The organism is Pseudomonas sp. LBUM1676 (assembly GCF_059695605.1).
In genome coordinates this window covers 2,468,375-2,526,045 of the sequence record NZ_CP166777.1, presented here as the reverse complement: position 1 = coordinate 2,526,045, position 57,671 = coordinate 2,468,375, and the positions used below count along the sequence as shown (strand labels likewise).

At 60.3% G+C, this 57,671-nt stretch carries 46 protein-coding genes, 1 pseudogene and 1 riboswitch (2 of these 48 running past the window's edge); of the genes and pseudogenes, 23 read left to right on the top strand and 24 right to left on the bottom strand.

Annotated features, from left to right (window positions below; translation table 11 throughout):
- On the top strand, positions 1-574 hold the 3' portion of the coding sequence (locus ACA041_RS11890; RefSeq protein ID WP_412072219.1) for a helix-turn-helix domain-containing protein. 17 nt of this gene lie to the left of the window's left edge; 574 of the gene's 591 nt are visible here — the last part of the coding sequence; its start codon lies beyond the left edge, outside the window; it ends in the stop codon at positions 572-574.
- A 124-nt stretch (positions 575-698) separates the two neighbouring features.
- Here ACA041_RS11890 and ACA041_RS11885 read toward each other — a convergent pair whose 3' ends face one another.
- The 4 genes from ACA041_RS11885 to ACA041_RS11870 form a co-directional block, all read right to left on the bottom strand.
- The gene (locus ACA041_RS11885) at positions 699-1,208 is read right to left on the bottom strand and encodes a hypothetical protein (protein ID WP_497441268.1); all 510 of its coding nucleotides are present in this window, start codon (positions 1,206-1,208) and stop codon (positions 699-701) included.
- Positions 1,209-1,513: 305 nt separating this feature from the next.
- Complete coding sequence (locus ACA041_RS11880; protein ID WP_497441267.1) at positions 1,514-2,524, bottom strand: ABC transporter substrate-binding protein; 1,011 nt, start codon at positions 2,522-2,524, stop codon at positions 1,514-1,516.
- A 37-nt stretch (positions 2,525-2,561) separates the two neighbouring features.
- A complete protein-coding gene (locus ACA041_RS11875) occupies positions 2,562-3,362 on the bottom strand; it encodes an ABC transporter ATP-binding protein (protein ID WP_497441266.1) in 801 nt (266 codons plus the stop codon).
- A gap of 1 nt (position 3,363) precedes the next feature.
- On the bottom strand, positions 3,364-4,248 hold the full coding sequence (locus tag ACA041_RS11870; protein WP_497441265.1) for an ABC transporter permease: 885 nt from the start codon (positions 4,246-4,248) through the stop codon (positions 3,364-3,366).
- Between the two features lie 382 nt (positions 4,249-4,630).
- On the opposite strand from ACA041_RS11870, the gene ACA041_RS11865 reads away from it, so the two are divergent.
- The gene (locus ACA041_RS11865) at positions 4,631-5,719 is read left to right on the top strand and encodes an LLM class flavin-dependent oxidoreductase (protein WP_497441264.1); all 1,089 of its coding nucleotides are present in this window, start codon (positions 4,631-4,633) and stop codon (positions 5,717-5,719) included.
- Positions 5,720-5,834: 115 nt separating this feature from the next.
- Here ACA041_RS11865 and ACA041_RS11860 read toward each other — a convergent pair whose 3' ends face one another.
- Together ACA041_RS11860 and ACA041_RS11855 are read right to left on the bottom strand one after the other, a co-directional pair.
- Positions 5,835-6,629: a class II aldolase/adducin family protein gene (locus tag ACA041_RS11860; protein ID WP_497441263.1), complete on the bottom strand. Its 795-nt coding sequence runs from the start codon at positions 6,627-6,629 to the stop codon at positions 5,835-5,837.
- 122 nt (positions 6,630-6,751) lie between these two features.
- A complete protein-coding gene (locus ACA041_RS11855; RefSeq protein WP_497441262.1) occupies positions 6,752-7,657 on the bottom strand; it encodes a LysR family transcriptional regulator in 906 nt (301 codons plus the stop codon).
- Between the two features lie 231 nt (positions 7,658-7,888).
- Here ACA041_RS11855 and ACA041_RS11850 point away from each other — a divergent pair, with 231 nt between their 5' ends.
- The 12 genes and pseudogenes from ACA041_RS11850 to ACA041_RS11795 all read left to right on the top strand — a co-directional run bounded on the left by ACA041_RS11850 (position 7,889) and on the right by ACA041_RS11795 (position 22,947).
- The gene (locus tag ACA041_RS11850; RefSeq protein ID WP_497441261.1) at positions 7,889-8,497 is read left to right on the top strand and encodes a cysteine dioxygenase family protein; all 609 of its coding nucleotides are present in this window, start codon (positions 7,889-7,891) and stop codon (positions 8,495-8,497) included.
- A complete protein-coding gene (locus tag ACA041_RS11845; RefSeq protein ID WP_497441260.1) occupies positions 8,494-10,077 on the top strand; it encodes a rhodanese-related sulfurtransferase in 1,584 nt (527 codons plus the stop codon). Before ACA041_RS11850 ends, ACA041_RS11845 begins: the two co-directional genes overlap by 4 nt.
- A 183-nt stretch (positions 10,078-10,260) precedes the next feature.
- Positions 10,261-10,854 (top strand): annotated as a pseudogene (locus ACA041_RS11840) (TauD/TfdA dioxygenase family protein).
- A 649-nt stretch (positions 10,855-11,503) separates the two neighbouring features.
- Positions 11,504-12,466 carry an ABC transporter substrate-binding protein gene (locus ACA041_RS11835; protein ID WP_497441259.1) on the top strand — a complete coding sequence of 321 codons (963 nt, stop codon included), beginning with the start codon at positions 11,504-11,506 and terminating at the stop codon, positions 12,464-12,466.
- A 27-nt stretch (positions 12,467-12,493) separates the two neighbouring features.
- The gene (locus ACA041_RS11830) at positions 12,494-13,840 is read left to right on the top strand and encodes an LLM class flavin-dependent oxidoreductase (protein ID WP_497441258.1); all 1,347 of its coding nucleotides are present in this window, start codon (positions 12,494-12,496) and stop codon (positions 13,838-13,840) included.
- A complete protein-coding gene (locus ACA041_RS11825) occupies positions 13,837-14,520 on the top strand; it encodes a peroxiredoxin-like family protein (protein ID WP_497441257.1) in 684 nt (227 codons plus the stop codon). The genes ACA041_RS11830 and ACA041_RS11825 overlap by 4 nt, the downstream gene beginning before the upstream one ends.
- 13 nt (positions 14,521-14,533) lie before the next feature.
- On the top strand, positions 14,534-15,544 hold the full coding sequence (locus tag ACA041_RS11820; protein ID WP_497441256.1) for an ABC transporter substrate-binding protein: 1,011 nt from the start codon (positions 14,534-14,536) through the stop codon (positions 15,542-15,544).
- A 17-nt stretch (positions 15,545-15,561) separates the two neighbouring features.
- On the top strand, positions 15,562-16,749 hold the full coding sequence (locus ACA041_RS11815) for an acyl-CoA dehydrogenase family protein (RefSeq protein ID WP_497441255.1): 1,188 nt from the start codon (positions 15,562-15,564) through the stop codon (positions 16,747-16,749).
- Positions 16,746-17,705 carry a D-isomer specific 2-hydroxyacid dehydrogenase family protein gene (locus ACA041_RS11810; protein WP_497441254.1) on the top strand — a complete coding sequence of 320 codons (960 nt, stop codon included), beginning with the start codon at positions 16,746-16,748 and terminating at the stop codon, positions 17,703-17,705. The genes ACA041_RS11815 and ACA041_RS11810 overlap by 4 nt, the downstream gene beginning before the upstream one ends.
- Positions 17,706-18,159: 454 nt before the next feature.
- Positions 18,160-19,734: a flavin monoamine oxidase family protein gene (locus tag ACA041_RS11805; protein ID WP_497441253.1), complete on the top strand. Its 1,575-nt coding sequence runs from the start codon at positions 18,160-18,162 to the stop codon at positions 19,732-19,734.
- Between the two features lie 189 nt (positions 19,735-19,923).
- The gene (locus ACA041_RS11800; protein ID WP_497441252.1) at positions 19,924-20,421 is read left to right on the top strand and encodes a RidA family protein; all 498 of its coding nucleotides are present in this window, start codon (positions 19,924-19,926) and stop codon (positions 20,419-20,421) included.
- Between the two features lie 36 nt (positions 20,422-20,457).
- Positions 20,458-22,947 carry a TonB-dependent receptor plug domain-containing protein gene (locus tag ACA041_RS11795; RefSeq protein WP_497441251.1) on the top strand — a complete coding sequence of 830 codons (2,490 nt, stop codon included), beginning with the start codon at positions 20,458-20,460 and terminating at the stop codon, positions 22,945-22,947.
- A 111-nt stretch (positions 22,948-23,058) separates the two neighbouring features.
- Here ACA041_RS11795 and ACA041_RS11790 read toward each other — a convergent pair whose 3' ends face one another.
- From ACA041_RS11790 to ACA041_RS11760, 7 genes are all read right to left on the bottom strand, one after another.
- Positions 23,059-25,329, bottom strand: a complete 2,271-nt coding sequence (locus ACA041_RS11790) for a molybdopterin guanine dinucleotide-containing S/N-oxide reductase (protein ID WP_497441250.1) — start codon at positions 25,327-25,329, stop codon at positions 23,059-23,061.
- A gap of 199 nt (positions 25,330-25,528) precedes the next feature.
- Positions 25,529-26,323 (bottom strand): ABC transporter ATP-binding protein, encoded by a 795-nt coding sequence (locus tag ACA041_RS11785; RefSeq protein ID WP_497441249.1) that lies wholly within the window; start codon positions 26,321-26,323, stop codon positions 25,529-25,531.
- Positions 26,317-27,312, bottom strand: a complete 996-nt coding sequence (locus ACA041_RS11780; RefSeq protein ID WP_497441248.1) for an ABC transporter permease — start codon at positions 27,310-27,312, stop codon at positions 26,317-26,319. The genes ACA041_RS11785 and ACA041_RS11780 overlap by 7 nt, the downstream gene beginning before the upstream one ends.
- A complete protein-coding gene (locus tag ACA041_RS11775; protein ID WP_497441247.1) occupies positions 27,299-28,372 on the bottom strand; it encodes an ABC transporter substrate-binding protein in 1,074 nt (357 codons plus the stop codon). Before ACA041_RS11775 ends, ACA041_RS11780 begins: the two co-directional genes overlap by 14 nt.
- Before the next feature lie 30 nt (positions 28,373-28,402).
- Entirely contained in the window at positions 28,403-29,728 is a 1,326-nt protein-coding gene (locus ACA041_RS11770; protein ID WP_497441246.1) for an LLM class flavin-dependent oxidoreductase, read from the bottom strand.
- A gap of 12 nt (positions 29,729-29,740) precedes the next feature.
- Positions 29,741-30,682 (bottom strand): aliphatic sulfonate ABC transporter substrate-binding protein, encoded by a 942-nt coding sequence (locus ACA041_RS11765; RefSeq protein WP_497441245.1) that lies wholly within the window; start codon positions 30,680-30,682, stop codon positions 29,741-29,743.
- 241 nt (positions 30,683-30,923) lie between these two features.
- Positions 30,924-31,139: a TOBE domain-containing protein gene (locus ACA041_RS11760; RefSeq protein ID WP_038983759.1), complete on the bottom strand. Its 216-nt coding sequence runs from the start codon at positions 31,137-31,139 to the stop codon at positions 30,924-30,926.
- Between the two features lie 225 nt (positions 31,140-31,364).
- Here ACA041_RS11760 and ACA041_RS11755 point away from each other — a divergent pair, with 225 nt between their 5' ends.
- Together ACA041_RS11755 and ACA041_RS11750 are read left to right on the top strand one after the other, a co-directional pair.
- The gene (locus ACA041_RS11755; RefSeq protein WP_497441244.1) at positions 31,365-32,339 is read left to right on the top strand and encodes an aliphatic sulfonate ABC transporter substrate-binding protein; all 975 of its coding nucleotides are present in this window, start codon (positions 31,365-31,367) and stop codon (positions 32,337-32,339) included.
- A 328-nt stretch (positions 32,340-32,667) separates the two neighbouring features.
- The gene (locus ACA041_RS11750; RefSeq protein ID WP_497441243.1) at positions 32,668-34,848 is read left to right on the top strand and encodes a TonB-dependent siderophore receptor; all 2,181 of its coding nucleotides are present in this window, start codon (positions 32,668-32,670) and stop codon (positions 34,846-34,848) included.
- 33 nt (positions 34,849-34,881) lie between these two features.
- Here ACA041_RS11750 and ACA041_RS11745 read toward each other — a convergent pair whose 3' ends face one another.
- Positions 34,882-35,790 (bottom strand): alpha/beta fold hydrolase, encoded by a 909-nt coding sequence (locus ACA041_RS11745; protein WP_497441242.1) that lies wholly within the window; start codon positions 35,788-35,790, stop codon positions 34,882-34,884.
- A 381-nt stretch (positions 35,791-36,171) separates the two neighbouring features.
- Positions 36,172-36,367, top strand: a riboswitch (cobalamin riboswitch).
- Positions 36,368-36,508: 141 nt separating this feature from the next.
- On the opposite strand from ACA041_RS11745, the gene ACA041_RS11740 reads away from it, so the two are divergent.
- From ACA041_RS11740 to ACA041_RS11730, 3 genes are read left to right on the top strand one after another with little or no spacing between them, the layout of a single operon-like run.
- Complete coding sequence (locus tag ACA041_RS11740; protein WP_497441241.1) at positions 36,509-37,522, top strand: ABC transporter substrate-binding protein; 1,014 nt, start codon at positions 36,509-36,511, stop codon at positions 37,520-37,522.
- 8 nt (positions 37,523-37,530) lie between these two features.
- On the top strand, positions 37,531-38,535 hold the full coding sequence (locus ACA041_RS11735) for a FecCD family ABC transporter permease (protein WP_497442056.1): 1,005 nt from the start codon (positions 37,531-37,533) through the stop codon (positions 38,533-38,535).
- The gene (locus tag ACA041_RS11730; RefSeq protein WP_497441240.1) at positions 38,532-39,323 is read left to right on the top strand and encodes an ABC transporter ATP-binding protein; all 792 of its coding nucleotides are present in this window, start codon (positions 38,532-38,534) and stop codon (positions 39,321-39,323) included. The genes ACA041_RS11735 and ACA041_RS11730 overlap by 4 nt, the downstream gene beginning before the upstream one ends.
- A 53-nt stretch (positions 39,324-39,376) precedes the next feature.
- Here ACA041_RS11730 and ACA041_RS11725 read toward each other — a convergent pair whose 3' ends face one another.
- A complete protein-coding gene (locus ACA041_RS11725) occupies positions 39,377-40,273 on the bottom strand; it encodes a LysR substrate-binding domain-containing protein (protein ID WP_497441239.1) in 897 nt (298 codons plus the stop codon).
- 126 nt (positions 40,274-40,399) lie between these two features.
- On the opposite strand from ACA041_RS11725, the gene ACA041_RS11720 reads away from it, so the two are divergent.
- Entirely contained in the window at positions 40,400-41,326 is a 927-nt protein-coding gene (locus tag ACA041_RS11720; protein ID WP_497441238.1) for an NAD(P)-dependent oxidoreductase, read from the top strand.
- Positions 41,327-41,433: 107 nt separating this feature from the next.
- Positions 41,434-42,348 (top strand): glycine betaine ABC transporter substrate-binding protein, encoded by a 915-nt coding sequence (locus tag ACA041_RS11715; protein WP_497441237.1) that lies wholly within the window; start codon positions 41,434-41,436, stop codon positions 42,346-42,348.
- A gap of 238 nt (positions 42,349-42,586) precedes the next feature.
- On the opposite strand, the gene ACA041_RS11710 is transcribed toward ACA041_RS11715, so the two are convergent.
- The 3 genes from ACA041_RS11710 to ACA041_RS11700 all read right to left on the bottom strand — a co-directional run bounded on the left by ACA041_RS11710 (position 42,587) and on the right by ACA041_RS11700 (position 45,360).
- Entirely contained in the window at positions 42,587-43,249 is a 663-nt protein-coding gene (locus tag ACA041_RS11710) for a hypothetical protein (protein WP_497441236.1), read from the bottom strand.
- 152 nt (positions 43,250-43,401) lie between these two features.
- Positions 43,402-44,370, bottom strand: coding sequence for a glycine betaine ABC transporter substrate-binding protein (locus ACA041_RS11705; protein ID WP_497441235.1), 969 nt, complete (start codon positions 44,368-44,370; stop codon positions 43,402-43,404).
- 150 nt (positions 44,371-44,520) lie between these two features.
- Positions 44,521-45,360, bottom strand: coding sequence for a HalD/BesD family halogenase (locus tag ACA041_RS11700; RefSeq protein ID WP_497441234.1), 840 nt, complete (start codon positions 45,358-45,360; stop codon positions 44,521-44,523).
- Positions 45,361-45,492: 132 nt separating this feature from the next.
- Here ACA041_RS11700 and ACA041_RS11695 point away from each other — a divergent pair, with 132 nt between their 5' ends.
- The gene (locus ACA041_RS11695; RefSeq protein ID WP_497441233.1) at positions 45,493-46,365 is read left to right on the top strand and encodes a LysR family transcriptional regulator; all 873 of its coding nucleotides are present in this window, start codon (positions 45,493-45,495) and stop codon (positions 46,363-46,365) included.
- A gap of 95 nt (positions 46,366-46,460) precedes the next feature.
- Here ACA041_RS11695 and ACA041_RS11690 read toward each other — a convergent pair whose 3' ends face one another.
- Positions 46,461-48,239, bottom strand: a complete 1,779-nt coding sequence (locus ACA041_RS11690; RefSeq protein ID WP_497441232.1) for an acyl-CoA dehydrogenase C-terminal domain-containing protein — start codon at positions 48,237-48,239, stop codon at positions 46,461-46,463.
- A gap of 255 nt (positions 48,240-48,494) precedes the next feature.
- Between ACA041_RS11690 and ACA041_RS11685 the strand changes: the two genes are divergently transcribed.
- Entirely contained in the window at positions 48,495-49,796 is a 1,302-nt protein-coding gene (locus tag ACA041_RS11685) for an MFS transporter (protein WP_497441231.1), read from the top strand.
- A 67-nt stretch (positions 49,797-49,863) separates the two neighbouring features.
- Here the strand turns inward: ACA041_RS11685 and ACA041_RS11680 are convergent, their stop codons facing one another.
- The 5 genes from ACA041_RS11680 to ACA041_RS11660 form a co-directional block, all read right to left on the bottom strand.
- Positions 49,864-50,658 carry an enoyl-CoA hydratase/isomerase family protein gene (locus ACA041_RS11680; RefSeq protein ID WP_497441230.1) on the bottom strand — a complete coding sequence of 265 codons (795 nt, stop codon included), beginning with the start codon at positions 50,656-50,658 and terminating at the stop codon, positions 49,864-49,866.
- 302 nt (positions 50,659-50,960) lie between these two features.
- On the bottom strand, positions 50,961-53,396 hold the full coding sequence (locus ACA041_RS11675) for an efflux RND transporter permease subunit (protein ID WP_497441229.1): 2,436 nt from the start codon (positions 53,394-53,396) through the stop codon (positions 50,961-50,963).
- Positions 53,397-53,423: 27 nt separating this feature from the next.
- The gene (locus tag ACA041_RS11670) at positions 53,424-54,497 is read right to left on the bottom strand and encodes a WD40/YVTN/BNR-like repeat-containing protein (RefSeq protein WP_497441228.1); all 1,074 of its coding nucleotides are present in this window, start codon (positions 54,495-54,497) and stop codon (positions 53,424-53,426) included.
- A gap of 149 nt (positions 54,498-54,646) precedes the next feature.
- On the bottom strand, positions 54,647-56,008 hold the full coding sequence (locus tag ACA041_RS11665; protein ID WP_497441227.1) for a DUF1329 domain-containing protein: 1,362 nt from the start codon (positions 56,006-56,008) through the stop codon (positions 54,647-54,649).
- Positions 56,009-56,040: 32 nt separating this feature from the next.
- Positions 56,041-57,671: the 3' portion of a DUF1302 domain-containing protein gene (locus tag ACA041_RS11660; RefSeq protein ID WP_497441226.1), read on the bottom strand. It continues 196 nt past the right edge of the window; the window shows 1,631 of its 1,827 coding nt (coding positions 197-1,827); the start codon falls outside the window, past its right edge; it ends in the stop codon at positions 56,041-56,043.

The window sequence follows — 57,671 nt, the reverse complement described above, 5'->3', positions numbered from 1 at the left end:
ACTCGAAGAAGACCCGATCTGCGAGCGGGTCGCGCAAAACCTGCAACGCTTGCGGGGCAAGCGGCATCTGTCCCTCGATGCCCTCGCCCGCCAGTGCGGTGTGAGCCGGGCGATGCTGGCGCAGATCGAATCCGGGCGCAGCGTGCCGTCGATCAAGGTGCTTTGCAAAATCGCCAAGGGCTTGAAGGTATCGGTGGCGGCGTTTCTCGAGCACCGGGCTTTCGAAGGTGTGGCGGTGCTGTCGGCCAGCCAGAGCAAACGCCTGGTCAGTGCCAACGGCGCCTTTGTCAGCCGCGCCCTGTTCCCGTTCGATGTGGCGCGCCAGTCGGAGTTTTACGAGTTGCGCCTGAGTCCTCTGGGCGAGGACCAGTCTGAAGGACACGGGCCGGGGGTTCAGGAGAACCTGGTGGTGGCTCAGGGGGTGCTGGAGATCAGCGTCAACGATGAGCGATATCTACTGTCCACGGGGGACTCGATCCTGTTCTACGCCGACCAGCCCCACCGCTACCGCAATCCGGCCGACAGTGAAGCGGTGGCGTATCTGGTGGTGACCTACCCGGAACGCCTGGACTGAAAGCATGCACATCCCACTGTGGGAGCGAGCCTGCTCGCGAAAGCGGTGGGTCAGTCAATATTAATGTCGACTGCCCCATCGCTTTCGCAGGCAAGTCGGATCGCCGCCGCTGCTCCTACAGGGATCAGCAGGTGCAGCACATCAGCGGCATGCCGTTGCAGCTCATCATCATCGGCATGCTGCAGTCGTTCATCATTTTCATCATCAGGGCGCAGCAGTTTTTCATCATGTCCATGTTCATGCCAGCCATCGGCATGATCTTGCACATCATGCAGTCGGCCATCAGGGTGCATTCCATCACGCACTTCATCGATGGCATCGGCATGCCCATCATCGGCATCGGCATCATCATGTTCGCCATCGGCATGGTCATGCTCGCCTGGGACATGCACATCATGCTCATGTTCCCGCAATGCATCATCATCGGCATGCCGCAGTTCATCATCATCTGCATCATTTCAGCGCTGTTCTTGAACATGGCCATGTCCATACCAGCGGCCGGCATCATCTTGCACATCATGCCGTCGTCCATCATGTCGCAGGTCATGGTCGCCATCATCATCGGCATGCCCATCATCGGCATCATCGGCATGTTGGTGTTCATCGGCATTTGCATCTGCATGGCGTTCATCATGGTGTTGTTCCCTGAAGGATGGAGAGTTGGACAAAGCTGATGGAGCGGATTCTAAGCAATGGTCCAGGCGCAACAAGATGACGATCGAACAGCTGGAATGAATGCTAAAGCGACCTAAGCGGAGTGGATGGAACGATTATGTCTGCTGCCGCGAACATTTGGATTCGATGACAGACGCATTGCAAACGGCAGCAGCTATTTCTTGGTTACGGATATGCAATCGGCGTCTATACAAATAACCGAAAGAAATAATCGGTCTAAACAGGTTCGGGTAATTTCAACCGAACGCTCTACTGCACGGGTTTTTACCGGTTCAAGACCAACGACTCGGCCGAAAACACCTGATCATCCGTCAACTTTTGCACATCGACCCGATGGGGAAAGATCTTCTTCTCCACAAACAAGTCATCGACCTGCTGCAACGCCTGAACATCCCGCGACTCGACCGGCAACAACGATTCGTCACCCCAACTGCGCAGCCGCTGCGAGACGTCCAGCGGTATATCGTTGACCTTGGCGAAGACCCGGGCGTACTCGTCCGGATGCTGCTGCGCCCACTCGAACGCCTTGGCGAAACGCTGCAGCACGTCACCGAGGGCTTTGCGTTTCAGCGGATCGGTCAGGACTTCATCGGAGGCGGTGATAAAGGTCAGCCCGGTGTTGATCCCCTCGCCACTGATCAGCACCCGCGCGCCCTGCTGCTCGGCAAACGCCTGATAGATACCGAAGGTGGCCCAGGCTTCGATCTTGCCGGCGTTGAACGCGGACAAGGCGTCGGTCGGCAGGACGAAGCCGACCTTGACGTCCTTCTCATCGACCCCGGCATTGGCCAGTGCTCGGATCAACAGGTACTGGGAAATGCTGCCGCGGGCCGAGGACACCACGACGTTGCGGCCTTTCAGATCGGCGACGGTACGGATGTCCGAATCGGCTGGGACCAGGATCGCAATTCCCCGCGATTGACTGCGCCGTACCGCGACGATGCGCAAGGGTGTGCCCCCGGTCGCGGCGGCGAGCACCGGGGTATCACCGGCCGGCGCCAGATCGACCGCACCGGCGCGCAGGGCTTCGAACAACGGCGCAGCGCCCTGGAAGTTGGCCCACTCGACCTTGTAGTCGATGCCCTCCAGCACATTCGCCGCCTCGACCACCGTGCGCAGTCCCTTGGCTTGATCGCCCAGCACCAGGGTCACGCCGGACAGGTCTGACTGGGCGGCGGATGAGGATTTGGACTCGACGGCGTCGCCGCACCCGCCAAGCAACAGTGCGACGCCAGACAGCAACAGCATCGCGGATTTCCAGACGCGGATCGGCATGACAGTACCTCCCTGTATCAATGAATTGGCAGCGGCATTAGCCATGGGCAAATCGCCGGACAGTGCTGTTGGTGGCCTGACGCTCAGTTACCGCGACGGTTTCCACCTCAACCCCCAGCAGACTCAGCAGCCGCGCACGAATAGCCTGGAAACCCTCCTGCCCGGTGTCCCTCGCCCGAGGCAGATCGATCGACAACTGTTCGGCAATCTTGCCGTTGGCCAGCACGATGACCCGATCGGCCAGCAGGATCGCTTCGTCCACGTCATGAGTCACCAGCAGCACAGCGGGGTTGTGTTTGCGCCACAACTCGATGATCAGCCGATGCATGCGAATCCGCGTCAGTGCATCAAGCGCGGCGAACGGTTCATCCAGTAGCAACAGCTTGGGCTCGCGCACCAGGCCACGGGCCAGCGCCACCCGTTGCGCTTCGCCACCGGACAGTGTGGCCGGGTAGGCTTCGAGCCGATGGGCCAGCCCCACTTCTGTCAGGGCCTGCACCGCGCGAGCCTTGGCATCGGGGGTGTGCAAACCGAGAATCACGTTCTTCCAGGCGCGCTTCCAGGGCATCAACCGGGGCTCCTGAAACACCGCGGCCCGCGCCTTGGGCACCAACAACTGGCCGCTGTCGATACTGTCCAGGCCCGCCAGGCTGCGCAGCAAGGTGGTCTTGCCCGAACCACTGGCCCCGAGCAATGCGACGAACTCCCCCGGGGCGATGTCCAGATCCAGGCCATCGATGACCCGCTGCTGGCCGAACTGGCGCACCACGTTGCGCAGTTGTACCGGTGCCGGCGAATGCAGGTTTTTTGCCGCGTCGGAAAAATCGATGCTCGACATATCAGTTCCTCACAAAAGATGGGCGCCAGGCCAGGGCAAAACGCTCCAGCGTACGGATCAGTCCGTCGATCAACAGGCCGAGGACGCTGTAGATCAGCAGGCAGATGACGATCACATCGGTGCGCATGAAGTCCCGCGCGTCACTGGCCAGGAAACCGATGCCGGCGGTGGTGTTGATCTGCTCGACGAACACCAGGGCCAGCCAGGAAATCCCCAGGGAATAGCGCAAGCCGACAAAGAACGAGGGCAAGGAGCCCGGCAGGATCACATGCCAGATCAACTCGCGACGATTCAGGCCCAGGGTGTTGGCGGCCTCGATCAGTTTGGGGTCGATGTTGCGAATCCCGGCGAACAGATTCAGGTACACCGGGAAGGTGGTACCGGTGACGATCAGCGCGATCTTGGTGAATTCGCCGATGCCGAACCAGAGAATGAATAACGGCACCAGTGCCAGGGAAGGAATGGTGCGCAGCATTTGCATCGGCGAATCGAGGATCACCTCGCCGCGCTTGGACAGGCCGGTGATCAGGGCGGCGACGACACCGACGCTGACGCCGATGCTCAAGCCCAGCAGCGCTCGCTGCAGGGACACCAGCAAATGCTTGCCCAACTCTCCGGAAACGATCATGGCCCAGAGCGTGCCACCGATCTGTGACGGCGCGGCGATGACCCGCTGCGGGATCAGCCCGGCCTGGGAGGCCAGTTCCCACAATAGCAACAGCGCGATCGGGCTGAGCAAGCGCAGCAAGGCTTCGGGGGTGCGCCAGTTGCGCAGCCAGTTGGGGGTCAATCTCGACGCGTCCAGCGGATCACGGGTGAGGCGAGCAGCCTTATCGACGGAAAACGAGCTACTGGCGCTCGTGGAATCGAAGGTCTTTTCAGTCATCAGGCTTCCTTCCTATAAAGAACATGGCTGAGGCGCCATGGGTGAGCTTTGGATTCATGCTATTCGCATAAAAAACCTCAGTGAAATTCTTTTTAGGAATAAGCTAATATGATTAAAAATCAGATAAACGACTCAACAAATAAATTATTTGCATAATTAATGCATCAAGGCCCCGCCCTTTCCGGGCGCGGGCATTGAGGGAGGTTAAAATGCGCATTGTTGATATCTCAGATTTATCATGATTCATTAACTTAATAATAAACTTAGAACAAAACGGCATTTCACAGGTGCGCCCTGCTGCGCCTACTTTCGTCACCACCGAGTCCGACCCCATGCCAGGCGGAGGCTTGAATCACCTCCAGACAACGACAAGGATCTCAGCATGAGCATTGAATTCATCGGTTACATCGGCGGCCATCACTCTTCGGAAATCCATCCCCGCAGCGGCCCTGTCCTGCAACCCGAGTACGTGGAAAAAGTCGCCCGCGCCCACGACGAGGCCGGGTTCGATCGCGCCCTGGTGGCCTTTCATTCCAACAGTCCAGACAGCACCTTGATTGCCTCCCATGCCGCCAGCGTGACGAAAAACCTCAAGTTCCTCATCGCCCACCGCCCGGGGTTTGCCGCGCCGACCCTGGCCGCGCGACAGTTCGCCACCCTCGACGTGTTCAATGGCGGACGCACCGCCGTGCACATCATCACCGGGGGCGATGACGGTGAATTGCGGGCTGATGGCAGCTATATCGGCAAGGACGAGCGGTATGCGCGCACCGATGAATACCTCGACGTGGTGCGCCAGGAATGGACCAGTGACAAGCCTTTCGACTATCAGGGCACGTATTACCAAGTCGAAGGCGCGCACTCGGCGGTGAAGTCGCCGCAACAGCCGCACATCCCGCTGTATTTCGGCGGCTCGTCGACGGCGGCCATCGAGGTCGCGGGCAAGCATGCGGATGTCTATGCGCTGTGGGGTGAAACCTACGAGCAAGTGCGCGAGGTGGTGAGACAGGTGCGTGCCGAGGCGGCCAGGCATGGCCGCGAGATTCGCTTCAGCCTGTCGTTGCGCCCGATCCTGGCGGACACCGAAGAGCTGGCCTGGGAACGTGCCGAGCGCATCCTGCAACAAGCCACCGCCCTGGCCGAACAGAACGGCTTTGTACGCCGCGAGCCACCGAACGAAGGCTCCCGACGCCTGCTGGCGGCAGCGGCCCAGGGTTCACGCCTGGACAAGCGCCTGTGGACCGGGATCGCCGGCTTGCTCGGCGCACAAGGCAACTCGACGTCACTGGTAGGCACACCTGAACAAGTGGCTGAAGCCCTGCTCGACTATTACGACCTGGGCATCACCACCTTCCTGATCCGCGGCTTCGACCCGCTCGACGATGCCATCGACTACGGCAAGCGCCTGATCCCGCTGACCCGCCAATTGGTCGCCGAGCGTGAACGGCAGGCAGCGGAAAAAGTGGCTTGAAAGCACTGAGCCTCTAATGTGGGAGCGGGCTTGCTCGCGAAGGCGTCGGCAGATCCAACGCATATGCTAACTGACAGACCGCTTTCGCGAGCAGGCTCGCTCCTGCATTTCGGACTCAGTCCTTGTACTCGATATCCGTGCGCTCCAACTGCCGGATCAGCGCATTCCAGTGCCGCGCCACGCCCGGCCCATCCCCGCTTTTGAACACCTCGGCCTGCTTCTCGACCTTGGCCACCACTTGCGCCGGCGGAAAGATCAATTCGGCGTTGCCACCTGCCTGCGCCGCGATCTGGATATTGCAGGCGCGCTCCAGACCGTGCAGTTGCTGGAATGCATGCTCGACACTGATGCCCGCGGTCAGCAGCCCGTGATTGCGCAGGATCAACACGCTTTTATCCCCCAGGTCGGCCACCAGGCGTTCGCGCTCGTCGAGGTCCAATGCCACGCCTTCGTAACCGTGATAAGCCACGCGCCCGGAAAAACCGATGGCGTGCTGGGAGATCGGCAACAGGCCGTCACGCTGGGCGGACACCGCGATGCCGTCGCGGGTATGGGTATGCAGCACCGCTTGCAGGTCCGGCCGCGCGCCATGAATGGCGCTGTGGATCACGTAGCCGGCGTAGTTGATGCCCAGCCCCGTCGGGTCGTCGACGAGGGTGCCGTCGATGTCCACCTTGACCAGGTTGGAGGCGGTGATTTCGTCGAACAGCAGCCCGAAAGCATTGATCAGGAAATGCTCGTCCGGCCCCGGCACCCGCGCGGAAAAATGGGTGTAGATGTGGTCGGTCCACTTGAACAGGGCCGCCAGCCGATAGGCCGCGGCCAGTTTGACGCGCACTTCCCATTCTTCCGGGCTTACACGCTGGCGAACATTTTTCGAGACACTGGATAACGGACTGACGCTGCTCATGGCAAAACTTCCTGGATGGCCTTAAGGTCTCCAGCAAGCCTATGGCAAGGCAAAAAATAATAAAAAGCACATTTTAATCTAAGCTAATTATCATTTTTTTTTATTATCTCCCTCCCCCTCCTTCACGCCGCACTCTTGATCTTCTGCAATGAGCCGGCGACCAGTTTGCCGAAGGCGTCGACCGGGCCCTGCAGGTTGCCGAGGAAATGCGGATAGATCAGCCACAAATCCATCACCGGCTTGAAATCCTTGAGCGGCATCACCGCCAACTGATCGAAATGCGCGCTGCGTTCCAGCAACGGACGCGGCACCAATCCCAGTCCCAGGCCGTCAGCGACCAGGCCCAACTGCAATTCGGTACCGAACGTTTCCAGGTTGACCCGCAGGGCCAGGCCCTGGTCCGACAGGGTGCGTTGCAAGCCGGCACGGAAGCCGCAGCCATCGGGGTTGAGAATCCAGCCACTCTGGTAGACGTCTGCCAGTTTGCAGGGACGCTTGGGCATTTGATCCTTGGCGCACACCACCACCAGCTCCATCTTGCCGATCGACTCGCCGACAATGTTGTCCGGGAAAATCTTGCCCGCCGGGAACAGCGCCGCCGCCGCGTCCAGCTCCCCGCGCTCGATCTTGCCGACCAGTTGACTGCCCCAACCCGTGGCCACCTGCGCCCGCAAGTCGGGGTATTCGAGGCGCAAATGCTTGAGTGCATCGAGCAGCACCACATCACCGATGGTTTGCGGAACGCCCAGGCGCAACAACCCGGTGGGCGGCGCATCGGTGGCCACCAGTTCGCGCAATGCATCCATTTCCCGCAGGATCAATCGGCACTGTTCATACACCCGTGTCCCGATCAGCGTGGGCTTGAGTGGCTTGGTGTTGCGGTCGAACAGCTCCACACCCAACGCCTGCTCAAAGTTCTGCACGCGCCGCGTGATGGCCGGCTGGGTCAGTTGCAACGACTCGGCGGCATGGCTGATGGACTGGCAACGAATCACTTCGACAAAGGCGTCGATATCATCAATTTTCATTTGGCCCGCACATAGAGAACAGTCGATAAGATGTCTGAAAAGCATAGTTCTATTGTTGGAATCTGGATAGTCCGCCGTATTCCTCAGCACCGGTCACTGGCGTCTCAGGTCATGCAACCCGATTATTAATTCCTTTCGGCTATAACCTAATCATTAAACAATCGCATATTGATCTAAAACATTATGCTTAAATCAAAGGGTCAACTTTCAGAACGAACAATGGAAATCGCCATGACCCAGGCCCGACACCCGGAGAGACTCAGAGCATTCATAGGCGCCCTGGCGGAATTGATCGACGGCAATCCCCGCGAGGGTGATCTGCTGCATCGCGGCGGCAAGCTGCTCGCGCAACTGGTCAGCCATGATGACTGGCTGCCCGACGATTTTGCCCAACCGGATCCAGAACGCTATCAACAGTTTTTGCTGCATGCCGATTCACGCCAGCGCTTCAGTATCGTCAGTTTTGTCTGGGGGCCGGGACAACGCACGCCCATCCATGATCATCGGGTCTGGGGCCTGATCGGCATGTTGCGCGGTTCGGAGTACTCGCAAGGGTTCGCCCGTAACCCTGACGGCAGCCTGGTGCCCGAGGGCCGGCGGATACAGCTGGTGCCGGGTCAGGTCGAAGCGGTGTCGCCGAAGATCGGCGACATTCATCAAGTCAGCAACGCCTTCGACGATCAGGTCTCGATCAGCATCCATGTCTATGGCGCCAACATCGGTGCCGTGCGCCGCGCGGTGTACCAGCCCGACGGCAGCGAGAAATTGTTTATCTCCGGTTATTCCAACGCCTTTCTCCCCAATATCTGGGATTTGTCCAAAGAGAGCCAAGCCCTATGAGCACTGCACCTACCCGCTCCTACGCCGAGATCCGCCAGGCCCTGCTGAACCGTGAAGAACTGGCGCTGGTGGATGTGCGCGAAGAAGCGCCTTTCGCTGAAGCGCATCCGCTGTTCGCCGCCAACATTCCACTGTCCAAGCTCGAGCTTGAGGTGTACTCGCGGATTCCTCGACGCGATACCCAGGTGACTGTCTACGACAATGGCGAAGGCCTGGCGGACATCGCCGCCCGGCGCTTGCAGGACCTTGGCTATACCCGGGTCAGCCTGCTCGAAGGCGGCCTGGAAGGTTGGCGCGTCAACGGTGGCGAGCTGTTTATCGACGTCAACGTGCCGAGCAAAGCCTTTGGCGAACTGGTCGAAAGCCAGCGCCACACGCCATCCCTGGCGGCGGAAGAGGTTCAGGCGCTGCTCGACAGCGAGGCGGACGTGGTGGTACTCGATGCCCGACGCTTCGATGAATACCAGACCATGAGCATTCCCACCGGCATCAGCGTACCGGGGGCGGAACTGGTGCTGCGTGCCCGGGAACTGGCACCGGACCCCGCCACGCGCATCATCGTCAACTGCGCCGGGCGCACCCGCAGCATCATCGGCACCCAGTCGCTGATCAATGCCGGCATCGCCAACCCGGTGTCAGCCTTGCGCAACGGCACCATCGGCTGGACCCTGGCCGGTCAAAAACTGCAGCACGGCCAGTCGCGCCGCTTCGCCCCGACCAGTGAAGAACATCGCCAAGTCGCGGCCAGCGATGCCCGCCGCGTCGCCGACAAGGCCCTGGTGGGCCGCGCGACCCTGGCGGACCTGCAACGCTGGCAACAGGAACCGGCACGCAGCACCTACCTGTTTGATGTGCGCACCCCGGAAGAATTCGAAGCCGGGCACCTGCCTTCGGCCCGCTCGACACCGGGCGGCCAGCTGGTGCAGGAAACCGACCACTTCGCCAGTGTGCGCGGCGCGCGCCTGGTGCTGGTCGACGACGATGGCGTGCGCGCCAACATGTCGGCGTCCTGGCTCGCGCAACTGGGCTGGGAAGTGCACGTGCTGGATGACCTGCAGCCAGCGCACTTCAGCGAGAAAGGCGCCTGGCAGGCACCGGTCCCCGCGCAGCAGCAAGCCGAGGAAATCAGCCCCGAGACCCTGGCCGATTGGTTGACCCATGGCGACACCGCCGTGCTGGATTTCACCAGCAGCGCCAATTACGTCAAACGCCATATCCCCGGTGCCTGGTGGGTGCTGCGCGGGCAACTGCGCGACGCCCTGGCGAAGGTGCCGACGGCGCAGCGCTACGTGCTGACCTGCGGCAGCAGCCAGCTGGCACGCCTGGCGGTCGCCGAGGTCGAGGCGCTGACCGGCAAGGCGGTGTTTTTGCTGGGTGGCGGCACCGCCAGCTGGATCGCTGCACAACGGCCACTGGAGGAAGGCGAGACTCACCTGGCCTCGCCGCGCATCGACCGTTATCGCCGTCCCTACGAGGGCACAGATAACCCCCGCGAAGCGATGCAAGCCTATCTGGACTGGGAGTTCGGACTGGTCGAGCAACTGGCCCGCGACGGCACCCATGGCTTTTTTGTGATCTAACCGCCGGCTTCCGGCGGCCTTTGTATCTGTGGGAGCGAGCTTGCTCGCGAGAACACCAAGAGAGCCGCCGGGCATCTGGTTTTACGCGTTATCGTTCACGACCTTCGCGAGCAAGCTCGCTCCTACACACATCCGACCCCTCTCCAGGCGGAGGCTGAACCCACAATCGAGAGGATTTTCATCATGTCCGCTGTCTTGCACCACGCTCCTTCACACGTCACCAAAACACTGCAGGTCACTCGCCTGGAACCCACCATCGGCGCGGAAATCGCCGGCATCGATCTGCGCCAGCCGCTGACCCCGGCGCTGCGCGACGAACTGCGCGGTTTGCTGCTCGAACACAAAGTGATTTACTTCCGCGACCAGGCCATCAGCACCGAACAGCAGATCGCCTTCGCTCGCGAATTCGGCGAGCTCTAGGTGCATCCCACCACCCAGCAAAACGACCCAACCCTACCCCAAGCGCATCTGACTCAAGCCCAGGACGAACGCAAACTCTATGGCCCGAGGATCAGCGGCCGTTGGCACACCGATACCAGCTGGCTGTTGCAGCCCACCCTCGGCGCCGTGTTGCGCGCGGTCGACCTGCCCCCGGTCGGCGGCGACACGCTGTGGGCCGACACAGCTGCGGTCTATCAAGCCTTGCCCGACGAGTTGCGCGAAGAAATCGATGACCTGCACGTGGTCCACTACGGTGATTACCCGCGCCGCATGGAACGGGAGCTGATCGCTTATGACGACATTCCCCATCGGACACGACGCGCCAACGCGGCCTGATCCTCGCCTAACCCTAGTTCCAGCCTGTTAAGAGACATATCGAACGGCCAGTGACTGTGGCGAGGGAGCTTGCTCCCGCTCGGGTGCGCAGCAGCCGTCGCTTTTGGGACGGCTTCGCCGTCCAGCGGGAGCAAGCTCCCTCGCCACAGGTTCTGTATCACGCTTAACGGGTTGGCGTTCCTGGCGCCGCTGCTCCCACAAGGCGTTTGCTGTGCACGCAAAATTTGTGCTCGGCGACGATCCAATGTGGGAGCGAGCCTGCTCGCGAAAGCACTTTCACATTCAGCGTTGATATTGGCTGACACGACGCCTTCGCCGGCAAGCCGGTCTCGCTCCCACAGGTTCTGCGCTGGCGCTGCCGCTTTCGATCGTTCCCACTCTCCACTCTCCAGGACGCTCCGCGTCGCATCAAGAGCCGAACGCAGAGCGTCCGTTGAGGCTTTCCCAAGCGGGAGGGTGGGAACGATCAACGCCCGCTCTAAATGCATTTATTTAATATTACGCAATACGATAATCAGCTAACTTAATAATTAGTATATAACCATAAAGAATTTCACAGCAGCTTTTTATAGAGATAACGTCAACCACAGACCGACCCCTTCTCCAGGCGGAGGCAATACGAAGCGCAACAACCTGCCTGGAGTTTCCCATGTCATTAAATCCCCTGTTGTTGAGCCTGTTCTGCACCTTGGGCTTCACCACATTCAGCCACGCTGCCGACCTTCAACCCTTGCTGGTGGCCAATCAGAAGTCTTCGATCAAGGTGCTGCTGGAAGTCTCCGGCGAGCTGAAGGACGTGCCCTACGACATCCAGTTTTCCGAGTTCCCGGCCGCCGCCCCATTGGGCGAAGCGCTGAATGCCGGCGCCGTGGACATCGGCGCCCTTGGGGATGCGCCCTACGTGTTCGCCCTTGGCGCCGGTGCACCGATCAAGGTGGTCAGCATCGTGCATGCCGAGGGCCGCTACACCACCGCGATCCTCGCGCCCAAGGATTCGGCGCTGAACAACGCCAGCGATCTCAAAGGCAAGAAGATCGTCACCACCCGCGGCTCCATTGGCCACTTCCTGGCGATCAAGGCCTTGCGCAGTGTCGGCCTGAGCACCAGCGATGTGCAGTTCATCTATCTGCTGCCAAGCGAGTCGCGCATCCTGCTGGATAACGGCAGTGCCGACGCCTGGTCGACCTGGGACCCGTACACCACCATTTCCACCACCCAGAATCAGGCCAAGGTTCTGGCCAGTGGCGCAACCCTGCTGACCAACCATTTGTACCTGGCCGCCACCAGCCAGGCCATCGCCGGCAAACGCCAGCAACTCGAAGACTTCGTCGCCCGGGTCGATCGCGCCTACCGCTGGACCAACGCCCACCCCGAGGAATACGCCGCCGCCCAGGCGCGAGTGACCGGTTTGCCGCTGGCGGTGCATGTCGCCGTGGCCAAGGGCACGCACATGGAGCCGGTGGAGATTGACGACAAGGTCATCAGCGGCCTGCAAACCACCGCGGACATCTATCAGGAAGAAGGCATTCTCACCAAACATATCGACGTCTCCCAAGGCTTCGACAAGAGCTTCAACGCCAAGCGTGCCCAACTCAACCAGGCATCTCGATAACGATGCAACTGTTCCAGGAGTAGAACCATGAGCAAGCAACGCCAACTGAAACTCGGAGCGATGGTCCATGGCGTCGGCCATGGCTGGGGCGAATGGCGCCATCCGCAGGCTCAGGCCAACGCCAGCGTGAACTTCGATTTCTACAAGCAACAGACGCAACTGGCCGAGGCGGCGAAGTTCGACTTCGTGTTCATCGCCGACAGCCTGCACATCCATGAAAAGTCCAGCCCGCACTACCTCAATCGCTTCGAGCCGCTGACCATTCTCTCGGCCCTGGCCGCCACCACCCGGCACATCGGCCTGGTCGCGACCGTGACCGTCAGCTACACCGAACCCTTCCAGGTCGCCCGGCAGTTCGCGTCCCTGGACCATATCAGCGGCGGTCGCGCCGGCTGGAACGTGGTGACGTCCTGGCTCAGCGGCACCGCCGACAACTTCGGCAAGGCCGAGCACCCGCCGCATGCCGTGCGCTACCGCATCGCCAAGGAGCACGTCGCCGTGGTCAAGGGCCTGTGGGATTCCTGGGAAGACGATGCCTTCGCCTACGACAAGCAGAGCGGTGAGTTTTTCACTCCCGGCAAGCTGCACGCCCTGGAGCACCAGGGCGAATTTTTCTCGGTAAAGGGCCCACTGAACATCGCCCGTTCCCGGCAAGGTCAGCCGGTGATTTTCCAGGCCGGCACCTCCGAGGCGGGACGCAGTTTCGCCGCCGAAAACTCCGATGCAATTTTCGTCAGCCCCGAGTCCTTCGACGAAGCCCGCGCCTACTACCACGACCTGAAACAACGGGCCAGCGGCTTCGGCCGGGAGGCGCAGAAGCTGTCGATCCTGCCGGGCATCCGCCCGATCGTGGGCCGTGATGAAGCAGAAGTTGAAAGCCGCTATCAGCAAGCGGTGGAACTGGTGACCATCGAGGATGCCATCGTCGCCCTCGGCCGGCCGTTCAACGACCATGACTTCAGCCAATACCCGCTGGATGCGCCGTTCCCCGAGCTGGGCGACCTGGGTTCCAACAGCCAGAAAGGCGGATCGGACCGGATCAAGCAGCTTGCGCGGGATGAAGGCCTGACCTTGCGCGAAGTCGCCCTGCGCTTCTCCCGGCCACGGCGCGATTTCGTCGGTACCCCCGAACAGGTCGCCGACGCCATTCAAACCTGGTTTGAACAAGGCGCCGCGGACGGTTTCATCATTAACTCGTTGCTGCCCGATGGCCTGCAGTATTTCACCGAACTGGTAGTGCCGGTGCTGCAACAACGCGGTCTGTTTCGCGACGAATACAGCGGCAGCACCTTGCGCGACAACCTCGGTCTCGAAGTGCCTGCCAACCGTCACGCGACCACTCAGGTCGAAGAAAAAAGCGAGGCACTGGCATGAGCGAATCCCTTAACCGCCTGTTGGCGAACCTGCATGCCGAACGTGTGGCGACCTGGGAGCCGGCGGCCCTGCAAGTCAATATCGATCAACGCCAACGCCTGGTGGACGAAGCCCGGGGCGACGACTTCGTCAAGGCCGGCGACACCCTTGAGCCCTTCACGTTGTTGAAGGTCGAAGGCGGCAGCCTGAGCCGCGACGAGTTGCTCGCCAACGGTCCTGCGGTGCTGATTTTCTTCCGCTTCGCCGGCTGCCCGGCCTGCAACATCGCCCTACCCTATTACCAGCGCCGGCTCTATCCGCACCTGCAGGCACTGGGGGTGCCGCTGGTGGCGGTCAGCCCGCAGGTGCCGCAAAAGCTGGTGGAGATCAAGACCCGCCATAACCTTGAACTGCAAGTGGCCAGCGACCCGGACAACAGCCTCGGCCGGCGCCTGGGCATTCTCTACAGCTTCGATGAAGCCTCGCGCAAAGCGGCGCTGGCCAAGGGCAAGGGCATCGGCGAAACCACCGGCACCGGTACCTGGGAATTGCCGCAGCCCACAATGGTGGTCATCGCCCGGGACGGCACGGTGGCCTTCGCCGAAGTCAGCCCCGACTGGCTGGCGCGCACCGAAGCCGATCCGGTATTGCGCGCGGTCGAACAGCTGCTGGGGCAAACACCCGTACAACTCGCCATCTGACAAGAGCCTGACCATGACGAAAAAGATCACACAGGGACAGTTCAATCGTCGCGGCTTCCTCACGGCCAGCTCCATCGCCCTGGGTGCGTTGGGGCTGTCCTCCCTGGGGCTGGCCCCGCGCGCGTTCGCCCAAGCCAACAGGCTCTCGGACCTGACCCTGGGCGTCGCCACTTACCGGGGCCAGGATTCCTATTTCAGCGAAGACGCCGGTACCGCCAATACCCCCTACAAAGTCGATTACTCGGAGTTCGCCGGCGGCAACCTGATCGTCGAAGCCTTGGCTTCGGGCAGTCTGGACGTCGGCGGCATGAGCGAGATTCCACCGATCTTCTCGATTCAGAGCCATCGCCAACCGCGGCTGATCGCGGTGCTGCAAGGCGATGTGAACAACCAGGTGTTCCTAATCCCCAAGGACTCGAACCTGGAATCGGTGGCGCAACTGCGCGGCAAACGGGTCGGCTACGTGCGCTCCACCACGTCGCACTATTTCCTGATCAAGGCACTGAAGGAGCAAGGCCTGACCATGAAGGACATCACCCCGGTGGCGCTCACGCCCCAGGATGGTTTCAGTGCATTCCAGAGTGGCCAGCTTGACGCCTGGGTGATCTATGGGGTGTTTATCCAGTTGGCGAAATTCCGCAGTGGTGCCCGGGTGCTGAAAACAGCGCTGGGTTACCTCTCCGGCAACTACCTGATCGCCGCCCGGCCCGCTGCACTGGAAGACCCGATGCGCAAGCAGGCAATCCAGGACTATCTGCAGCGCCAGGCGCGCACGCTGGAATGGATCAACAACAACCCCGAACCCTGGGCCGCGAAATCGGCGCAGTTGCTGGGGGTCGACAAGGCGGTGTTTCTCGACATGTACAACAACCGCAGCCAGCCGTCGAAAATCATTGCCGTGAACGATCAGGCCATTGCTTCGCAGCAGGAAGTGGCTGATCTGTTCTTCCACGCCGGTGTGCTGAGCGAGCGGCTCGACGTCAGTCCGTTGTGGGACAAAAACTTCCCGTTGTTGCCGTTATGAGATCGAGTGAATCCACCATGAGTATTTCTTCCCAACATTCCCCGCCACTGCGATCCGTCGAAGTGGCCCAATTCGAAGCACTGCTCGAAAACATCGGCGCGCAACTGGCCGCCACGGCCCACCTGTATGACGAGAGCGGCGCCTTTCCCCACGACAACTTCAAGCTGTTGCACGAACACGGCCTGGTCGCGTTGACCGTACCCAAGGCCCTGGGCGGTGGCGGCGCAAACCTGGCACAGGCACGCAAGGCCATCAGCGCCATCGCCAAGGGCGAGCCCTCCACCGCCTTGATCCTGGTGATGCAATACCTGCAGCACTCACGGCTGCAAGACAGCCGAACCTGGCCCGACGCGCTGCGCCAGCAGGTGGCCCGGGACGCCGTCGAGCATGGCGCGCTGATCAACGCCTTGCGCGTCGAACCCGACCTCGGCACCCCGGCCCGGGGCGGTCTGCCGGCGACCATCGCCAGGCGTACCTCGGCAGGCTGGCGCATCAGCGGGCGGAAAATCTACTCCACCGGCAGCCATGGCCTGAGCTGGTTCAGCGTCTGGGCCCGCAGCAACGATGAAGACCCGCTGGTCGGCGCCTGGCTGGTGCACAAGGATACGCCGGGCATCAGCATCATCGAGGATTGGGACCACCTGGGCATGCGCGCCACCTGCAGCCATGAGGTGATATTCGACAATGTGCTGGTGCCGCTGGATCACGCCGTCAGCGTCAGCCGCTGGAGCGCGCCGCAAGCCGAGCTCGATGGCGATGGTTTTCTGTGGATGTCGGTGTTGCTGTCATCGGTCTACGACGGCGTCGCCCAGGCGGCCCGCGACTGGCTGGTGAGCTGGCTGGAAAACCGCGCGCCGTCGAACCTGGGCGCAGCGTTGTCGACCCTGCCACGCTTTCAGGAAGCCGTCGGCCACATCGACACCCTGCTGTTCGCCAACCGCAGCCTGCTCGACTCCGCCGCCGAGGGCCACACCCTGGCCAGTCACGCGGCGCAACTGAAATACCTGGTCACCGGCAACGCCATCCGCGCCGTCGAGCTGGCGATCGAGGCCTCCGGCAATCCGGGCCTGTCACGCAATAACCCGCTGCAACGGCATTATCGCGACGTGCTCTGCAGCCGGGTTCACACGCCGCAAAACGACGCCGTCCTGCAAGGTGTCGGCAAAGCGGTCTTCGCCCAGCGCCAGCCAAAGGAACGCCCATGAGCCAGCTCATCATCGCCAGCCAACTGGATGAAGACTTCAACGAAGTGATCCGCCAGCGCCTCGCGCACAGCCACCCGGGAGCCCGGGTCATCGGCGTGCCGGCTGGAGTGCCGAGCGACCTGCCGGCCGAGGTCGGCATCCTGCTGGCGCGGCCGATCAATGTGCGTGGCTATCTGGCGCCGGATACGCCGCCACCGGGTTGGCCCTATGGTTTGAAATGGATTCAGGTGGTGTCTTCGGGCATCGATTTCTACCCGCAATGGCTGTTCAACGGCCCACCGGTGAGCACCTCGCGTGGCAGCGCCGCGGAGAACATCGCCGAGTTCGCCCTGGCCGCGATCTTCGCTGCGGCCAAGCGCTTGCCGGACATCTGGGTGCATGACTCACAATGGAATTTCACTGCGCTGACACCGCTCAAGGGCACCACGCTGGGGATTCTCGGCTTCGGCGCCATTGGCCGCAGCCTCGCGTCCAAGGCCAGCGCCCTGGGCATCAAGGTGCTGACGTTGCGTCAGAGCCAGACGCCGTTCGAGGTAGAAGGCGTAGAAGCGGCGCGGGATATCCATGACCTGTTTGCCCGTGCCGATCACCTGGTGCTGGCCGCGCCCTTGACCGCCTCGACCCGGCACATCGTCGACAGTGCCGTGCTGGCCAGCGCCAAACCCGGCCTGCACCTGATCAACATCGCACGGGGTGGCCTGCTCGACCATGGGGCACTGTTGGAAGCCTTGGACAGCGGGAGCATCGGCCTGGCCTCGCTGGACGTCACCGAACCCGAGCCCTTGCCGGACGGCCACCCGCTCTACGCCCACCCAAGGGTGCGCCTGTCGCCCCATACCTCGGCGATTTCCAGTAACAGTCGCCACGAAATTGCCGACAGCTTCCTGGCCAATCTGGAGCGCCACCTCAATGGCCTGGCGTTGGAGAATCAGGCGGACGTACAGCGCGGGTATTGATTCCGAGTCATTCCCTTCCACCGTCATCGCGGGCAAGTCGAATCGTCGCACCGCCGCTCCCACAGGATATGTACATCACCTGTGAGAGCGGTCTTGCCCGCGATTGCGTTATATCTGCCAAAAAATCAACATCATATTTATGCATTTAATACTAATAATTAATGCCTATTTTTTATAATTACCTTATAACTAATCGGACTTTTACAGCGCCTGTTTATACAAATATTGTTACAACCATCACCGACCCCTGACCAGGTGGAGGCCCACGGAACTGCACGTTTTTCCGGCCGACACCACTCCACGGTCAACTGCGGCAACCCAACCTGAATCCGCCTCAAAACGCCCCGCCATGGCTTGCAAACCCTGGCTACGGCAACGCTTTGCCCAAAAAACATAACGACGCCAACGCTGCACCCATTTTCAACGATGTGCAGGTACCCCAAGGAGCAACACTATGGCTTTCACCCGCAGGGAACTGATCTCCCGTATTGCCGCCGTCGGTGGCTATTCCGCCGCTGTCAGCGCCCTCGGTGCACTGGGGCTGACGCCCCAGGCCGTGGCGGCAAGTTTCAACCCGCTGCAACTGGGCAGCAGTGGCAAAGGCAAGCATGTGGTGGTGGTCGGTGCCGGCATTTCCGGGCTGGTCAGCGCCTACGAGCTGCGCAAGGCCGGTTTCAGCGTGACCATTCTCGAAGCCCGGGAGCGGATCGGTGGGCGCAACTGGACCCTGCGTCGCGGCAGCAAAATAGATTTCGACGACGACGTCAGCCAGACCGTCGACTTCGATGACGGGCAGTTTTTCAACGCCGGCCCCGCACGCATTCCCAGCCATCACCAGACCATCCTCGGCTACTGCCGCGAGCTGGGCGTCGAGCTGCAAGTGCTGGTCAACAGCAGTCGCAACGCCCTGGCCTTGCCCGACCCGAAACAACCGGCGTTCCAGTTGCGCCAGGCGGTCAACGACACCCGCGGGCAACTGTCCGAACTGCTGGCACGAACCGTCAGCCGCAAGGCCCTGGACCGGGATCTGAGCGCCGACGACCGTCAGGCGCTGTTGAATTTCCTCAAGGTCTACGGCGACCTGAATGCCGACTTGCAATACAAGGGTTCGGTGCGCTCCGGTTACGACCGCGTGCCCGGTGCTGGCGATCAGACCGGCATCACCCGCGCGCCGCTCGAACTGCAGACCCTGCTCAACCCCAAGCTCTGGGGTGCGCTGGTGTTCGATGAAATCCCCGAGTTCTCCTCGACCATGTTCCAACCGGTCGGCGGCATGGACCGCATTCCCCATGCGTTCTACGAAAAGCTCAAGGACGCGGTGCGCCTGAACGCCGAAGTCAGCGATATCCAGACCGCAGAACTTGGCAGCCGCATCACCTACCGGGATCGCAAGACCGGCGCGACCCAGACCCTCAACGCCGACTACGCCATCGTCACCGTGCCCCTGCCGCTGCTGGCCAAACTGCCCAGCAACTTCAGCCTGCCGTTCAAGCAGGCGATTCTCAGCGCGCAAAGCGATCAGGCGAACAAAGTGGCCTGGCAGTCGCCGCGATTCTGGGAGACCGACTTCAACATCTACGGCGGGCTCTCTTACCTGGACCATGAAGTCAAAGGCTTGTGGTACCCCAGCGATCGTTTGAACAGTGCCCAGGGCATTCTGGTGGCGGCCTACAACACCAGCGAATCGGCCCAGGCCTTCAGCAAGAAATCCCTCGCCGAACAGTTCGCCTCGTCCCGGCAAGCCGTGGAACTGCTGCACCCCGGGCACAGCAGCAAGCTGCAAAAACCGGTGGCGATCAACTGGGCCAAGGTGCCTTTCAGCAAAGGTCCGTGGATCGTCAACGACGAGGTCGGCGAGAGCGCCTATCAAATCCTCAACGAGCCTCAGGGCCGCACCTATCTGGCCAGCGACGCCCTCGCCCATGGCGGCGTCGGCATCTGGCAGAACAGCGCCGCCGACTCGGCGCGGCGCATCGTTTCGCTGATCGGTAGACATGCCGAACGCCAGCAACCGGGCGTTGCCGCCTGATGCCGCTCAATCAACCAATCCCCTGTGGGAGCGAGCTTGCTCCGGGCGGCGATCCGACGAAGACGGCGGCACAGTCAACATTTTTGTCGCCTGCCCCCCCGCCTTCGCGAGCAGGCTCGCTCCCACAGGTTCATCAACTGACTGGCATTAAGCGTGACCGCCTGACTTTGTTAATTAAAGGACTGAACGATGAAAACCATGACTTTGCTCACAGGACTCCTCATGACCGCCACCGCCCTCACCAGCCACGCCGACGAGATCAAACGCATCGCCCTGCCCAACTCGACTTTCCCGATTTCCCTGGCGGTATCGGTGCCGGCGCAAACCGACCTGCTGTTCGTCAGCGGCCTGCTCGCCGACCTGCATGACCCGAAAGCGCCGAAGGATTCCTTTGCCGCCTACGGCGATACCGCGACCCAGACCACCTCGATTCTGAACAAGCTCAAAGGCGTACTGGAAAGCCAGGGTCTGGGGTTGGGCGATGTGGTGCAACTTCGAGTGTTCCTGGTGGGTGATCCGGCCAAGGGCGGCAAGCTCGACTTCGCCGGGCTTCAAGAAGGCTATACGCCGTTCTTCGGCAGCACCGCGCAACCGAACAAACCGGCGCGCACCGCCGTTCAAGTGGTGGCCCTGCCGCTGCCCGGTGGCCTGGTGGAAATCGAGGCCGTCGCTGCGCGCAAGAAGTGACACGGAATTCACCCGACATTCAGGAGCTTCACGCTTATGTTCAATCACTCAGGGCGCGGTACAGCGCCGACGCACCGTCCCTTATTACTGCCACTGTCGATTGCCTGCGGTCTCGCCTCGTTCAACGTCGAAGCCGCCGACACCAGCGCTCCCACCCTCAATACCGTGGTCGTCACCGGCAACCGTGGCGCCGAACAACGCACCGTGACCACCAGCCCGACCCCCATCGACGTAGTGACCGGCGAACAACTGCGCTCGGTGGGTAAACCGAGCCTGCTGGAGGCACTGAGTAAATTCATCCCCTCCTTCAACCTGCCCGACCGCGCCGGTTGGGACGCGAGCGGTGTGGTGCGATCCGCTACTCTGCGCGGCCTGACCGCGTCCCATGTGCTGGTGCTGGTCAATGGCAAGCGGCGGCATACCAGCGCCACGCTGAACATCAACGGCATCAACAGCGGCGCGGCGCCTAGCGATCTGGACCTGATCCCGGTGGCGTCGATCGATCATATCGAGGTGCTGCGTGACGGTGCCGCCGCCCAATACGGTTCGGATGCGATTTCCGGGGTGATCAACATCATCCTCAAGCAGACCACCGGCGGCAGTTCCGACACCAGCCTCGGCCAGGGCTACGACGGCAAACGCGGGACCGGGCAAGAGGCGATCAACTATGGTTTTGAAGTCGGCGAAGCCGGCGTGCTCAACCTGTCGCTCGACACCCGCTACCAGGAACGGGACAACAAGGCCGGCAGCAACGGCTACAGCTCGCACTACTACCCACTGGCCGATGGTTCTCCCGACCCGCGTGAAGCCAGCTCCAGCCATCACACCTACAAAGGCTATGGCTTGCCGCGCAGTCAACTGGCCGATGTCGGGTACAACCTCGACCTGCCGCTGAACGATGCCGTCACCCTCTATTCGTTCTCGACCCTGGCCACCCGGGAGAACAACGACGGCCAGAACTTCCGCCTGCCGAGCGGGCGCAACACCATCACCACCGGTCCCAATGGCTATCCCGATGGTTACAGCCCGTACTGGCTGATCAACGAAACCGACTTCCAGTCCGCATTCGGGGCCAAGGGCGACGACATCGGCGGTTGGGCCTGGGACGTGAGCAGTACCTATGGGCGCAACTATGCCAAGCAGCGAACCTACAACAACCAGAACCCGTCGCTGGGTGAAAACACGCCCAACAAATTCACCTCGGGCATTTACATCGCCGATCAGTTGACCAGCAACCTCGACCTGAAAAACAGCTACGAGATCGGTCTGGCCAAGCCCCTGGATGTCGCCTTCGGTTTCGAGCATCGGCGCGAAAGCTACGAGACCCGGGCGGGATCAGAAGCGTCGTATATCGACGGTGGCTACGTGTTTCCGGCCGGCCATCCGCGTGCCGGGGAACGCCCCGATCCGGGCGCTCAGGTCACCAACGGCATCACTCCTGACGATGCGCAAAAGATCAGCCGCAACAGCGTCGCCAGCTACATCGATCTGGGTTTCTATCCGGTCGAGCAGTGGTACCTCGGTGTCGCCGCACGTTATGAGCATTACAACGAAGGGGTCGGCGCAACCCGCAGCGGCAAGCTCAGCACCCGCTACGAATTCAACCCAGTGTTCTCGGTGCGCGGCACCATCAGCAACGGCTTTCGCGCACCGTCGCTGGCCAACCAGATCTTCACCGCGCGCTCGACCGGGTTCGACACCATCAATGGCGTCTACCAGTCCTACAACTACGTGATCCTGCCGGTCGACTCGGCAGGCGCACAGGCACTGGGTGCCGAGTCGTTGAAACCCGAGCGCTCGACCAACTTCAGCCTCGGTTTCGCCCTGACCCCCAGTGAAGACCTGAGCCTGACCGTGGACGGCTACGTGATCAACCTGCGCGACCGCCTGGTGCTCAGTGAACGCTTCCAGGGCCCGGGCGTCGCCGCCCTGCTCGACAGCATCGGCGTGCCGGCCACCGCCGGGGCGCAGTACTTCACCAATGGCGCCAACACCCGCACCTCGGGGGTCGATGTGGTCGGTAACTACCGGCAGGACCTCAACCGGTTCGGCTCGGTGCGCTGGACCGCGGCGCTGAACTACAACCACACGCAAATCCTCAGCGTCAACGAAACCCCGTCGCAACTCACGGCCCTGGGCAGCAACTTTCAATTGCTCGGGCGCCAGTCGCGGGCGTTGATCACCAAGACCTCCCCCAGCAGCAAGATGATCTTCTCCGCCGACTGGGCGATCCGCAACTTCGACGTCAACTTGCGGCTGACCCGCTATGGCACGTACACCGAGGTCAACAGTTCCAGCGATCCGAGCCTGGATCGCGAATATTCGGCCAAATGGATTACCGACCTCGACGTGGCGTATGCGATCAACAAACAGCTGACCGTGGCCGTGGGTGCGCAGAACCTGTTCGACAAATACCCCGATCATATTGGCGTGCCGAATAGCTCCTTCGGTGATAACTGGGGTAGTTATTCGCCGTTCGGTTTTACGGGTGGGTACTACTACACGCGGTTGCAGTACGCGTTCTGACTACTTGAGGCCTACGCAGCCTACACCAGAATTTTTCGGTTCACACAAACCCTGTGGGAGCGAGCTTGCTCCCACAGGTTCTTTGCAATGGCAGGCGCCCGGTGCCGCTCATCAAACCATCAACGGCGGCTCGAACGCCGTGATCGGTGGCAACGCCTGATCCCACTTGATGATCTCCACCGAGGCGGTTTGCGCCGAGCAGCCCTGAGACAGGCTCGACGAGCCGACATCGGCGGTAATCATGTTCGGGTTGCCGTGTTTTTCCAGGCTGTTGCGCTCACCAGGCACCCACGGATCGAACCAGGCGCCGGTGGCGATCTGCACCACGCCCGGGCGAATGCCGTCCGAGACAATTACCCCGGCCAGGAAGGCACCGCGCTCGTTAAACACCTTGACCACGTCGCCATCGACAAGGCCTCGGGCACGGGCGTCCACGGGGTTGAGGGTCAGCGGTTCACGCTGGCGGATTTTCGAAGACCGGCTGTAGGCGCCGTGATCGTATTGACTGTGCAGGCGGGTTTTCGGTTGGTTCGATAGCAGCTGTAACGGAAACGACGCCAGCGGCTTGTCCAGCCACACCGCATGACCGGGGCAATCGGCGTAGCCGAAGCTGGCGATGCGTTCGCTGAAAATTTCGATGCGTCCCGAGGGCGTCGGCAGTGGATGGGCGTGCGGGTCTTCGCGGAAAGATTTGAGCAGGACGGTGTCGTCATCGGGGTAATCGATTTCGAACAGCCCGTCGCGCCAGAAACTGTCGTAGTCCGGCAGTTCGATCCCGTGCGCCTGCGCCCTGCCCCGGGACTCGTCATAGGTGAAGCGCAGCCAGGCTTCAGCGTCGCGACCTTCGGTAAAAGTCTGGGCGAAACCGAGGCGTTCGGCGACATCCGCCAGGATCGAATAATCGTCCCGGGCCTCTCCCACCGCCTCGATCGCCTTGTGCATCGCGATCATGAAACGGTCCGAGGCGGCGCTGCCGATGTCGTTGCGCTCCAGGGCCGTCGTGGCCGGCAACACGATGTCCGAGTACTTGGCCTGGGCGGTCCAGAATTGCTCGTGGACGACGATGGTTTCCGGTCGCTGCCAGGCCTGCAGTAGACGGTTGAGATCCTGATGGTGATGGAAGATGTTGCCCCCGGCCCAATAGACCAGGCGGATGTCCGGGTAATGCAACTGCTTGCCGTTGTAGTCGAAAGGCGCGCCCGGGTGGAGCAGCATGTCGGTCACCCGTGCCACCGGGATGAAATCCTTGACCGGATTGACCCCCTGGGAAAAACGCGGCCCGGAAAACGCCTTGCGGCCACTGCCGGTGATGTTCATGCAGCCATAACCCAGGCCAAAGCCACCGCCGGGCAGGCCGATCTGCCCGAGCAGCGCGGCCAGGGTCACGGTCATCCAGAACGGCTGCTCGCCGTGCACCGACCGCTGCAGGGAATAGGCGATGTTGATCATGGTGCGCTGGCGGGCCATGCGCCGTGCCAGGTCGGTGATCTGTTGCGCCGGGATGTCGGTCAGGGCCTGGGCCCACAGTGGGTCTTTGGGCTGGCCGTCGACCTGGCCGAGCAGATATCCGCGAAACCGTTCATAACCAACCGTGTAGCGCCGGACGAAGTCCTCGTTGTGCAATCCTTCGCTGACCAGCACGTAGGACAATGCGAGCATCAGCGCGGTATCGCTACCGGGGCGAACCGGCAGCCATTGAATATTTTCCGGCCCGGTCAGATCGTCACGCAACGGGCTGACGTTGACGAACTGCACGCCCGCCCCGGACATCTCTTCCAGCGCGCGGGACAACAGATGATCACTGGCACCCCCGGGGCTGGTCTGGGCATTTTTTGCCGGCAGGCCACCGAAGGCGATGAACAGCTCGCAATGCTGCACCAGGTTTTTCCATGAGGTATGGGCGGCGAGCAACCAATCTATGTTGCCGACGATGTGCGGCATCAGCACCCGGCCGGCGCCCAGGCTGTAACTGTCCATGCTGGACACATAGCCGCCGAACTGATTGAGGAAACGGTGCAGCTGACTTTGCGCATGATGGAAACGCCCGGCGCTGCCCCAGCCGTAGCTGCCGCCGAAAATGGCCTGGTTGCCATGCTCGGCCTTGACCTGTTTCAGCTGCCTGGCGACCAGGTCCAGGGCGACCTCCCACGACACCTCGACGAAGGGCTCCTGGCCGCGCAGTTCAGGATGAGAACCGGGTTGTGCAAGAAAACTGCGACGCACCGCCGGGCGCAGGATCCGCGTCGGTGAGGTAAGGGCCTCGGGAATCGAGGCCCCGATAGGCGACGGATCCGGGTCCCATGGCGCCGGAACCATCGCTTGCAGCTTTCCATCGACAACCTGCGGGCGGTAGGCCCCCCAATGCATGGATGTAAAACTCATGGCGCGATGGATTCCTTGTGGGATGTGATCGGTAACACCCAGTAGATCCCAAGTGGGAGCGAGCCTGCTCGCGAAGGCAGTGTGTCAGGCGATACAGGTGTCGACTGATACACCGCTTTCGCGAGCAGGCTCGCTCCCACAGGGGTTCTTGGTTGGTTCGCCAATAGTGTTCGGCACAGGCTTGGCATTCACCCAATGATTACCAGCTTTCCCCCAACCCGAGCAAGCACATGATCTGGCGCCGCAGGTCCACCAGATACGGATCGTCGCGATGCCGCGGATACGGCCGCTCGATGGTCAGCTGCGCCTTGATCGCCGCCGGCCGGTCGCTGAACACGATCACCCGGTTGGCCAGCAGCAAGGCCTCTTCGACATCGTGGGTCACCAGCAGCGCGGTGTAGCCCTGGCGTTGCCACAAATCAATCAGTTCTTTCTGCATGGTGATGCGGGTCAGGGAATCCAGCTTGCCCAGCGGCTCGTCAAGAATCAGCAGGCGCGGTTCGTTGACCAGCGCCCGGGCCAATGCCACACGTTGGGCCATCCCCCCTGACAGCTGCCGCGGATAAGCCCGGGCGAACTGGCTGAGGCCGACTGTTTCCAGGGCGGCATCGACCTTGGCCGAATGGGTTTTCAGGAGGCCCTGGGCTTCAAGACCCAGGGCGACGTTGTCCCACACCCGCCGCCAGGGATACAGGGTAGGATCCTGGAACACCACGACCCGACTCGGATCCGGGTCGGTAATGGACACACCGTCCGCCAGCAATCTGCCGGAATCGGCCGGTTCCAGCCCGGCCACCAACCGCAGCAACGTGGACTTGCCACACCCCGAAGGACCGAGCAAGGCAACGAATTCGCCGGGAGCCACGTCGAGGGAAACCCGCTCCAGCACCGGCAAGTGCTGACCGTCCAGGGCAAATCCATGGCTCAGATTGTCGATGCGCAAGGCCAGCCCTGCCGAAGACGAAGCCGTTGTCGTTGCTGCCAGCGCTACCATTTCATCGCTCCTTTCTGCCACGCCAGCAAGCGGTCTCGGACCAGGAACAGCGCGGAGATCAGCCCCGAGCAGGCCAATGCCATGATCAACAGCGCCGCATACATATTGGCGTAGGCCGCCCAACCCTGGGCCCACTGCAGGTACCAGCCGATACCCGCCTTGACCCCCATCATTTCCGCAACCACCAGGGTCGAGAACGAAGCGCCCAGGCCCATGAACAAACCGACGAACACATGGGGCAAGGCCGCCGGGATCGCCACCTTGAAAATCAGGAAGCCCTGCTTCGCCCCCAGGGTCCGGGCCACGTCGTAGTAAGCCTTGTCGACGCTGGCCACACCCGACCAGGTCAGCACCGTCACCGGGAACCAGGTCGCCAGGGCGATCAGGAATACGCTGGCACTCCAGCTGGTGGGAAACAGAAAGAAGCACAGCGGCAGCAACGCCGTCGATGGCACCGGCCCGAGAATGCGCAACACCGGATGCAGCCAGTAGCCGATGCTGGTCGACCAACCGATGGCGACCCCGGCGACAAAACCGGTCGCCGCGCCCAATGCCACACCCGTGCCCAGCAGCAGTGCCGAATGCAGCAGGCTCTCGGCCAGGCGCGGCCAGTCTTCGACATACACCGCGAGCAAGGCTTGGGGCGGCGCGAAGAAGGGAACCGGCAACAGGCCCAGCTTCGCGGTGAGCAGCTCCCAGATCGCCAACAGGATCGGCAACGCGATCAACCAGGCCCCTGCTGCACGAACGCGGGTGGCGATCTTCAGCGACCAGCGACCGACGATACCCAGCAGGCCGATCAAGGCCGCCACCGCCAGGCACAGATTCGCCAGGCCCTGGGTCATCGGCCAGACCCGCGTGGCGTTGGGCCAATAGCTGATCAACAGCGCCACCGCAACCCATGCCGTTACCGCCACCGCGCCTTGGCGCCAGACCTTGAAAGCCCCTTGCGTGGCCGCAGCGGCGGTCAAAACATCAGCTGAAGACATCGGCGGTGATCTCCTTGGCGAACTCGCCGGCGTCAGTGCTCTGGCGAATGACTTCCACGGTTTTCAGGTCGGCGACGTAGGTGGTGATTTCCTTGGTCAGCAGCGCACCGACGGCATGATGGCCGTGGGTATGGTCGTGCAGGATGGCCTCGACTTCTTCGACCGAAGTATTCAGGGCATAGGCCTGGAAACCCTTGGCCACGGCCTGGGGATTTTTCACCGAGTAATCGTGGGCCTCGAGGATCGCCTGGGTCAGGGCTGCGGCCACGCGTTTTTCCTCGCGGACCAGTTTGCCGGTCACGCCAACCACGCAGCAGCTGAGGTTGGCGTACTCCTCGACCAGGTTGGTGGACAGCTCCCGGGCCTGGCCGGCCTTGATCAGGCGGTACATGAACGGGTCGCTGCCGCTGATCGCCTGGACTTCGCCGCGCTCCAGCGCCGTGCCCAGCAGGTCGGCCGGAAACAGTCGCCAGTCGACATCGCGCACCGGATCGATGCCGTGCTTTTTCAGCAGGATCGAGAAGAAATTGCGGTCCGGGCTGGCCATGTCGGTGACACCGATGGTCTTGCCCTTGAGGTCTTCGAGTTTATGCACATTGCCATCGACCGCACTGAGCAAACGCAGGCAACCGCCGTGGGTACCGGCGGTGAGCTTGACGTCGAAGCCCTGCTCCAGGGCCTTGAGCCAGCGCAGCGCCATGCCGACGCCGGCATCGGCCTTGCCGGTGGCGATGGCTTCGAGCAGGACTTCGGTGGAGTTGCCAAAGTTGACCAGCTCGACATCCAGGTTGTGCTTCTTGAAAAAGCCCTGGCCGTGGGCGATGACTACCGGCGCCAGGCACACCGCATTGAGGTTGACCGCCAGCTTCAGCGCCCGCGGCGCGTCCAGGCGGATGAAGTCCCCGGTGCCAGCAGGCTCGCTTGCACTGTCGACAGCGTGTCCGGCGTGTTCATCGGCGGCCAGGCTGGAGCGCGGCAACGACATCAGTAACGGACTCGCCAGGGCGACGCTGGCCAGGCCCAGCAGGTGACGACGGGTCAAACGATCGAAAACAGCCATGCAAATATCCCTTTTGATTAATGGAAGTGCTCAGTCCTTCAGCTCGGCCAGCCCCAGATGCTCACGCAAGGTCGAGCCCTCGTAGGCGCGGCGGAACAAGCCTTTGCGTTGCAGATGGGGAACCACGCTTTCGACGAATTCGCTGAACGAGCCCGGAAGGTAAGCCGGGGAGATCACGAAGCCGTCGCAGCCTTCGCCCAGGAACAGCTCGGCCAGTTGATCGGCGATTTGTGCGCCAGTGCCCACCAGCTGCGGCACACGCACGCTGCTGGCGAAAATCCGCCCCAGTTGCTCCAGGGTGGTTTGCGGACCTTGCATCAGCAGTTTTTCGGCGGCGGCCGGATGGATCAGAGGCGACCGGGCGATCTCGGCCAGGGTCGCGGATAACGGAAACGGCGACAGGTCGACATTGAGTTGCGAGGCCAGAGTCACCAGCCCCAATTCGGGACGCGCCAGCGCGTTGTGCCGATCCCGCTTGGCCCGCGCTTCGGCTTCGCTGCCGCCAATGAACGGCATGACCGCCGTCAGCACTTTGCAGCTGTCGGCCTCGCGACCCTGTTGCACGACCTGCGCCCGCACGTCGTCACGGAAGGCGCGCATGGCGTTCAAGTGCGGATGAATGGTGAAGATCGCCTCAGCCCAACGCGCGCCGAAACGCCGGCCTCGACCGGACGAACCGGCCTGGATCAGCACCGGTCGTCCTTGAGGCGTACGGGGAATGTTCAGCGGGCCTTCGACCTTGAACCACTCGCCCTGATGCTGCACCGACTGGATCAGCGACGGATCGGCCAGCACTCCGCTTTCGCGGTCGAGCTTGAGCGCATCCGGCCCCCAACTGCGCCACAGCTTCAACGCCACTTCGACGAACTCGTCGGCGCGGTCGTAACGCAGGTCATGCTCCAGGTGCTTGTCCTTGCCGAACAGACGCCCTTCGCTGTCGTTCATCGAGGTCACGATATTCCAGGCCGCACGGCCCCTGGACAGGTGATCCAGGGTGGCGAATTCCCGGGCGATATGCGCTGGCTCGTAATAGGTGGTGGAACGGGTGGCACCCAGGCCCAGCTTGCTCGTATGGCCGATCAGGTAAGACAGGATCGGCAACGGGTCCAGGCGGGTCGCGTCCTGGGCGCCGTAGCGCAAGGCCAGATCCCGGGAGCCGCCCATCTGGTCGCCGACTGCAAGGCGATCGGCGAAGAACAGAAAGTCGAACAAGCCCTCCTCCACGACTTTCGCAACGCGCGCGTAGTACTCCGGCTCAAGGTAGTTACCGACGGTTTGTGGATGACGCCACACCGCATGGCTGTGCACGACCGGCCCGGTCAGCAAAAAGGCCGACAGGTGAATTTGACGACTCATGGCAACGTCCCCTTACTGCGCCTTCGGCGTCCAGACAGCGATGTCGGATACCTTCAACGGTTTGGGCGTCAGCTTCGCCGCGTAATAGGTGTCGGCGATGCGCTGCTGCTCGGCCAGTTCATCGACCTTGACCGGCACGATGTCGTAGCTGCGACGGGTGTTCGCCAGCTCCACGGTGGCCGGGGGAATGTTGCCCCACAGCGGCCCGAGGATTTTCGCGGCTTCTTGCGGATGCGTTTTGACCCACTGCCCGGTCTCGCGCAGGGTGTCGAAGGTGACCTGCAGCACGTCCGGGTGCGCCTTGGCGAACTTCGACGTGGCCAGGTAGAAGCGGTTGTAGTTGGCGACACCGTCCTTGCCGTCGGCCAGCACGCGCACGTGATGATCCAGTTGCTGGGTCGCCAGGAACGGGTCCCAGATCGCCCAGGCATCAACACTGCCGTTGGCGAATGCCGCACCGCCATCCGGAGCTTCCAGGTAACGCGGAGTAATGTCGGCGAGGGTCAGGCCGGCTTTTTTCAATGCTGAAATCAACAGGAAGTTGCTGCCCGAGCCCTTGGAGACGGCGACAGTCTTGCCTTTCAGATCGGCGACGCTACGGATCGGTGAGTTGTCCGCAACGATGATCGCCTGGGCGCTGGACGATGGATTTTCCCGGGCGTAGTAAGTCAGCGGCGCATCGGCCGCCTGGGTGAACAGGGCAAAGGCGTCGGCGACGTCGGCATGCAGATCGACACTGCCGGCGTTCAGGGAGCTGAGCAGGCCGGTGCTGAATTCATGCCAGTTGACGGTGAAGCCCAGGGGTTTGAGGCGCTCCTCCAGCTGGCCGTTCTGCTTTAGCAGAATCCACAGGGTCGAGGAACGCTGGTAGCTGATATCGATGGCTTGCTGAGCTTGAGCCCCGGCTGCGGCGAACAACAGGCTGGCGGCGACGATGAGTTTTTTCAACTTCATGAAAGGCCTTGCTATGGATGGGTTCGGGGAGGCTGAGCAAAAAACCGGGTCAGCAATGTGCATCAGGCCGGGATCAGTGACCGGACCATAGGAACTATTTGATTATATTAGCGATCAATAATTATGAAAGAATCATATAATTATATGGTTATGCCTGTTACGCCAGGGGTCATCAACGGCTTCGATATCTACCCGACTGAACAGGGGGCAGAACAAGGTCGAAGCCGCGGATCGAAATCGTTCAGAGTTTGGCGATCGAGACCTCGGTGGATTTGACGAAGGCAATCACTTCGCTGCCGACCTTCAATTCGAGATCGCGCACCGAGCGCGTGGTGATGACTGAAGTGACGATGCCGGAGGCGGTTTGCACGTCGATTTCGGAGACCACTTCGCCTTCCACGATTTCCTTGATGACGCCCTTGAACTGGTTACGTACGTTGATCGCTTTGATGGTCATGGTGAGGCTTCCTGTCTGGTGTTGGGCAAATTTGCACTGATGTGCAGGCCACCAAGGTGCACCTCTTGACCCAACAACAAAAGGAATAAATAACGATTTATTTATACCTTAAAGGAATATGCAAAACCGCTAAGCTAATACCTAAAAATTATTTATAAAATACTTTTTAGAACCATATGCTTCATGGCAAATAGCCCTACTCTCCTGCTAAATAGCGAGCGCGCCATGTCCAAGCCCAGCAAAAACCCTGAAGCGAAATTCCGTCGTCCGCTACTGACCGGCCTGGTCGTGGCGCTGGCCTTGTCCTTCACCCTTGCGGCGCAGGCCCGGGAAACGGTGCGCATCGGTTACCAGAAGTCATCGACTCTGATCACGCTGTTGAAAACCCAAGGCACTCTGGAAAAAACCCTCGCGCAGAACAAGATCGATGTGAGCTGGCATGAGTTTTCCAGTGGCTTGCCGCTGCTGGAAGCGTTGAATGTCGGCAATGTCGACATCAGTGCCGACGTGGCCGACACCGTGCCGATTTTCGCCCAGGCCGCGCAGGCGAAGCTGACCTACTTCGCCCAGGAAGCGCCCTCGCCTTCAGCCCAGGCCATCGTCGTGCGCAAGGATTCGCCGCTGCAGCAGCTGTCTGATTTGAAAGGCAAGAAAGTCGCGGTCACCAAGGCCGCCGGTTCCCACTATCTGCTGATCGCCGCCCTGCAAAAAGCGGGTCTGCAATTCTCGGACATCGAGCCGGCCTACCTGTCGCCCGCCGATGGCCGGGCCGCCTTCGAGAACAACAAGGTCGACGCCTGGGTCACCTGGGAACCCTTCCTCACCAGCGCCCAACGTCAACTGCCGACTCGCACCCTGGCTGACGGCGCAGGCCTGGCCAGTTACAAACGCTACTACCTGACCAGCACCCCCTACGCCAAGGCGCATCCCGAGGTGCTCAAGCTGGTGTACGAGCAACTGCACAAGACCGGCGAATGGGTGAAAACCAACCCCGGTGAAGCGGCGAAAATACTCAGCCCGTTGTGGGGCAATCTGGATGTGGCAACCGTCGAGACCGCCAACACCCATCGCAGCTATCAGGTGCAGCCAGTGAAAGGCGATCAGTTGGGCGAGCAGCAGAAAATCGCCGATGCATTTTTTGCCGCGGGGCTGTTGCCCAAGGCGGTGGATGCGAAAGATGTCGAGATCTGGAAGCCTTAGGATAATTACCGATTCTTACTAGCAAAAAAAGCGGAAACCAATTAATTGATTTCCGCTTTTTTGTACCTTGTACCTGGCCAACTGCTCTTTACCGCCTATCCGGGTCGATAACGCCAGACGCGACAACGTACTCTTGTATGATGGCTCGCTTCAAGAGTGGGCCGCGGATTCAGACTTGCCAGTGACCACCGGAGCAATTCCGGCCTGACGCCCTCCGGGCAAACATCGCTTTTTCCTGTTTCAACCGCACGGCTCTGTCCTGGAGCGCGCCCGGGTGCCTGTGCCCGGTGTTCGCCTGGCCCGTGATCGCAATCGTCGAGGAGTATTCATGGATAGGCTTTACCGGACGTCCCGCGAGGGAGTGTCCGCACCACGGTTCACGCTCAATCTTCTGGCCCTGGGCTTGCTGCTGCCCCATACCGCGCAGGCCACCGAAACCGAACTGCCGGCGGTGACCGTGACGGGCGAAGACACCTCCGGCTACCAGGCCCATAGCGCCTCGGTCGGCGGTTTCGACGCGACGCCATTGCTTGATACGCCGGCCTCGATTTCAGTGGTCACCGAAGCCTTGATCAAGGATCGGCAGGCCCGCCTGCTCAGCGAAGTCCTGAAGAACGATGCCTCGGTGGGTGAGAGCTACGCGCCGGTCGGCTACTACGAAAACTTCGTCGTGCGTGGCTTTTCGCTCAACTCCGCCAGCAGCTACAAGATCAACGGCCGCACCATCACCGGCGAGCAGAACGTCGGCCTGGAAAACAAACAACAAGTGGAATTGCTCAAAGGGCTTTCCGGCTTGCAGAGCGGCGTCAGCGAGCCCGGCGGGCTGGTCAACTACGTGACCAAGCGGCCGGCCGATGTGCGGTCGGTCACTGTCTCCACGGACGACCGTGGCAGCGGCTACCTGGCCACAGACGTGGGCGGATTCTTCGGCAATGAACAGCAGTTCGGGCTACGCGCCAACGTGGCCCATGAAGAGCTGCATTCCTATGTCGAACACACTAATGGCCAGCGCGACTTCGCCTCCCTGGCCTTCGACTGGAACATCAGCCCTGATGCCCTGCTGCAACTGGATGCCGAGTACCAGACCCGGGAACAGCGCTCGGCACCGGGCTATCAATTGCTTGGCGGCACCAGCCTGCCACACCACGCCTCGCCGAAAAAACTGCTGGCACATCAGAGCGGCTCGAAACCCGTCACCACTGATGCGCTGAACCTCAACGGCAACTTCGAATATCGCTTCAGCGACACCTGGAAAGGCAATATCAGCGCCTCGCGCAGCCGGGTGGTGATCGATGACTACAGCTCGTTCGCCTGGGGTTGCTACGGTTCCGCCAGTTGCGCCAGCGCCGCGGTGCCCAATTACTTCAGCCCCGAGGGCGACTACGACATCTACGACTTCCGCAGCCCTGACGATACCCGCCGCAATGACGAGGTACAGGCTGCCTTCACTGGCGCCTTCGACACCGCTGGCCTCGGTCACGAACTGAGCGTAGGCACCAGCGCGTTTCGCCGCGTGGTGGATAAACGCGACATCATCAACGTGATGATCGGCAGCGCCAATATCGATAGCGAACCAGCAGATTTCGCACGCTACGACGGTCCGCTCAACGACGCCTATCGACGCCTGGACAGCCGCCAGTACGGGCTGTTCTTCAATGACCGGATCAGCTTCAACGAACAATGGCAGACCGTGCTCGGCGGGCGCGAAGTGCGCCTGGATGAAGAGACCTTCGACAGCCAGGGCGAGACCACCCGGCACACCCAACGCTATGTGTTCCTGCCCCAGGCCGCGCTGATCTACAAGCCGCTGCACAACCTGGCGCTGTACACCCGCTACAGCAAGGGCCTGTCCCTGGGTGGCGAAGCGGCGTGGTTCACCACCAACGCCTTTGAAATCCTCGCGCCAACCGTGTCCCGGCAGATCGAGGCGGGCATCAAGTACGACTGGCAGCGCATCAGCCTGGCCGCGGCGCTGTTCCAGATCCGCCAGGCGTACCAGTACTCCCGGCCCAATGACGACGGCACCTTCACTTTCACCCAGCAGGGCGAACAGAAGAACACCGGACTGGAACTCTCGGCCAATGGCTGGGCCAGCCAGCGCCTGCAGATCGCCGCCAGTGTCGCGGCGATCCGCGCCCGGGTCAGCGACAGCGGCACGCCGGCCTATGAAGGTCATCAGGCAATCAATGTGCCGACGCTGCGCGCCAGCCTCCAGGGCGACTACGCCCTGCCCGGGTTCGATGGCCTGGGCCTGCTCGGCGGGGTGCAATACAGCGCCAGCAAATATGCCAGTCGCCAAGGCGGGGTAGAGACCGGTGCCTACGCCATTTTCAATCTCGGCAGCCGCTACAGCACCCGCATCGACGGTTACGACACGGTGTTCCGCCTGACCGTGGACAACCTGTTCGACAAGCGATACTGGCGTGATGCCGGCGAATACATGGGCGACGGCTACCTGTTCCAGGGCGCGCCCCTGACGGCCCGGTTGAGCGCCTCGATCAACTTCTGATGGTTGCGCCATAGCCTCTCACTGATCCTGCCCCTATCGCTGCCCTATCGCTGCCTTCTCCATGCAGTACGGCATCGCTGAGGAACCATTGCCCATCACCTGACCCCGCGTCGCCGACCCTGGCTGCAGAAAACCGAGCAAGGCCTGTCGGGTTTCCTGCCAGGCTGCCGGGTGTTCCATATCGAGGAAGTGCCCGGCGTTCGTGACGGTATGGAACCGGGACTGAGGGGCATGATTGGCGAACAGCCGGGCGTCTTGCGCCGAGGTGTATTCATCCCATTCGCCGTTGACAAACAGCAGCGGGATTTCGATCGCATCGGCACAGGCGACGTAGCAGTGGGTGTCCTGGGTCAGCACCTCGTGCACATGGAAATGCATCTGCCGGTATTCATGCTCCGCCAGGCTGCTGACATGGCGGTGATTAAAGCGTTTGAACAGCGAGGGCAGGTGCTTGCCAATCGTCCCGTTGATCAAGCGCCCGACATTGAGACGATCGCAGGCCTGGAGCACGTGCAGGCCGCGTTCCAGGTAATCGCGCATGGGCGTATTGATGCGCGCCGCGAAAGAACTGATAACCGCCCTCTCGATTCGTTGTGGCCGCTGGGCCAGCGCCACCAGGGTCGCCGCGCCGCCCCAGGAAAAGGACAGCACATGGTGCACACAAAAGTGCTCGATCAATTCCAGCAGAATCGCGGCCTCGTCTTCCTTACGGATCGGTTGGCCATGGAGGTTGTGTCGTTTCGACTGACCGGCATAGGGTTGATCGTAGAGGACCACATTGAATTGCGGCTGCAGGTAACGCACCGTCTGGGCAAAGGATGCGGTCGTTGCCAGCGAGCCGTTGACCAGAATGATGGTCTTGTCAGCGGCGGGGTTGAGATAGTGTTCGGTATAAATCTTGTATTTATCGCAAATCTCGACGATGGCGGTTTTCGGCATCATGTCATTTTCTTCCTTGAACCCATTGGACTGAGCGCACAGCGTGAGGGATGTCCACAGGACCCTATCGACACAGCAGTACGGGTGGAGCCGACAGCGAAGTGCCAGGTAAATACATTAAAAGCTCAAGGTGGTTTTCCAACGTCAACGCATAGGCCTCCTGGGGTTTAACCTGGCATCACGAGCAAGCGGCGACAGCGCGAGCGTGTTACGCAGGGCTCTGTGACCGATGAGTCACTGACTGACCAGAGGTTCAGAGTTAAGCAGGAATTTCCCGGTCTGCAAGCATGTGCAGCGCTTTGGTGCTGATTTACCTTCAACGCGCACCTGCACCCTGGAATCGGCACACGGGAAAAAATACTGGACCGTTAATCGCCATGATCGACTACCATGCCGGCCGCCGGTTTCCACATGGGATTAATAGGGAATCCGAGATGCCTGACACGGCATCAATCGGAACTGCCCCCGCAACTGTAGGTGCTGAGCCTGCTCCTGAACTGCCACTGGGATCGCTCCCGGGAAGGCTGGAGCCAGGCGACGACGCATCAGTCAGGAGACCTGCCGGCCAAGCAAATCACTAACCGGCGGGGTGTCCGGGAAGGACATCCTTGCGCCGTGCGTCACCTGCAGTGATCGCCACGCCATTGCTTTAACGGCAGCGTTCGATGATGTGTTTCCAGTCCGTGCCCCTGCTCCGAGTACGGTCAACTGGAGATCGCGCATGCTGCTGTCACGCCTCGTCACCCTCGTCACCGCCCTGGGTCTGTCCACCCTCGCCCATGCGACCCCGACCCACTATCCCCTGACTGTCGAGAACTGCGGCAGCACGCTGACCTTCGAGCAGGCACCGAGCCGAGCCGTGACCATCGGCCAGGCCGGCACCGAAATGCTCTACGCCATGGGGCTGGGCAACACGCTGGTCGGCACGTCACTGTGGTTCAACGATGTGCTGGCCAGGTACAAGACGGAGAACGAGCGGATCCAGCGCCTGGCCGATAACGAGCCGAGTTTCGAGGTGGTGATCGGCAAACGACCGCAGCTGGTGGCGGTGGAACTGGAGTGGATGGTCGGCCCGCAAGGCGTGGTCGGTACCCGCGAGCAGTTTCACGAGCTGAAGATCCCCACCTACCTGATGCCCTCCGACTGCGAAGCCAAGGACAATCTGGTCGGCGCCGACGGCACCCGGCTGGAGGCGTTTCGCATCGACAGTATTTACAAAAGCATCAGCCAGTTGGCGGCGATCTTCGATGTGCAGGACCGTGGCCAGCAGTTGAACGACGAGCTCAAGGCCAGCCTGGCCAAGTCGATCGACCTGGTGCAGAACAAGAACCTGAAGCACACCAGCGCGCTGTTCTGGTTCTCCAGCGCCACTCTGGATATCGACCCTTACGTCGCCGGGCACAAGGGCGTTCCCGACTTCATGCTCAACACCCTGGGCGTGCGCAACGTGGTGCAATCGGACGAAGAATGGCCGACCGTGGGCTGGGAAACCATCGCCAAGGCCAACCCGACTTTCCTCGTCATCGCGCGCATGGATCGGCGGCGCTTCCCTGCCGACGATCATCTGAAGAAGCTGGAATTCCTGCGCAGCGACCCGGTGACCCGTAACATGGACGCGGTGAAAAACAACCGCATCATCATCCTCGACGCCATGGCCATGCAGGCCAGCACCCGCATGTTCGACGGCCTTGAAACCCTGGCAACGGCCATCAACGGCTACGACCTGCCGCAATGACCGGGACGCTGATTCGCACGTTGCTGGCCGCGGTGACCCTGCTGCTGGCCGTCATTGCCGGTGTGGCCATTGGTGAAACGGCCATCGATCCGGGCGTGGTGTTCCAGGTGCTGGCCAACAAACTGTGGGCTGCCGGTCATGTCCTCGACCCGATCGACGAAGGCATCGTCTGGAATTACCGCCTGACCCGCGCCCTGGTGGCGGCGGCCTGCGGTGCGGGCCTGGCCACTTGCGGGGTGATCCTGCAATCACTGTTGCGCAACCCGCTGGCCGATCCCTACCTGCTCGGCATCTCTGCCGGCGCCTCGACCGGCGCGGTGCTGGTGGCGTTGCTGGGGCTGGGGGCGGGTCTGATTTCGCTGTCGGTCGGAGCCTTTGCCGGGGCTGTTGCCGCCTTCGCCGTGGTGGTGTTGCTGGCCCGTGCCAGCGGCTCGCCCGGTGGCACCTCGCAGATCATTCTCGCGGGGATTGCCGGGTCGCAGCTGTTCAATGCGCTCACGGCGTTCCTGATCACCAAGTCGGCCAGTTCCGAACAGGCCCGGGGCATCATGTTCTGGTTGCTGGGCAATCTCAGCGGGGTGCGCTGGCCGTCGGTGTGGCTGGCCGTCCCCGTGGCCGTGGCCGGTCTTGCCGTTTGCCTGTGGCATCGACGGGCACTGGACGCCTTCACCTTTGGCGCCGACTCGGCCGCCTCGCTCGGCATCCCGGTACGCCGCGTACAGTTTCTGTTGATCAGCTGCGCCGCCCTGGTGACCGCGGTGATGGTATCGATCGTCGGCTCCATCGGTTTCGTCGGGCTGGTGATTCCCCACGCCGTGCGGCTGTTGCTGGGCACCGGGCATGCGCGCCTGCTGCCGGCCAGTGCGCTGGGGGGTGCGGTGTTTCTGATCGCCGCCGATGTGCTCTCGCGGACACTGATCAAAGGCCAGGTGATCCCGGTCGGGGTCATCACTGCCTTGGTCGGTGCTCCGGTGTTCGCGTTGATCCTGATCGGCAGGAGGAATGCCCGATGACTGTTCTCACACCTGTAATCGGCGAATCCGTGCTCAGCTGTTCCGGCCTCGGGTTCCGGGTCCGCGACGCTGAATTGCTGCACGATATCCACCTGGACATCCGACGGGGAGAAACCCTGGGCATCGTCGGGCCCAACGGTTCGGGAAAATCCACGCTGCTCAAACTGCTGGCCGGCGTGCGTGTCCCGAGCCGGGGTGACATCCACCTCAACGGCCAGCACCTCAAGGCGCTGTCGCGGCGAACCATCGCGCAAACCCTGGCGGTGGTGGAGCAACAGGCCGACACGCTGGATGCCATCAACGTGTTCGATGCCGTGGCCCTGGGCCGAACGCCGTGGCTGTCGGCCTTGAGCCCGTGGTCGAACGAGGACGCTGCCATCGTCCGGCAGGCGCTGTGCGACGTTGATGCGATGCACCTGAAAAACCGCACCTGGCACAGCCTGTCCGGCGGTGAACGCCAGCGTGTGCACATCGCTCGCGCCCTGGCCCAACGCCCGCAGCTCCTGTTGCTGGACGAACCGACCAATCACCTGGACATCCAGCATCAGCTCGCCATTCTGAAAGTGGTACAGGCCCTGCCGGTGACGACAGTGATCGCCCTGCATGACCTGAACCAGGCGCTGAGCTGTGATCGTCTGGCGGTACTGGAACGGGGGCGGCTGGTGGCCCTTGGCAAACCGCTGGAGGTGCTGACCCCACAACGCTTGCAGGATACGTTTGGCGTGCACGCGCATTACCTGATCGATCCTTTCGACGGTGCGCAGGTTCTGCGATTTCGTTGCGTTTGACCTTGTCGCCGATGTTAGGCCATCGAGGCTGACGCATGGAAAGTCAGTGTTTACTAAGCGCGTGTAAGATAGCTGCTTTGTCGAAAAGCTGAGTTGAAATCTGCCTGGACGCTTTCAATCAACTGTTCCTCTAACAGCGTTGAGGCTGTTGGTAACTTGCTCGGTGCTCGATGCAAAACGATCTCGATCTCGGGCAATTGAGGAAAATTGTCCTCGACCCCAAAGATCCGCCACTCAGCCGGCACCATGCTCTGGGCCATTACAGTCACTGCTAAACCTCCGTTTACAGCGATTGTTCCCCCGGCAAAGCTCCGACTGGAATAAGCGATTCGCCAAGGCCGTCCTTGGGCGTTAAGCGCTGCTATGGCATGCTCACGGAATACACATCCTTCGGGGAAAAACGCGAGCGGAACCGGTTCCATGTTCTGAGCCATATGTTGGCGCGAGCCTACCCAGACCAACCGTTCTTTGCGCAAAATCTTTCCGCAGCTTCGATTTGGCTGGCGCGTGATCAGCACCACGTCAAGCTCTCCTGCCTCCAGCAGGTCGAGCAGCTCACCACTCAACGCTCCGGTTACTTCAAGCTGCACTCGCGGGTAAGCATGTGCAAAGCGCGTCAACACAGAAGGTAAAAAAAACTGAGCGTAATCATCAGGCACCCCTAATCTGAGGTGCCCCTCGGTGAATGGCTTTCCAACGGCCGCAAAGGCACTTTCATTCAGATGGATCATACGACGCGCATAACCGAGAAGTATCTCGCCGTCTTCCGTCAACCTTATTTGACGAATATCCCGATGAATCAACTGTTTACCCATCTGCTCTTCAAGCTTTCGCAACTGCATGCTGACTGCCGATTGAGTACGGCATAGAACATGGGCAGCACGCGTGAAGCCTCCACTGTCGACAATGGCTAGAAAAGCCTGGAGCAAGTTCAAATCAAGGATTTTCAATCGCTTACCCCGCATCATCACGTTTCATGATCGATAGCATAATAATATTTCATTTGTTTATAGCCAACAAGCATTTTATGTTGCTCCCAGGTACCAATCGCCCCATCAATAAAAACGAGATACATTATGAAAATTGGATTTGTTGGTTTAGGAACAATGGGACTGCCCGCGGCTCGGAACATTCAGGCTTCAGGTTTTGACTTGGTTGTATACGACCTGCGGAAGGAAGTGGCAGAGTCTTTGTTAGCCAAGGGTGCTGTTTGGGCTGATAGCCCTCGAGAAGTGATTGAGAATGTAGATGTCGTAGTTAGCATGGTCTTCGGCCCCGTGCAAATTGATCAAGTTGTACGTGGCGCCAGCGGTTTTTTTGAAGCTGATATTACTGGTAAATACTGGATCGACCTGACCACCAGCAGTCCGTTTATGATGCGTACGCTAGCCGACGAGTTCGTTGCGCGGGGTGGTTTTCCTATTGACGCACCCGTTACCGGGTCAGTTGATTCTTCCATACGCGGTGACATGATTTTGTTCGTGGGTGGGCAGGATGCTCATATCGAAAAAACGCGTCCTGTCCTTGAAGCAATGGGTGTCATTCGAAAAGTTGGCCGCTACGGCAATGGTTACGTCGCCAAGCTGGTTAACAATCAACTTTGGAAAATCCACGCTGCCGCTATAGGCGAAGCTATGGTGGCCGCCAAGGTTGCAGGTTTGGAGCCAGAAGTGTGGTGGGAAGCCATGAAGGGAGGGGCCGCCGATAGTTTCGTAATGCAACACGATGTACCGTCAATATTTGCCGGCCACTACGATCCATCCTTCCCGCTTGCGCTGTGCCTGAAAGACCTTGGCCTGATAGAAGAACTGTTAAATGAAACCGGAACACGCTGCGAACTGACCCGTGCAACTCATGCGCGCTTCGAAGAAGCGAAGCAGCGTTATGGAGAGCGTTCCGGAGAAATGAGTGTCTGCCGACTCATTGAAGATGATGCAAAGATAGCGTTGCGAGTTGCAGGCGACTGGATAGCACCATGGGAAGTCCTCCCCGTACACGCATAAGTAGCCGCTTAATGAGGATCTTCTCTGAATTCAGTAATTCCAAGAGTTTTCGCTGGCGTAAATTGATCTTCCAACCACCAAAAAGCTAAAATAACAGGATGATTAAAATGAAGCTTGATTTTATGTATATATTCAGGTGTGCGACGTTGGCGGTTGTACCCTTAATGTCATTAGGCGTTCAAGCGACGGAGTCTGAATCCAGGGGAGATCAAACCTTGCGATTGAGTTTTATTTCAGAGCCGGACTCTGAAATCGTTACAAATATGGCCAAGAAAATTCTAGAACAACAACTCGATTATAAAGTAAAGCTTTCGTTGCTAGCACTCGGCGTGCAATACCAAAGCATCTCAACTAAAAAGCTCGACGCCATGCTCATGGCTTGGTTACCTAATACCCAAGCTGCTTATTGGGACAAGTACAAAAATAGTGTTGATGACTTAGGGATAATCTATGGCGGGAAACTTGGATGGGTGGTGCCAGACTATGTGCCGATTAACGAGGTAAGAACCATCGCCGATTTGCAAAATCCCGAAATCGCAAAGAAATTTAAAGGAACAATACAAGGCATAGACCCTGGTGCAGGGCTGATGCGGAAGTCCCAGGACACGATAAAAAACTACAACCTGGTCGATTACAAACTTTCCGCCAGCAGTGCAACTGCAATGACGATCGCGATGGATCGAGCTATTCTTAAGAAAGACTGGATCGTTGCAACAGCCTGGACCCCTCATTGGATGTTCGGAAAATGGAATCTACGCTACTTGGAAGATCCAAAGGGCTCTTTAGGTGGTGATGAAGGCATACATGTACTTTCTCGCAAGGGGTTCGGCGAAGATTTTCCTCGAGCAGCGAATTTCCTTAAAAACTACAAAATCCCCCTTGCCGACTTGCAGGGAATTATGGCCGAGGCTCACGAGACTTCAAACACCGATGGGGCGATCACTCATTATCTTGACTCACACCCAGAGAAAATTACTGAGTGGACCGAAAGTGCAAAAAAACTTCCACTCTACAACAATTAACGCCAGCCTTGCTGTGTCAAATAGCCAAAGTACACCTCCTGCAGTGGGCGAATGAAACCGGACACCCTTCAGGTAAAAATGCTCACCGGATAGAAGTGCCTGATGACCAGGCAACGTCGTTCCCTTTGCGCTGAATTCAAACGCGAGGCCCCAGGCCTCGTGCTTGATCCAGGCTACAGCCAGGCCAAGACCTCACCCATACCAGTCGCTGTGGGTAAACACGGTAAGTGCGGCCTGCTCATCCACCGAGCGCGATGATCGCAGTAATGAGAACAGCGCCGGTGACTGCCAATGCTATTGCGCCTTGCCACGGTTTTGCGCCTGCGTACCGCGCCAGCACCCAACCGGCGAGGAACAGCACGCCGAGTCCGACCAGATTGGACACGCGTACGGCAAGCGCCGTCTGGTCGAGCAACAGAAACGGCACGACAAGTGGGAATGTCGATAACACCACCAACAGGAAAACGCCGATTGCCCCCTTGAAATCATCCCAGCCGAGGCGCGGCTGTACCGGCATCGCTGAATACTCGAGCAGGCGGCGACGCAACGATTCCAGTTCTTCAGGGCCAGCCGCTGCTGCGATTCGCGGTGGCAACGCATCAGCAATGAGCGCTTGCCCGGTGGCCGCGTCGGCCGCCTCGCATAGACTTGCGCGTAACGTGCGGTTGCGTGTGCGTTCGATCAGGGTTCGCAGTAAATACATCGCAGCGTCCGCGAGTCCCCAGGCGAGGTTGCAACCCAGCGCAGCGATCATCATCGTACGTTCCGCCTCCTGGCCAGCCGTCGCCACACTGATCGTTCCAGTGAAGGTCATTGCCATGAGCAAGCCGAAGATGACCTCCGTGACACGCTCGACCGGATCAAGTACACGTGCCCGCTTTGGTTCGCCAGTGCTTTGCATGCGGTCATCCTCGCCACGGCTGCGTCAGTGTGATGCCCTTTGCGCAAGGGCTCACAGGCCAGAGCACCGGTCAACTTCCAGAGGGCGGTTTCAACCCACATCAGTGTAGTTTGAAAAGACCTTTTCGCTCCTCTGACGCACCCTCCTGCAGGCTAGAGCGTTGCGTCGATCTTTTTCGCGACCGCTTCACTGACCCAGGCGTGCCACACCTGCGGGTGCTCCTTGAGGAATATTCGCGCCAGTTCGGGTGACTCGATACGTTCCCTGGTCATCCTCGCCAGGTTCTGATTCAACAAATCGATCGGGATGTTGACCTTCTCCAGTACCGCAACCAGTTCGGGTGCCTGCTCATGAAAAGCTTTGGAGATTCCGACTTTAGTGATGACGTTTTTGTCGACTCCCGACTTCTCTTCCAGTCTTATCGCATCGATCTGTCCCATTAGCGGCGTCGGTGACCAGTAATAGAAAAGCACAGGCTCACCGCGCTTATAGCTGGAGAGTACGGCCGCATCCAATGCAGCGCCGGTACCCGGGCGGAAGTTGGTGTAGGTGTCTTCAAGACCGTACTCTTTCAACATCTGGGTATTGTCCTGTTCACAAATCCAGCCCGCCGGACAGTTATAGAAGCGTCCTTTGGAAGGCTCCTCCGAGTCTCGAAAGACTTCTGGATATTTGCTCAGGTCGGCAACCGTTTTGAGGTCCGGCGCTCGAGCTGGCCTGTTACGTTTTGCGTCCCCTTCAACGACATAACGTGGCACGTACCAACCCTGAACCGCACCGATGATCGGTGAACCAATCGCAACAACCTTCCCCGCTGCTGCGGCTTTTTTCCATACCTCGCTACGCTCCATCCACTCTTCGCCAAATACCTGGATGTCGTTGCTGGCCAGTGCGGTCTCAAGAATGATGGTATTGCCCACCAATTGATCGGTCTGACAGCCGTAGCCCTCCTTGAGCACGATCATCATGATGTCGGTAAGGAGCATCCCGCTCTCCCAATTCAAACCGGCAAATCTCACCGGTTTACCTGAGTCACACCACCCTGAAGCCTGACTTGAAGCACTACCGACGAGGAAGCCAAGGGTCAGCAATGAGGCCAGCAAATTCTTCCTGTATTTCATGATCAGACGCTCCGAATCATTATTGGGGCAGGGAGCTCTTGCTCGCCACAAACGAGGCAAGCGAGTGCCATCAAATCTAACGTGGGCAGTTGCCTGGACATACACGTGAAGCGATGGAGTGAGTGAATGATTTTATTGTTGAGGGGGCACTTAAACTAACGGGTCTACGCTGGTACGCCCGTAAAACAACTGTCGGGCATAGGCACTGAACTCGACATTGGGCTGATCCACATAAGCGAATACAGCGTTGAGCCTTAACCTGTCACCCACCACCGGCGTGACTCGATGCAACGAATAGCGGCCGCGAAACAAGGTCAGTGTTCCCGGCACTTGAGGCAGAACCTCGATCCGTTGGGTGTCGGGGTTATCCAGGAATTGCCTGACCGCGTCATAACAGTCGTCGTCCTCATTGCGCAGCATGCGTACATATTCAAAATCCCCGCCAGCGCTTGCGGCCTGGAGTGACAGCGTGACGCTGAAGTCGGAGCGATCGAAGTGCCAGCCCAATTGCTGTCCCTGCGTAAAGCCCTGCAAGTTGAGCGCGGCTAACGGGTCTGCGTGGCGATAGAGCGTGTCCAACCCCAAGACATCTTTGATGAAAGTCAGCACTTCGTCCGATTCATAGATCTGCCTGATCAAGTTATCAGCAGGAATATCCGCGTAGGCGACGGTATCTTTTTCGGTTTTCATCAACCGCCGCAACGGATGTTCCGGATCAACGCCTGGCTCTTGAGGTTTGAAATAAACCGTGTGGTTTTCCCGGAAATGGAACATGCGCGGGTGTAGTTCAAGCGTTTGCTCCGCCATCGTTGCCACCGTTGCATTGCGGACAAAACCCGGGAAGATCGCGACGCCCTCCTGCCCCAGCAATGATTGACTATGAGCGACCAGCGCCCGGTAAGCGGGGTTGGTCCGATCGGTAATGGGATAACGCTCGAGGTCGACGATATCACCCAGGGTTACGGCGGGTGTGAGAGGCAGCATAGGCATGATTATTGGTCTCCGTTGGCTCTTGCTGGAACCAGATTGCATCGGAGGCAAAAACAAGTCACGCTCATATTTTTACGCTATTTTGTGAATTATTTTCAGGTCGCGCCTATGAGACTCACTCTGGATCACCTCGTGATGCTGCAAACCCTGTCGGAAGTCGATTCGGTGACTGCTGTGGCTGAGCGCCTATGGCTGACGCCTTCAGCAGTCAGTCATCGCATGCGGGAGGCGGAACGTCGGCTTGGCGTGAGCCTGACAGAGCGCTCAGGGGGAAAGTTGCGACTCAGCCCTGCGGGTGTGCGCCTGGAACGTGCAGCAAGAGACATCATCGCGATTCTCAACGAAGCGGAGGCTGAAGCCAGATCCATGGCCGGCGGGGTCACCGCCTTTGTACGTATGGGTGTCACCTCCTACGGACCATTTCGCTGGATACCGAAATTCATCAAGCATTACTCAAGTCTTCGTCCAGACATCGAAATAACCTTGGTGACTGTACCCCGTAATGACGTTTATGCCAGCCTGATGCAAGGAAGGCTTGATGTGTCGATTATTGATGACGGTATGGTGCCTAGCGGCGTCGCCAAGTTGCCGCTTTTCCGGGACGACCTGATTGCGATCATGGCAACCGATCACCCACTGGCGGCGAGGAATAACATCTATGCCGAAGACTTCAAAACCTACAACCTGGTGACGTATTCGACGGACCGCGCCAGTGGCTGGGAATATGACCGCTTCTTCGCACCCGCGAGTATTTTGCCGCGTCGAATGATCACAGTGGAGTTGATCGAAGCCATCGTCGAGTTAGTCCGTTCAGGATACGGAATCAGCATCTTGCAACGCGACCTGGTGACGCCCAGCCTTGAGCGCGGGGAGCTTGCATGGGCAGCCCTCAATGACGGCCTGGATATCGCCTGGAACGCCATTATTCGCCCCTCCGAGCCCGAAGGCAGTGAAGTCAATCAAATGGTCAACGAGCTTGCTGGTTGGATTAAACAGGGAACCTAGAGCGAATGTCCTCCCACTGGAGTCGACTTGTTAACCAATGGGAAGACGTACCCGCATGGGCTTGAGTTGCTCGGTCTCGCGGTATGGATCATTGATCAGAATTGATCGGCATCCAGCAGGTACAGGCTTTCGCTACCGGCCTTGACCGAAGCGGTCAACGAGTAGATCCGCGGTAACAGGCGTGCGAAGAAAAAGCGCGCAGTACCCAGCTTGGTCTTGTAAAAGACGTCTTGGTCCTGCCTGGCCAGCGCGGTACGCGCCATCAGGGCCCACATGTAGGCGTAAGCGGTATAGCCGAACACATGCAGGTATTCGACCGAAGCCGCACCGACTTCATTCGGGTCGTCCTTGGCACGCTCCAACAAATCGACCGTCATCTGCTCCAGGTTGGCCATGGCGGCTTTCAGCGGCTCGGCGAACTCTGCCAGTGAAGCGTCGGCAGAGTCAGTGAAGGCCTTGATCTCTTTGGCGAAGTGCTTATAGAACGCCCCGCCGCTCCCGATCACTTTACGGCCCAAAAGGTCGAGCGCCTGGATGCCATTGGTGCCTTCGTAGATCTGGGTGATGCGGCAGTCCCGGATCAATTGCTCCTGGCCCCACTCACGGATGAAGCCATGACCGCCGAAGATCTGCTGTCCATGCACCGTGGTTTCCAGTGCCATATCGGTGAGGAAGGCCTTGGCGACTGGCGTCAGCAGGTCGACCAGTTCTTGCGCACGTTTGCGGGTGGCAGCGTCTTCACCGAATTTGGCCGTATCCAGTTGCATGGCTACATAGCTGGAGAAGGCGCGACCGCCTTCGTTCAGCGCTTTCATGGTCAGCAGCATGCGCCGCACGTCCGGGTGCACGATGATCGGGTCGGCGGCCTTGTCTTGATCGGTGGGACCGGTCGGCGCGCGGCTCTGGATACGGTCGCGGGCGTACTCGACGGCGTTCTGGTAGGAGCGCTCACCCAGGGACAGGCCCTGGATACCGACGCCCAGACGTTCGTAGTTCATCATCGTGAACATGGCGCCAAGGCCCTTGTTCGGCGCATCGATGATCCAGCCGGTGGCGCCGTCGAAGTTCATGACACAGGTGGCCGAGGCCTTGATGCCCATCTTGTGCTCGATCGAACCGCAGGACAGGCTGTTGCGTTCGCCCAGCGAGCCGTCGGTGTTGACCATTATCTTGGGCACCAAAAACAGCGAAATGCCTTTCGGACCCGCCGGAGCGTCCGGCAGTCTGGCCAGCACCAGGTGGATGATGTTTTCCGTGAGGTCCTGCTCGCCGCCGGTGATGAAAATCTTGGTGCCGCTGATCTTGTAGCTGCCGTCGGCCCGAGGCTCGGCTTTGGTGCGGATGATGCCCAGGTCGGTACCGGCATGCGGTTCGGTCAGGCACATGGAGCCGGTCCAGACTCCGGCATACAGGTTCGGCAGGTAGGTATCTTTCAGTTCTTCACTGGCGTGAGCATTGATCGAGAGGCAGGCGCCGGCGGTCAGCATCGGGTACAGGCTGAACGACAGATTGGCCGAGTTGACCATTTCGTCGACCTGGGCGGAAATCACCTTGGGCATGCCCATGCCACCGAACTGTGGATCACCACCGACACTGGTCCAACCGCCTTCGGCGAAGAGCCGATAAGCCTCGGGGAAACCGGCCGGGGTCTTTACCGCTCCGTCGGTCCAGGCGCAGCCTTCTTCGTCGCCGCTGCGGTTCAGCGGGGCCACAGTACCCGCGATGACTTTACCGGCTTCTTCGAGGACAGCGCTGGCGGTGTCTTCGTCCACCACTTCGGCCAGGCCGGGCAGTTGGGCCCACAGTTTTGAGATTTCGAATACTTCATTGAGAACGAAGCGCATATCGCGCAGGGGAGCTTTGTAGTCAGTCATTATGGATCGCTCGGAGGGTGTTTGGGCATCGCCCGATTTCGGAATTTGTTATTGGTAATACATGCCTGCCCAGCCGGCACAGTCCTGTGTTGTCGCTTGCCGCACTCCGCTAGAACGAAAGAATTTAATCACAGTCAGGCCCTCTATTGTCAACAGTAGGATTGTCGACAATACTACATTATGCTAAAACGCACCTCTACCCCAGGCCGTACTACATTGCTATCAGCCCACGTCACCATAATAAAGGCTAAAGTCATGACCCCCTCTTCCCCTGCCATTGTCGTCCCTATGCCCCAGTTTTCGCGCGTCTATGCATGGTCCGTGTTCGCGCTTACCTTTGGCTTGATGCTGTCCGATTATCTATCGCGCCAAGTCATCGGTGCCGTATTCCCTGCCCTAAAGGCCGAATGGGGACTGTCAGACTCACAACTTGGGCTGCTGGTGAGCATCGTTTCGATCGTCGTCGGCCTGCTCACAGTGCCGGTCTCGTTGATCGCCGACCGCTGGGGACGGGTCAAGAGCATCACGCTGATGGCCTTCATCTGGTGCCTGGCAACCATCGTCTGCGGCCTGGCTCAAAGTTATGGCCAACTGGTGTCAGCGCGAGCATTAGTGGGGGTCGGCGAAGCAGCATATGGTGCCGTTGGAGGGGCACTGCTCGCGCATGTGTTTCCTGTCAGGCAACGCGCTGCGGTATTAGGTGCTTTCATGTCGGCGACCCTGTTCGGCTCGGTGCTGGGCATCGTCATCGGCGGTGCCGTCGTCGCCCAATCTGGCTGGCGCATGGCTTTCTTCGTCGTAGGGGCGCCGGGCCTCTTATTGGCCGTGATCTATCCCTTTGTCGTACGCGATTACAAAACAGTTGCCTTGACCGATGAGGGCCAGAGCAACACTGCGCCGACCCGATTGGGCTTCAAGCAAATTGTTCGCGAAGTGTTTGCCGCACGCTCAGGTAATTTCACGTTCATCGCGAGCGGACTGCAAATGGCGATCCCGGTTATCCTCATTGTCTGGCTGCCAACCTACCTAGGCCGCTACTACGACATGGACGTGAAGAAAGCCGCGATGCTGGCCGCAGTAGCGGTCCTGGCTTCAGGTCTGGGAATGTTCTTCGGCGGCAACCTCGCTGATCGGCTGAGCGCTCGCCGCCCACGGCTTCGGGCATTGGTACCGGCCGCCTATTCGGTACTGTCCGCGCTAACCTTGATCATCGCTTTTTCCCTGCCGCCTGGATCATTGGGGTTAGGCCTGATTTTCATCGGCGCATTGTTCGCCGCCGCGCATGGAGGCTGCTCCGCGGCCATCGTGTGTGACGTCACGCATCCAGGTGTTCGCGCAACGGTGACGGCGACGATCAGTCTGGGGAACAATTTGATCGGCCAAGCACCAGGCCCCTTCATAGTCGGCATGCTGTCGGACTTTCTCGGCCTGAAACTCGCGTTGGCGCTGGCACCAGCGTTGGCGCTGGCCGCGGCAGTCTTCTTCGTTCTTGCCTCGCGCAGCTACGAGGCAGACGCAGCACGCAATCGAGCAAGATGTGGGGCGCAAGCTGCCTGATTGGCAGCAGACAGCTCCATGGCACATGGATCTGGCTTAAGAGCCTCAGTGCGTTAGACAGACGTCCCTATTCTCCCGGGACATCTGTTGCCCGCTTATCCGCCCATGCCCGAATGACGTCCTTTGCCACCGCAGTGCCGTCCATAGGCTCGCGCAAGGTGCGAGATAGCTCCATGGCCGATTGCAGGTCCAGATCACCGCTTTGGAGAATCAGCTGTTTAGCCGCACTGACCCCCTCAGGATGGTTGGCCGCAATCTGACGCGCGAGAGATAACGTCTCATCCAGTAAACCCGAATGAGGCACCACCACCTCAACAAAGCCTAATGTGAAAGCCTCGTCGGCCGAGAACTTGCGTCCCGTCAGGACAACAAGATTTGCTCGGCCACGGCCGATCTGCTTTGACAAACGTACCGGGCCGCCGGCACCTGGAAACGCACCTACCCTGCTGACCTCAGGCAATGCAAAAGTAGCCAGGTCCGAGGCCACACGGATATCGCAGGCCAATGCAATTTCAAAACTACCGGCAATCACGGGGCCATTGATCATCGCAATAACAGGCGCTCGAAGAGCCTCTATCATCTCGATGAAACGCAAAGCCGTATCACGCGACTTCTGTGTCTGTTCGGGGGTGAGGCTGGCCCGTTCCTTCAGATCTGCGCCAGCCCCAAAAGCCTCACCTTCACCCGTGACAATGAGCACTCGTAGATCCTGTTTGTCCTTGAGGCTGATCAGACAGGCTTCGAGCTCATCAGCCATTTGCGTGTTGATTGCATTGCGTTGCCCGGGACGATCCATCGTCAGGACACTGATGTATGGATCTATCTCGGTGAGTTTGATCGTCGTCCAACTTCTATTGTTCATGCAAAGACCTTCCTGCGCGGAGTAGAGACAGTGAAAAATTTCGGCGGTGGTTGGAAAAATATCTCGGTATTGAGCCGCCAAGTGCTGCACCAGAATTTGCGACTGAGCGAGTGATACCGTGCAGGTATCCAGGTCAGTCGAGGTGATGAAATGCCGAGGTCAGGCTTCGCGGATCCGGCGAGCGATCTTGCGGATTGAAACAGAGCAGGACACAGGCCCATGCCGACCAGCAGCAGTCGCTGCTGGAGGCGGTAACGGCATAAGCGCGGTTCGCGTCGGCCCCTCAGCCAGGCTGAGAGCCCTCAGACCCGCTGTTTGCGCAGCAGAAAGTACGACAACGCCGGGATCAGGATCAATGCGCCAAGCATGTTCCACAGGAACATGAAGGTCAGCAGGATGCCCATGTCGGCCTGGAACTTGATCGGTGACCAGGCCCAGCAAATGACCCCGGCAGCCAGCGTAATACCGACCAGCCCCACCACCCGTCCGGTGAACGCCACGGCATTTCGATAGGCCTCGGAAAGAGGCATGCCCTGTCGCTGGTAGTGCAATTGCACGCTGAGCAAGTACAGCGCGTAGTCCACGCCGATCCCGACACCCAGGGCGATCACCGGCAGCGTCGCCACCTTCACGCCAATGCCCATGACCACCATCAAGGCCTCGCAGAGGATTGAGGTCAGGACCAGCGGCAGCATTGCCACCAGCGTCGCTCGCCAGCTACGGAAGGTGATCAGGCAGAACAACGTCACTGCGGCATACACGTAAAGCAGCATGGTGCGATTGGCCTCGCGCACCACGATGTTGGTCGCCGCCTCGATGCCGGCACTGCCGGCCGCCAGCAGGAACTGGCGATCCTCGGTGCTGTTGTCCCGGGCGAACTTGTCGGCGATGGCCACCACGGCGTCCAGGGTTTCGGCCTTGTGGTCCTTGAGGTAGGCAATCACCGGCATCAGCGAGCAGTCGGTATTGAACAATTCCGGCGCATTGACCGAGGCCTGCTGCGCGGCATAGTTCAGCACGTTCTGGTTGCGCTGGATGCTGTTGAGCTTGGGATTGCCCTCGTAAGTGCCGGCGGTGATCTGGCGCACTGCATTGACCAGTGACACGGTGGCCTGCACCCCCGGATGTTGCTGCAGCTCCCACGCCAGGCGATCCGCCAGAACCAGGGTCTGGTAGTTCAGACAACCTTCCGCCGGCGTCTTGATCATCACTGCGAACATATCACTGGACAGGGCGTAGTGGCTGGTGATGTAGGCGTTGTCACGGTTGTAGCGCGAGTCCTCACGCAGTTCCGGAGCGCCACTGTCGAGGTCACCGATCTTCAGCTGCAGGCTGACCGCGAAGCCGCCGATCCCCAGCAACAGCGCCACCAGCACGGTACCCGTGGCCCACTTGCGGGTGGTAAATCGGTCGAGCAGATCCCACAAGCGGCCAAGGCCGCGATGCCCGGCAGCGCGGCTGTCGATTTTCAGGGCGCGCTCGGCCGCCTTGCGCCCGACACCGATGTAGGACAGCGCCACCGGCATCAGCAGCAGGGAGGTGAAGATCAGTACGGCCACGCCGATGCTGGCGGTGATGGCCAGGTCCTGGATCACTGGAATATCGATCAGCATCAGCACGGCAAAGCCCACCGCATCGGCCAGCAGCGCGGTGACCCCGGCGATGAACAGACGGCGGAAGGTATAGCGCGCGGCAATCAAACGGTGCGTGCCGCGAGCGATGTCCTGCATGATCCCGTTCATCTTCTGCGCCGCGTGGGACACGCCGATGGCGAAGATCAGGAACGGCACCAGGACCGAGTACGGATCGATGGCATAACCCAGCCAGGCGACGATACCCAGCTGCCAGACGACCGCGATCAGCGAACAGCCGACCACCAGCAACGTGCTACGCACACAGCGGGTGTAGAGGAAAATGATCACCAGCGAGGTGACCACGGCCAGGCCGAAGAACATCATCACCTGGATCAGGCCATCGATCAGGTCGCCCATCAGTTTGGCGAAGCCGATCACCCGCACCTTGTACTTACCTGCGCCCTCCTCCCCGGCCTTGTGCGTGGCGCCGCTGGCGAACTCGATCTTGTCGCGCAGTTGCTCTTCGAGCTGCCGGGAGAATTCGTGGTAGTTGATGCTCTGGCCGGTGGCCGAGGTCTTGTCCAGCAGCGGCACGATCAACATGCTCGATTTGAAATCGCTGGCCACCAGGCTGCCGACGATGCCGGCCCGGTTGATGTTCTGACGCAGCTGTTCGATGTCCGATGGCGAGCCTTGATAACTGTCAGGCATTACCGGGCCGCCCTGGAAGCCTTGCTCGGTGACTTCAGTCCAGCGTACGGCCGGACTCCACAACGACTTCATCCAGGCCCGATCGACGCCCTGGGTGAGGAACAACTCATCGTTGATCTGCTTGAGGACACCCAGGTATTCGGGGTCGAAAATGTCGCCCTGGGTGTTCTCCACCACCACCCGTACCGAGTTACCCAACCCCCGCAGCGACTTGCGGTTCTCGAGGTAGTTCTGGATGTACGGCTGGCTCTGCGGAATCATCTTTTCGAAACTGGGACGCAGCTCCAGGCGGGTCACCGCCATGTAACCCAGCACCACGGTGACCAGCGCCATGAGCAGCATGAACAGCGGCCGATTGTTGAACACCATCCGTTCCAGCAGGTTGCCGGAGCGCCGATTGAAATCCGACAATTGCTGGATCACCGGCATGGTGTCTTGCTTCAAATTGGCCATGTCTGATACTCGCTCTGATTCTTATGGTTATTCTTTGGGCAGTGCACGCGCGCCACGGCTACCTACCAGCACCAGCGCGCCATTGGTGCCCAGGGCGGCACCGGCCACCGGCGACTGTTGAGCCTGTGGCAGCAGTTGCAGCGCAGCATTGCTGTCGCCGCTCATGAGCATGTGCCCGGCCTGGGTGAACAAACGATAGCGACCGCTGTTATCCACCACTGCGGCGGTGATGCTGACCTGCAGGCCACTGTTGACCTGCGTCCAACTGTTGCCACCATCGGTACTGCGGAACACATGGCCGCGCAGACCGTAAACAAGGACCTCGCCAGGCTTGCCGACTACACCAAAGTAACTGCCCTGATAAGGCGTCTGCAGAGCGATGAAACGCTCGCCGCTGCTGTCCAGCTTGAGTAGCAGGCCCTGTTCGCCGACGATATACAGCGCATCGCCCGTCGAGGCGATGGCATTGAGATGAAAGCCCTGTGGGTTATCGACATTGCCCTGGAATGGCAGCCAGGTGCGACCGCCATCGGTGGTGCGCAGGATCAGATTGAATACGCCGACCACATAACCGACCTGGTCGTTGGCGAACCAGACGTCGAGGAAAGGTTTGTCGGCGCCCTCCTCGATCAGGCGCTGGCCCGCATCGGTCAGCAATGCCCATTGTTCGTTGTCCGGTTCGGCACTGGCCAGCGCCCCATAGTGCTTGACCAGCAACGCACCGATGTCGCGGCCATCGAGCTGCTTGCTCCAGGTAGCGCCGGCATCGCTGCTGTGCAAAACAACACCATCGTTGCCCACTGCCCAGCCCTGCTCGGCCGTGGGGAAATTCACGGCATTGAGGTCAGAGCTGACCGGCACGTCGGCCTGCCGCCAATTCTGGCCGGCATCATCGGAATAGAGAATATGACCACGCTGCCCCACCGTAACCAGGCGCTGTCCCGCACGGGTCACGCCCAGCAAAGGACTGCGCACTGCCAGTGCACTGGGCTGGGCCGGCAGATCCAGCACGTCAATGTAGCTTGATGCCTGCGCGCCGCCCTGCAACAACGTCAGCAGCGCACCCAGTACCAGCGCCGCGAAAGTCTTGAATGAACACATACTGCGTCCTCTTGAAAAACTGCGCCGGCTACGCTTGCGCGCACCGACGCCGGAATCAACTGCTCGAGATGATCGCCACTACATCCGGCATCCGCCGATCTATGCAGAGGTATCAAAACCGGGCAGCCCGGGAGCTTGTCTCGCCGCGATTAGCGAATACCCGCGCCCGCCAGCGACTCCGCTGACCATTGCGACTTGGAAAGTGCTTCGATGTACTTGATGCCACCGTAGGGGCCGTACATGCCTGAGATGCTGTAACTGCCCACGATAAAGTCATAGATCATGAAGTTGTCCGCGTTCGGTGCCTGCACGTCGTAGCTGTAGGCCATGTGCGCGAAGGAGCCGCGGTACAGCTTGCCATTGGCGTCATATTCGTCCGATGCCAGGGCGATCCAGCTGTCCTCGTCGAGGTAGAAGGTGCGCTTGTTGTAGATGTGGCGTTTGCCCGGTTTCAACGTCGCCTCGACCACCCAGACCCGGTGCAGCTCCCAGCGCACCAGGTCGGGGTTGATGTGATTCGGCGTGGTGATGTCGGCCGCTTTGTCGTGGTAGCTGAGCTTGTAGGTGTTGTACGGAACGATCATTTCCTTCTTGCCGACCAGCTTGAAGTCGTACCGGTCCAGCGCGCCGTTGAACACCCAGCCATCGTCATAGGTGGAGCTGCCGGCCGTACCCGGGTTCGGCGTGTCATAGGCAAGGTCCGGTGCCAATTTCACTCGACGTTGACCCGGCAGGTACTGCCAGGCGCGACGGGGTTGCTTCAACGGGTTGACCGCATCTTGAATCAGGATCGCCTCACCGGCGCGACGGGCCGGGCCCTGGTAATAGAGCTTGGTCTTGAAGAAAATATCGCTCTCATTCGCCGCAGTGGTACGGGCCGGATCGTACAGCGGGTACTCAAGATAGGCATTGCCGGTGGTCGCCAGGGTCGCGTGACCGGAGGAATCGACGTTCCAGTTGTCGTACTTGGTATTGAGGGCATGCCCCTGGTAGCGCAACAGGTGGTTCCACATGGCTTCATTGCCATCGTTGGGGATCGGGAACGGCACGCCCGGCAGGGCATTTTCCAGGGCTACCCCGCCTTCGAGGGATTTGGTGCCGACGGCATTCTTGGCGGTGTTGTCCAGCAATCGTTGTGGCAGGCCCACGGTGCGGTGGGTCGGATAGACGTCGACGCGAAACGACGGGAAGCGCTTGAGCAGTTCCTGGGTCGAAGCGGTGAGCTTGCCGGAAAACTCACCGGCATTTTTCCCGCTGATCACCAGCTTCGGCTTTTCCGCCTCGAACGGGTCGGGACGGAAGGAGCTGCCCTTCTGGTAGCTGGCCGGCGCAGTCTTCAGGCCGCCGGTATAGGCCGGGATGGAGCCATCGGCATTGCCGGCCTTCTCGGCGCCGACGCCGGTCAGGGTAGTACCGAGCTTGGCAGCCTGGTCCGGGGATACGGCTGCCTGGGCGGCGCTGGCGACGGCCAGCGCAAGGGTGGTGGCCAGTAAAGATTTGACGAATTTCATGGGGTGTCTCCTGTTGCAGGGCAACGGTTCGATCAAATAGTCGTTTTGAAGGTCAAGGTGACCATGCCGCGATCCTTGAGCTGCGGCGGAGTGCCACCGAACGAGGTGGTTTGACCGGGCGCGCAGTTGTACTGCCCGTTGGCACCCGGTGCAGCGCCGTCTCCAGGGTTGCCAGCGCTGCCTGGCGAACTGCAGGTATCGAATGGACCGAAGTTGTCCACGTACTTCAGGTCGAAGCGGTACTGGTTGCGAACATCCATGCCAATGCCGACCGAATAACTGCCGGAGTCCTCGTTACCGCCGAGCTGCACGGCGGAGTTGCCGTCGAGGCCGACGTTGTAGGTCATCGGCATAAACATATCGATGCCGGGGAACACCTGGTACCAGGTCGGGTTGAAGTTGACGCCAACGATGAAGTTGTCCTTGGTGACCTTGTCGGTGCCGTGGTACCAGTCCTCACCCTTGAACAGCTGCTTGTTGTCGGTGACCTTCAGCCAGCGGCTGTAGCCGAGCTCGACCAGCAACGAGGAGCTGTCCCACAGTGGCGTGTCGGCAAAGGTGGTCAAACCGTTGAGCACCGCGTGGACGGTGTTGCCGCGGGCCACGCCGTCTTCGCCATTGAAGCCGCCGATGAAGCCGGGCAAGCCGGCCGCTGCCGCTGCAGGGCTGACAGTGCCGGCCACGCTGGCCAGTGGCATGTTCTCGCGGTAGTTCAGGTCGAAGCCGACGCTGACCCCACCGATGCTTTTCGACAGGCTGATGCCGTAGATATCGATGTCATCGACATAGAACTGGTTATAGCTGCCAATGTTGCCGGAGATGATCTGTGCCGGGCCGACGGCAGTTGGCTGCAGGACCAGGTTGGGCAGGATGTCGGAGGTGTTGCGGTAGTAGAAACCGAGCGTGCCGTCCAGCCATTCCGGGCTCCACTTGGCCATCAAGCCGAAATCGCCACGGTCGTCCGGGGTGAAGGTATGGCCATTGCTCAGGCGCAGGAACTGGTTGGCACCGATCGGGCCAGGGGCACCGAAGAACGGGTTGACGCCGCCGATCAGCGACAGGTTATGCCCGCCACTCTGGATGCCATCGTTGAAGCCCAGGTACGTGCCGGACTCCGGCAGGCGCGAAGCATCCCAGTCGAGGAAGTACTGGGCACCGAGGGTCAGCTCCGGGTTGACCGTGAAGTTGACGGACAATTGATTACGCGGGATGAACAACTCCTTGGCTTCGGTGCCGGGTACCGCCAGTGCCTTGGAAATATCCAGGCCGGACTGGCCGTAGCTGTTGCCGTGGGCGAAAGCCAGGATGCTTTCGCCCCAGTATTGGGTGTGGCTACCGAGCTTGGCGCTGAGGATCGACTCTTCGCCGACTTCCATGCTGCCGAACACGAAGGCATCGAGGATCTCGGCGGACGGGCCGTTGTAGTAGCGATCGGCGTAACCGCTGATATGGCGTGAGTCCGGCACCCCGTGGTTGAGCTGGTTGGTGGCCGCGTTATCGCTGCCGACATGGTCATAGGCGTGGTCGTACCAAGTGTTGGCGCTGACGCGAAAACCCATCTTCTGTTTGTAGGTCACATCCAGTTCCGAGAGCACGTCCAGGCGCTGAGACACCGCACTGCCCGAGGAGAAGTTGCGGTTGCCGTCGTTGTTGTTCCACGAAT

What these genes read in the sequence shown, in the direction of transcription:
- ACA041_RS11870 (WP_497441265.1), bottom strand. Translation starts at nt 4,248, where the DNA reads ATGACTGAAAAGACCTTCGATTCCACGAGCGCCAGTAGCTCGTTTTCC.
- ACA041_RS11860 (WP_497441263.1), bottom strand. Translation starts at nt 6,629, where the DNA reads ATGAGCAGCGTCAGTCCGTTATCCAGTGTCTCGAAAAATGTTCGCCAG.
- ACA041_RS11750 (WP_497441243.1), top strand. Translation starts at nt 32,668, where the DNA reads ATGGATAGGCTTTACCGGACGTCCCGCGAGGGAGTGTCCGCACCACGG.
- ACA041_RS11675 (WP_497441229.1), bottom strand. Translation starts at nt 53,396, where the DNA reads ATGGCCAATTTGAAGCAAGACACCATGCCGGTGATCCAGCAATTGTCG.
- ACA041_RS11740 (WP_497441241.1), top strand. Translation starts at nt 36,509, where the DNA reads ATGCTGCTGTCACGCCTCGTCACCCTCGTCACCGCCCTGGGTCTGTCC.
- ACA041_RS11755 (WP_497441244.1), top strand. Translation starts at nt 31,365, where the DNA reads ATGTCCAAGCCCAGCAAAAACCCTGAAGCGAAATTCCGTCGTCCGCTA.
- ACA041_RS11830 (WP_497441258.1), top strand. Translation starts at nt 12,494, where the DNA reads ATGAGCAAGCAACGCCAACTGAAACTCGGAGCGATGGTCCATGGCGTC.
- ACA041_RS11665 (WP_497441227.1), bottom strand. Translation starts at nt 56,008, where the DNA reads ATGAAATTCGTCAAATCTTTACTGGCCACCACCCTTGCGCTGGCCGTC.
- ACA041_RS11875 (WP_497441266.1), bottom strand. Translation starts at nt 3,362, where the DNA reads ATGTCGAGCATCGATTTTTCCGACGCGGCAAAAAACCTGCATTCGCCG.
- ACA041_RS11785 (WP_497441249.1), bottom strand. Translation starts at nt 26,323, where the DNA reads ATGGTAGCGCTGGCAGCAACGACAACGGCTTCGTCTTCGGCAGGGCTG.
- ACA041_RS11885 (WP_497441268.1), bottom strand. Translation starts at nt 1,208, where the DNA reads ATGATGAACGCCATGCAGATGCAAATGCCGATGAACACCAACATGCCG.
- ACA041_RS11795 (WP_497441251.1), top strand. Translation starts at nt 20,458, where the DNA reads ATGTTCAATCACTCAGGGCGCGGTACAGCGCCGACGCACCGTCCCTTA.
- ACA041_RS11760 (WP_038983759.1), bottom strand. Translation starts at nt 31,139, where the DNA reads ATGACCATCAAAGCGATCAACGTACGTAACCAGTTCAAGGGCGTCATC.
- ACA041_RS11700 (WP_497441234.1), bottom strand. Translation starts at nt 45,360, where the DNA reads ATGCCTATGCTGCCTCTCACACCCGCCGTAACCCTGGGTGATATCGTC.
- ACA041_RS11850 (WP_497441261.1), top strand. Translation starts at nt 7,889, where the DNA reads ATGACCCAGGCCCGACACCCGGAGAGACTCAGAGCATTCATAGGCGCC.
- ACA041_RS11800 (WP_497441252.1), top strand. Translation starts at nt 19,924, where the DNA reads ATGAAAACCATGACTTTGCTCACAGGACTCCTCATGACCGCCACCGCC.
- ACA041_RS11710 (WP_497441236.1), bottom strand. Translation starts at nt 43,249, where the DNA reads ATGCAAAGCACTGGCGAACCAAAGCGGGCACGTGTACTTGATCCGGTC.
- ACA041_RS11780 (WP_497441248.1), bottom strand. Translation starts at nt 27,312, where the DNA reads ATGTCTTCAGCTGATGTTTTGACCGCCGCTGCGGCCACGCAAGGGGCT.
- ACA041_RS11685 (WP_497441231.1), top strand. Translation starts at nt 48,495, where the DNA reads ATGACCCCCTCTTCCCCTGCCATTGTCGTCCCTATGCCCCAGTTTTCG.
- ACA041_RS11680 (WP_497441230.1), bottom strand. Translation starts at nt 50,658, where the DNA reads ATGAACAATAGAAGTTGGACGACGATCAAACTCACCGAGATAGATCCA.
- ACA041_RS11820 (WP_497441256.1), top strand. Translation starts at nt 14,534, where the DNA reads ATGACGAAAAAGATCACACAGGGACAGTTCAATCGTCGCGGCTTCCTC.
- ACA041_RS11835 (WP_497441259.1), top strand. Translation starts at nt 11,504, where the DNA reads ATGTCATTAAATCCCCTGTTGTTGAGCCTGTTCTGCACCTTGGGCTTC.
- ACA041_RS11805 (WP_497441253.1), top strand. Translation starts at nt 18,160, where the DNA reads ATGGCTTTCACCCGCAGGGAACTGATCTCCCGTATTGCCGCCGTCGGT.
- ACA041_RS11810 (WP_497441254.1), top strand. Translation starts at nt 16,746, where the DNA reads ATGAGCCAGCTCATCATCGCCAGCCAACTGGATGAAGACTTCAACGAA.
- ACA041_RS11880 (WP_497441267.1), bottom strand. Translation starts at nt 2,524, where the DNA reads ATGCCGATCCGCGTCTGGAAATCCGCGATGCTGTTGCTGTCTGGCGTC.
- ACA041_RS11705 (WP_497441235.1), bottom strand. Translation starts at nt 44,370, where the DNA reads ATGAAATACAGGAAGAATTTGCTGGCCTCATTGCTGACCCTTGGCTTC.
- ACA041_RS11690 (WP_497441232.1), bottom strand. Translation starts at nt 48,239, where the DNA reads ATGACTGACTACAAAGCTCCCCTGCGCGATATGCGCTTCGTTCTCAAT.
- ACA041_RS11715 (WP_497441237.1), top strand. Translation starts at nt 41,434, where the DNA reads ATGAAGCTTGATTTTATGTATATATTCAGGTGTGCGACGTTGGCGGTT.
- ACA041_RS11855 (WP_497441262.1), bottom strand. Translation starts at nt 7,657, where the DNA reads ATGAAAATTGATGATATCGACGCCTTTGTCGAAGTGATTCGTTGCCAG.
- ACA041_RS11770 (WP_497441246.1), bottom strand. Translation starts at nt 29,728, where the DNA reads ATGAGTCGTCAAATTCACCTGTCGGCCTTTTTGCTGACCGGGCCGGTC.
- ACA041_RS11845 (WP_497441260.1), top strand. Translation starts at nt 8,494, where the DNA reads ATGAGCACTGCACCTACCCGCTCCTACGCCGAGATCCGCCAGGCCCTG.
- ACA041_RS11745 (WP_497441242.1), bottom strand. Translation starts at nt 35,790, where the DNA reads ATGATGCCGAAAACCGCCATCGTCGAGATTTGCGATAAATACAAGATT.
- ACA041_RS11720 (WP_497441238.1), top strand. Translation starts at nt 40,400, where the DNA reads ATGAAAATTGGATTTGTTGGTTTAGGAACAATGGGACTGCCCGCGGCT.
- ACA041_RS11775 (WP_497441247.1), bottom strand. Translation starts at nt 28,372, where the DNA reads ATGGCTGTTTTCGATCGTTTGACCCGTCGTCACCTGCTGGGCCTGGCC.
- ACA041_RS11825 (WP_497441257.1), top strand. Translation starts at nt 13,837, where the DNA reads ATGAGCGAATCCCTTAACCGCCTGTTGGCGAACCTGCATGCCGAACGT.
- ACA041_RS11670 (WP_497441228.1), bottom strand. Translation starts at nt 54,497, where the DNA reads ATGTGTTCATTCAAGACTTTCGCGGCGCTGGTACTGGGTGCGCTGCTG.
- ACA041_RS11730 (WP_497441240.1), top strand. Translation starts at nt 38,532, where the DNA reads ATGACTGTTCTCACACCTGTAATCGGCGAATCCGTGCTCAGCTGTTCC.
- ACA041_RS11790 (WP_497441250.1), bottom strand. Translation starts at nt 25,329, where the DNA reads ATGAGTTTTACATCCATGCATTGGGGGGCCTACCGCCCGCAGGTTGTC.
- ACA041_RS11865 (WP_497441264.1), top strand. Translation starts at nt 4,631, where the DNA reads ATGAGCATTGAATTCATCGGTTACATCGGCGGCCATCACTCTTCGGAA.
- ACA041_RS11765 (WP_497441245.1), bottom strand. Translation starts at nt 30,682, where the DNA reads ATGAAGTTGAAAAAACTCATCGTCGCCGCCAGCCTGTTGTTCGCCGCA.
- ACA041_RS11815 (WP_497441255.1), top strand. Translation starts at nt 15,562, where the DNA reads ATGAGTATTTCTTCCCAACATTCCCCGCCACTGCGATCCGTCGAAGTG.